Here is a 48733-nt window from a genome sequence, read left to right on the forward strand (position 1 = left end):
TGCATACGCAGCTCAGACAGTCTCCCGTGCCATCGCCCGCGGCGTCTACTCAGCCTCAAAGTACCCGGGTGACACTGTACCAACTTGGAAGTGTCAACACGGATCACGGTAGATTTGAATTCCGTATTCCGCTATTTCCGTTAAGGTAAAGATCCACATAGCAACGCGAACCAACGCACAAAAACGCTGAATTGCGCAAAACAACGCAAATTCGCGCAAAGTGCCTGATCAAGTTGTTGTGGGGAGTGCCTTAAAGGCAAAAAAGATGCGCCGCCTCTGGTGTTGGGGGCAGAGGCGACGCGGGGGAGCAAAGGACGGAGTGTGCGGTAAATATACGCCGCCCCTTGCTTATCTCATGGGCCTTCCCGGTTTTAGGTAACCGGGAAGGCCTTTTTCTTAAGCCGGTTCCGGCTCAGCCTTCTGATCAATGGAAGGTTTTTCTTCCAGTTCTTTCAAAGACTTCTCTGCCTTACCTTTCCCTGCACCCTCACCTGGATGGATGCGGTAGAAGATGATGAACAGCAGCGGAACAGCCAGCAATGTCAGCAGCGTCGCAAACGTCAGACCACCCATAATGGTCACAGACATACTCGCGAACATCGGATCAACAATCAGCGGAGCCATACCAAGGATCGTTGTGATCGCTGCCATAGACACCGGACGCAGACGAGAAACACTGGCATTAACAACAGCTTCAAACCGGTCTCCACCAAGCTCCAGCTGCAAATCGATCTCTTCCAGAAGCACGATCGCATTCTTGATCAACATACCTGACAGCGACAACACACCAAGGATCGCCATGAAGTCGAGCGGCATACCTGTCCCAAGCAGACCAATCACAACACCGTTGATAGACATCGGTACGATCAGCCAGATGATGAGTGGTTCCCGCACCTTAGAGAACAACAGGATGGAGATAACAATCATCACGAGGAAGGTAACAGGCACCTTACTGCCCAGCGACGCATTCGCATCCTGAGAGTTCTCGTACTCACCACCCCACTCCATGGAATACCCATCAGGAAGCGGAACACTTTCAATCGCACCCCGAATTCGAGCATGAGCAACCGACGCCAACTCATCCGGAGCACTCGCCCCAAGCACACTCAACGTCTTCACACGATCCCGACGACGGATCAAAGTATCCTCAGCTTCAGTAGAGATGCCGGAAGTCACCTGATCAATCGGCACATACTTGCGCTGCTGAGAGCTCCAAACCAGTGTGTTTATAAGGGCTTCGGACGCAGTCTCACCTTCAGCACGCTTACGTTTCACGATGATCGGAATGTCTTCATCCAGATCACGATAGTCACCTGCACGGATACCATCAGAGGTAAACTGAACCGCAGTAGAAAGATCCTGTCGTGTGATGCCAGCAATACGAGCCCGCTGCTCATCAAACTTCGGATGCATCACCAGCTCACGTTCACGCCAATCGGTACGAACATCACTCAAGCGATACTGAGGATCCTTGAAGATCTGGATCATCTCTTCAGAGACAGCTCGCAAAACATCAGCATCCGGACCAGTGATACGAGCCTGAACATCAGCACCAGACGGAGGACCAAACACCAGACGCTCGGTATACACCTGTCCCTGAGGCAACTCAGCAACACCGAATGCACGGATCTTCAGTGCGAGATCATTAATGATATCAGTGTTTTCAGTCCGAACAATCACCTGACCATAGTTGGAGCTACCGTCTTGAGCTGAGTAAGTCAGCATAAAGCGGGTCGCACCCTGACCAATGAAGGAGTTGGTCGAAACGACACCTGGCAAAGACAGGATCTCGTTTTCTAGCTTCTCCATATCACGCGCAGTCGCATGAATGTCAGTACCATGCGGCAACCAGTAGTTCACATAGAACAGCGGAGTCGCAGAGTTCGGAAAGAAGGAGTTTGCAACAAACTGGAAAGACCAGAAGCAAACCACAGTCACACCGATCAGAGCTGCCAGAGACAACCAACGCAATTTCAGCGTCAGCACCAGAATCTTACGGAACATGGTGTACATGAAGCCGCGGTAAGGATCATGCTCATCACCGGAGATGGCAGCCATCTTGAAGAAGTACTTACCAAACAACGGCGTAACAAGGATCGCAAACAACCAGGACATCAGCAGGGAGATGCCAACCACAGCGAACAGCGAGAACATGAACTCACCAGTACTATCACTGGAAAGGCCAATACCAGAGAACGCCATGATGCCGATAACGGTCGCACCCAAAAGCGGCCATTTGGTCTGCTCAACAACGGTCGACGCAGCTTTGATAGGCCGCATACCGCGTTGCATGTTGATCATCATCCCTTCGGCAACAACAATCGCATTGTCCACCAACATACCCATGGCGATAACAAGCGCACCAAGCGAAATACGCTCAAGCTCAATACTGCCCAGCTTCATCAGCAAGATCGTAGAAAGAACGGTCAGCAACAGAACCGAGCCAACCACCACAGCTGCACGCCAGCCCATAAAGATGCCGAGCACCACAATCACGATGGAAACAGACATCACAAGGTTCCAAACAAAGGAACCAACGGCCTGATCAACCACTTTGTGCTGTTCGTAGATAGGGATGACTTCCATGCCAATAGGCAGGTTCGCACGCAAGTCATTCAGATGCGCTTCAACGTTTTGCCCAACGGCCACAACGTTTGTGTCTTCAACAGCAGCAACACCAAGGGTAACCGCGCGCTGGCCGTTATGACGAACCAAAACCTTCGGATTTTCAGGCTCTTGCACAGAAAGCGTCGCCACATCAGACAAACGAACCATCGCTGTAGAACCCGGATTACCGATCACGAGGTCCTGAATACTACGGTAGCTGTCAAAGGCAGAAACTGTCGAAATACGAATGCGCAGATCACCGGAAACAGTCGTACCGTTCGCCTGAATAGCGTTTTCCGCATTCAGCACATTCTGTACGTCCGCAATGGTAATTCCCAGCTGTGCCAGACGGTCCTGATCCATCGCAATGATGATCTCGTCCTCAGGCTCACCAAGAATAGAAACCTTAGCAACGTTATCGACAGTCAGCAGCTCACGGCGCAGCTCTTTCACGGTTTTACGGATATCCCGGTTGGAGTATCCATCAGCCGTCAGAGCATAGTACATGCCGAACACATCACCGAAGCTGTCATAAACAACCGGAGTGCGGACACCATTTGGCAGGTTTGGCACTTCGTCGTTCACTTTACGACGCAGCTCATCCCACACCTGAGGCAGCTCAGTGCCATCATAGGTGTCTTTCATTTCCACCTGAATTCGGGAGAGACCCGGTTCAGAGGTACTGCGAACTTCTTTCAGCTGAGGCATTTGCTGAATGGCACTTTCCAGCCGTTCAGTAACTTCTTCCTCAACTTCCGCAGCGCTGGCACCCGGATAGGAGGTGATCACCTGCGCTTCTTTAATGGTAAATGCCGGATCTTCCAGTCGTCCAATGCCGCCCAGAGCCCAAATGCCCCCAAGCAGAGCAATCAGAACAACCATCCAGACATTGACCGGCTTCTCGATCGAGTAGCGTGCAATATCCATATCAATAACTCCTAGACGCTACTCTTACAGCTTAGGCACGATCAGCTGATTTTCGCTCAGGTGGCTCACACCAGCCGTTACGATCATCTCGCCGTCTTTCAAGCCGGAAAGCACCGGAATGAAGCTGCCAAGCACAGTTCCAAGCAGAACTTTACGACGACCAACACGCTTTTCGCTTTCATCAACAACCCACACATACGGGCTCTTGTCAGGAGAAGAGCCAACTGCAGATGTTGGCACGAAGAAGGCCGTGGTCTGAGACTTATCAAGACCATTGAGCTTAACTTTTACGCTCGCAGTCATGCCAGGAATGATGTTGTAACCATCATCGTTATTCATGGCCAAAGTCACACGATAGGTCTGAGCAACCTTGTCTGCTTCCGTGCTGTGCTCACGATATTCCAATGGGAATACCTTACCCGGATGGGAAGGGAACTCAGCAGTCATCTTTAAAACAGAAGATTCAGTCGCCTGAGCAAACAGCGTTTCAGGCACGTTGATATCGATGCGAACTTCACTCACATCCTGCAACCGGGCAATGCTGGTACCAGCATTGATGATCGCATAATTATCCAGCGAACGAGAGGTTACGATTGCATCGTAAGGCGCAACGATCTTTGTATAACCAAGGTTCTGCTTAGCTTTATCAAGGGTCACGTCTGCAAGATCAAATGCTGTCTTTGCATTGTCGTACTGACCTTCAGAGATAACCTGCTTGTCTTTCAATGTTTCAAAGCGCTTCAGGTCTTTCTTCTTTTGTTCAAAGTTGACCTGAGCTTCACGAACAGTGTTTTCGTAGTCAGTTGGGTCAAGCGCCGCAATCAGATCGCCTTTTGCAATACGCTGCCCTTCAATGATTGGCATTTCAACAAGCTGACCAGACACACGAAACGCCAGATCGACGGTCTGAACCGCATCGACACGACCAGTGAAGTTACGCGTAAAGAGATCATCAATCTCAGAAACGACCATGACACGAGCAGGACGAGGAGCAACCGTTTTCGGTGCTTCAACAACTTCCTGCTCCTGACAACTTGCAAGCAGCAGAGCAAGTGCCCCAACAAAAACAGGAGCACTCAGGCGTCCTATTCTACTTTTTCCGCTTATTTTCTGCATTTTACCTTAGTTTCCAGCTTCAGCGTTCAGTTCGGCGTACCGGTTATTCTGGGAGGTGATTTCCAACACGCGATCAATAAGTTCATCAATTTCACCAGTGCTGTTTTGTTCAATACCCAGCGCTTGGCGATAATAAAGCCCGTCTATTATGAGCAAACACATATGCCCCGTAACCGGGTCACTAACCTCACAGTTGATTGCTCTTCCAAATTCAGCACTCATCTCCTGAAATTCAGCAATCAACTCAGGTTCTTGAGCAGCAAGAGCAAACAATGCTTTCGGAGCGGTCTTCTCTCTGTACTCTTTGTAGATCTGGAAGCTGGCCCGCAAAATGGGACAGGCCACTCCCTGCTCTGTCAACTTGTCGCTCAGCGTGTAAGTCCGTTCACGAACCTCAGAAACAACTCTGCGGATCACACCCAGCAACAGCTCATGCTTGCTTCGGAAATTGTAAAGCACCCCGCCTTTGGACATGCCGGCCTCAGCCGCCACGGCATCAATGGTCAGCTTACGAGTTCCTTCAATGCAAACCAGACGCTCGACTGCATCCAGAATATGTTCAGCTGTTGTTTCCACGCTGGTATCCCTCTCCTCTAACCGGAGCCTGTACCGTCTGGTCGGTTTCTGTACCGTCCAGTCGGTTTTTGTACCGTCCGGTCGGTTTTAGAGGAAGACCTAAAAAAAGACAAGTTCGAATTTTGAGAAAATTGAGATAGCTGCCCGTAGGAGAACGCATATCAAGAATGAAATCACGTAACTGTGATTTGAAACACAAAATGCCGACCCTTGTCAGGGCCGGCATCCTTTGTTTTCCGCCAATAACGAAGGCTTATTCAGCAGCTTCTTTAAAGGTGACCGTTGTCGGGTCTTCCTCAAGTCTGCCAAGCAGCTCCTCACGTCTGAGTTGTGCAAGCTTCAGATTCTCGTCCTTGATAGGGCCATACCCGCGAATAGAATCAGGCAAGTTGAGAAACTCGCGAAGCAATCCATAGTTCGCTGTACCGAGTTTTCCGCCAACCAATGAGAGATCATCCCGGTACTGCTTCACCAAAGCCCGCTCTTCTTTACGCTCCCGCGCATATCCAAACGGATCGAGTGCAGTGCCTCGCAAACCACGAAGAGACACAAGCATCTCAAAAGCCTTGAAGATCCAAGGACCAAAGGCCCGCTTTTGCGGACGACCCGTCTTTGGATCCGGCTTACCGGGCAGGAATGGAGGAGCCAGCATCAACTGCAACTCACCTGGGTCTGCAAACTGAGCCTCAAGATTCTTGCGGAACTCTGGCTCACTATAAAGGCGCGCAACTTCGTACTCGTCTTTATAAGCCATCACCTTGTAAAGCATCTCAGCCGCAGTATGCGTCACCTCAAGAGAGCCCGGACCAAACTCTTCATCCCGCGCTCTGATCTCGGAGATCTTGTCGAGATACTTATTGGCGTAGGACTTATTCTGGTAAGTGGTAAGCTCTTTCGCGAAGAAGGCGATCTTCTCATCCAGCGTCATCACCTTCACAGCTTCCTGACGTGGAAGAGCTGCAAAAATTGCATCAGGATTGGCATAAAGAACACGCCCTGCATGGAATGCATTGATGTTCTTCTCAACCGCTGCGCCATTCAATGAGATCGCATTCTCAATGGCTTGTGCTGAGATCGGCAGAGTACCAGCCTGATAAGACAATCCGATGAGCATCATGTTGGTGTAAATCGCATCACCCAACAGCTTCTCAGCAATGTTCGCCAGATCATGAGCTCTCAGATCAAGCGTCCCCTGCTCCAGCGTCCGCTTCATCTTATGCTCATCAAAGGAAAGCTGCTGCTTCATCACAAACTCAGAGGTCGGCGTGACGTTTGTGTTCACAAAGCCATGCGTCCTGCTCTTATGATAAAGGGAAAGCTGCTCAGCCTTACTTGCAACCAGCATATCACTTGCAATCAGCACATCCAGCTGTGCAGGCGGCACACGCGGCCCTTCAATTGTATCACTCGCCGCAGCAAAGCGCACATGGGACGTTACAGGTCCCCCCTTCTGAGCAAGACCAGTCATATCGAGCGTGGACGCTTTGATCCCGTCAATATGTGCCGCCATTGCGATAATCGCGGAAATGGTCGTAACACCCATACCACCGATACCGGCGACCAGCAGGTTGTGCGTGTTCTCCAGTGATGGCAGTTGAACGTCTGGCAGCTGCTTTACAAACTCATCAAGAGCAAAATCAGCAGGTTTCGCCTGACGCAGTTTCGAACCCTTCACATAAACAAAGGATGGGCAGAACCCCTTCACGCAAGAGAAGTCCTTGTTACAGGAAGACTGATTGATCCGACGCTTTTCACCAAACACCGTCTCAACAGGCTCAACAGAAAGACAGTTGGACTGGACAGAACAATCACCGCACCCTTCACAGACACGGTCATTGATGAACAAACGCAGATCCGGATCAGGATACAAACCCCTCTTCCGGCGACGACGCTTCTCAGCAGCACAGGTCTGATCAAACACGATCGCAGAAACACCTTTGAACTCTTTGAGCTCGTTCTGAACGGTCATCAGATCATCGCGGTGATGAACAGGCTCGGTAACGGCAAGATCCTGGCGACCAGAATAGTCTTCAGGGGTCTCGCTGAGCAGAACAACCTTCTCAACCCCCTCAGCATGAAGCTGGTTGAGGAGCTGTGGCACAGTCAAAGATCCATCGATCTCCTGACCACCCGTCATCGCAACAGCGTCATTGTAAAGGATCTTGAAGGTGATCGGCACACGAGCAGCAACAGCCTGACGGATCGACAGAATACCGGAGTGGAAATAAGTTCCATCTCCCATATTGGCAAACACATGCTCATCACGCGCAAAGTTCGCCTGACCGACCCATAAAGAGCCTTCACCACCCATGGCAATCTGACCATCAGTGGTCCGGCCATTAATCTCGGTCATGGCATGACAGCCAATACCCGGCATCGAGCGAGACCCTTCAGGCACCACGGTCGACGTATTGTGCGGACAACCAGAGCAGAAGTAAGGGGAACGCGCTGCAAGTTCGCCATTTCCCTGAGCCCACATCTGCTGACGCATCATGGAATCGGCAACAGAACGCATCTCGTCATTGACGTATTCCTGAGGCAGGAAATTCATGATCACACGGATCATCTCATCAATGGAAAGCTCCAGAACATCAGAGAGCAGAGGCTCTCCCTGCGCATCTTTCTTACCCAGAATCTTCGGCTGCTGATCACTCGGCCAGTTGTAAGCAATTTCTTTGATTTGTGGCTCTATGAACGCACGCTTATGCTCCACAACCAGAATCTTTTCGACACCACGTGCAAAGCTAGAAAATGCTGTTGGTTCAAGCGGATAAGGCATACCAACCTTATAAACCGCCAGCCCGATCTCTTTGGCCCGTTGATCTGTAATTCCCATCAGGCGAAGAGCCTGACACAAATCACGGAATGCTTTGCCTGTCGCAATCATACCGATACGCGGCTTTTGCGCACCATAGGCAACATGGTCGAGACGATTCGCCTTTGCATACGCCAGAACCGCCGGCATGCGGATGTCACGCAATAGACGCTCTGTCTCCAACCGATTACCGAGCAAGAGCACACGATTCAGCTCAGCATTCTTGCGCGGATCAAACGCAGCAGGGCGTGAGAATGACATACGCCTTGGATCAACAGAAACAACACCAGATGCATCCATCGTATCTGCAAGGCAAATCAATGCGCTCCACAGACCGGTGTAACGGGACATCTCAAACCCATGTAAGCCGAAATCCAGAACTTCCTGAATGTCAGCCGGGTTGAGAACCGGAATTTCTGCATGCTGGAAAAAAAACTCGCTTTGAGCGGGCAAAATGGAAGATTTTGCCAGATGGTCATCGCCAGCAAGTGCCACAACTCCGCCATTTGGGTCGGTTCCAGAAGCACTTGCCTGATGCAGCACATCACCTGCTCTATCAACACCTGGCGCCTTCCCGTACCAGATACCATAGACGCCATCAAAGGCTGAGCCCTTGCCGTGCTGTCTGACTTTTTGCGATCCCCACACTGCTGTGGCGCCCAGTTCCTCATTCACTCCCGGCTGAAACTGAATATCCAGCGGATCGAGATATTGACGTGATCTTTGAAGCTCCGTGTCGTAACCAGCAATTGGAGACCCACGGTATCCTGAGATAAAACCGCCTGTTTTCAATCCCTTAGCACGATCTAATCGACCGCGATCCAACGCCAGTCGTACCAGTGCCTGAATACCATTTAGGTAAACATTGCCTGTTTCAGCTGTGTATTTGTCGTGTAAGCTGATCGGTGGCACACTTACGTTCATTCAATGAGCTCCTCTCCCATCATGGCTGTGGACGGTCCCCCCCGCCAAAACCAATTCTTTCGTCCTAGCCCATAGTGATCCTTTTTTTGCGTGCTTTCTGTGCTATCCTACCGACAAATACGTACTCAGTCGAAAAATTATTCCTAAGAGGGCACATGAGCGAAAATTCCTTATTGGACCCATCCGACATCCGAGTTCTGCGGATTCTGCAAAAAGATGCATCCCAATCCATCGCAGATATCGCCAAAGAAGCCGGTATGAGCCAAACTCCATGCTGGAGGCGAATTAAGAAACTCAAGGAGTCTGGTGTCATCAAACAGACAGCTGCGCTGGTTGATCGCGAAGCCGTCGGTCTTGGCTTTCTCGCATATGCCTTTGTTAAGCTCACTGTACCCAGCCGCGAGAACATGGAAACATTCGACAGGCTAATTGGAGTATGGCCCGAAGTTGTTACATGCGAACGCATCACCGGCGCAGTGGACTATCTCATCAAAGTAGTTGCCACAGATATAAAGTCTTATGACGATTTCCTTCGTTTGAAACTTCTGGACAACGCTCTTGTCTCAGATGTTCAGTCACGCATTGTAGTTTCGACAATTAAGGAAACAGTTGCGTTACCTCTTAAAGAGTTTGCCAACTAACGTTTCCAGACCAGCCTAATCGCAGTTAGTTTACGCGTGGTCGCTGAAACACTGAAATGTTTGCTCAAACTCGACTGATATGGTTTAGTCGCGCGATCTCTTGCACTTAAGTTTTCGCGTGGACTAAACATTGCTCTCCCCTAAATTCGTTTTAAGCGGCCTGAAGCCGATCAATACACTCCTGCGTTTTTTGGGGCGAAATGGCACCAACGCGGTCGCAATCTCAGTCTTCCTCGGCCTTTTGCTGCCCGGCATTGCTGAAGCGCTGCGCATTCTCTTAACGCCCGCAATCTTTGTTCTGCTGACACTGAGCTTCATTCGCGTAGACAACGCAGCCATTGCCAATCAGCTCAGACGCCCATTGCCAGCGTTTGCGGCGATGCTCTGGCAAATGCTCATTCTCCCTCTGCTCGCAACAGTGACCTGCCTTATCATCGGGTTGGATCAGATCGACTTGGGAGTACTGACAGCGTTGTTCATGGTGTCTGCCGCACCGCCCGTTATGTCCACGCCAATCTTTATCTGGATGTTTGGTCTCAACGGAGCCCTTGCCCTCACCATTTCAACCTTGTCGTTGATCGTCGCCCCTCTCAGCACGGCTTTGTTCGCCTATCTGTTGCTGCCAGAAACCCTTAAGGTCTCCCCTTTGTCTCTGGCGACCAATCTGGCCATGTTCCTGATAGGCTCCGCAGGATTGGGACGACTGCTTTATTATTTGCTTGGTGCAAAACGGATCAACAAGGCGACAGACCACATCAACGGCTTAAACTGTATCGTGCTCTTTATCTTTGCCGTCGCAGCGATGGATGGTGTGACTGGTTTTGCAATAACCGCACCGTTCAAAGCCACCGCCTTGTTTGTGGGTGTCTTTGCAATTGCAGCACTTCAGTTGCTCGTAACCTTCCTGATCTTTTACCCTGCAGGACGGCAAACTGCCTTCATAGCCGCCTACGGCACCGGAAGCCGTAATCTGGGTCTGATGGTTGCTGCATTGGGAGGTACAATTCCAGAGCTCGCATGGCTGTTCTTTGCCTTTGCCCAGTTCCCGATCTACCTGCTTCCATGGATCCTTAAGCCTGCTGCGATACACATCCGTGAAGCAGAAGCAACAATCCCCTGAGCGACGTGCGGGAAGCTGCGCTGTTCGCACCACTTGCTTCTCATGTGTGTCCATGTTAGCCGCACAGCAAATTGGGCACATCTAGGAGAATCCCTGTTATGGCACAGCCGCTCGTTATCGCCCCTTCCGTCCTTGCATCAGACTTTTCTAAGCTGGGGCAAGAAGTTCGTGATGTTGTTGAAGCTGGAGCCGACTGGATCCATCTGGATGTCATGGATGGCCACTTCGTTCCAAACATCACTTTTGGCCCGGACGTCATTGCAAAACTCCGCCCTCACACCGATAAAGTCTTCGACGCGCACCTTATGATCGAACCATGTGATCCGTACCTTGAAGCCTTCGCAAAAGCTGGCTCGGACTACATCACAGTTCACGCAGAAGCGACCACTCACCTGCACCGCTCTTTGCAGGCAATCCGCAATCTGGGTAAAAAAGCAGGTGTTTCTCTAAATCCTGGTACACACGAAAGCTGCCTCGAGTACGTTCTGGACAGCGTTGACCTGATCCTTGTCATGACCGTGAACCCTGGCTTCGGTGGGCAGAAATTTATCCACTCTCAAATCGAGAAGGTTGCCCGCATCAAAAGCATGATCGGCGATCGCCCAATCCGCATCCAGATTGATGGCGGGGTCACCCCTGAGACAGCCCCATTGGTCACCAAGGCTGGCGCTGACACACTGGTCGCAGGCTCAGCAGTCTTCAAAGGCGGCACAGTTGAGAGTTATCGCGAAAACATCGCAGCAATCCGCGCTGCTACTCAGGTCTGATTTTTTGATCCTGAAATGCAAAAGGCCGCCCCTAAGGCGGCCTTTTTTTTTGCAGACGTAGTGACTTTAATCCAATGAACTCGCAGCTTCCGCAGCAGCATTGATAAACAAAGTCGAATCCGTCCCAAACGTCATAAACTGATAACCAGCAGCCTTTGAGTGCTGAAGATGCCCCTTGGAAACACAATAGATCCCTGCAATCTTCCCAGCCACACGGGTTTTCTCTGCAATGTCTTTCTGCATCTCCAGAGAACCGTCAGAAACAGGTTCCACGCATTGTCCGCCAGAAACAGTCAATGACAGGTCAGCAGGCCCGACAAAAATGCCATCCAAGCCATCAACAGCCAAAATGTCTTCAAGCGCCTCATAGACCTCTGGCGTCTCAATCATGGCAATGGCAAGCGTTTTCTCATCAGCCGAAGAAAAATAATCATCCATAGAAACACCAGTTGCCATGGTTGCACCAACAGCACCATAGCTACGCGCACCCAGCGGCGGGTACTTGCAGAATTCCACCAGCTTCTTCGCGTCGTCCACTGAGTTGATCATAGGCGCGATAATCACTTCAGCGCCCACATCCAACAACCAGCTGGCTTTTTTAAAGTCGTCGACACAGATTCGTGCAACAGCATGCCCGCCACCATTGATGATCTCTTTGATAGAATCACGCGCTTCAGCAGTGGTTAGCAAACCATGCTGTAAATCCAGTGTGATTGCTTTGTAGCCGCCTCTTAAAAACAGATCAGAAAATATTGGAGAAGGCAGGCTTGCCCACGCGCTCACAATGGTTTGCCCTGCTCTCAACTTCTCTGCCAGACACTTATTCTCAGTCATTCAATGCCTCATCTGATTAAGCACAGGCACCATCAACCACGCAGCACCAGCTCTAAAACAAAACTATCATTCAAACAAAAAAGCCGTCTCCCTGAAAATAATCAAGGGAAGACGGCAAATTCTCTAGTTTAAGGGCTCTCTTGGTGAGCCTGCTTAAGGAGTGCAGCTTATGCTTCCTCAGCAACTTCCTTTTTCGCAACAGCCATCAGCTCTTCCATAGTGCGGCGAATCTGGTGTTCAGACTGCTCAACACTTGCATCTGCAAAATCTTTGGAAATACGAGCAAAAATGTCTTCGTCGCCTGGCTCTTTAAGATCAGTTTGGACGATCTTGTTGGCGTAATCTTCTGCGATGTCTCCGGCCAAACCAAGCTTCTCAGCAGCCCACTGGCCCAGCAGCTTATCGCGCCGTGCAGTAGCCTTGAAAGCAAGCTCAGAACCCATTGCGAAACTGCCTTCAAACGCATCAGCTCGTTTGTCAAACGTGCTCATCTATTCCCTCCTAGCTCAGACAATGTAAAAAGGTCCCTCCCCTCTTACAAGCCACGCTATAACTTACGTAATTCATTGTACGCAACTTCTATTTGCAGGTCAAAAGCCATTAGTTGTAGTCAGCAGCAATTCAGAGAGCGTTGACGCCATTCAAATTACCCATTTGTGCTTTATCAAAAAGTCGGTTAAGTTCCGCGCCGCATAGCGGGATCGCGATTTTCGCAATGACGAAAGATGCGAAAACCAGTGCTGGAGGGTCATTCGCAGCATTTTTGCTCGAATGTTTTGCAAGGCAAGTGGTTTAAGCCTCAACGTCACCCGTACGACTTGTTCTACAAACGCAATGGTAAGTGCCTATGAACCGCCGTCGGCGAATTTACGAAGGCAAGGCTAAGATTCTCTATGAGGGTCCTGAGCCGGGAACGCTGATTCAGCACTTCAAAGATGATGCTACAGCCTTCAACAACGAAAAGCATGAAGTCGTTGATGGAAAGGGTGTCCTGAACAACCGGATCTCTGAGTACATTTTCAACAATCTGAATAACATGGGCATTCCAACCCATTTTATTCGTCGGTTGAACATGCGCGAACAGCTGATCCGTCAGGTCGAGATCATCCCAATCGAAGTCGTTATCCGCAACGTTGCTGCAGGTTCTCTGTGCAAACGCCTGGGATTGGAAGAAGGCACTCAGCTTCCACGCTCCATTATCGAGTTCTACTACAAGAACGACGAACTTGGAGATCCGCTGGTTTCTGAAGAACACATCACCGCTTTTGGTTGGGCTGCTCCTCAGGAGCTTGATGACATCATGGCACTCGCCATTCGCATCAACGACTTCCTGTCCGGTCTGTTCATGAGCGTCGGTATTCGCCTCGTTGATTTCAAGATCGAACTTGGACGTCAGATCGAAGGCGACATGATGCGTATCGTCCTTGCGGACGAGATCTCTCCAGACAGCTGTCGCCTGTGGGACACTTCCACAAACGACAAGATGGATAAGGACCGGTTCCGCCAGAACATGGGCGGCATGGTTGAAGCCTATCAGGAAGTAGCCCGCAGGCTTGGTATCCTGATCGACAACGACCGCCCGGGACATTCTGGACCAGTGCTAGTCAAATAATCAATGAACGGGCCCCTGCGGCCCGTTTTGCATTTTTGGGGCAAGCAAACTACCGCACGGGTATTGAACTATCTCACTACCTGCGCTCATTTTCACTTCCCCAGTATAGATTCCCGCGTTATGAACGCGCGCAAAGAACGGATTTTCGCGGCAGGCGCAATGCAAACCGCTTGAATCTCTCATTTTGGTAAGGAAGGACCAGTTAGAACCATGAAGGCACGTGTGACCGTCACTCTTAAGAACGGTGTTCTCGATCCCCAGGGCAAAGCAATCGAAGGCTCCCTTGGTTCTCTTGGTTTTGAAGGCGTTGAAGGCATCCGCCAGGGTAAAGTGTTTGACCTTGAACTGGCAGATCGCACCGATGCTCAGGCAAAAGCTGACATTGAAGCCATGTGCGAACAGCTACTGGCAAACACCGTCATCGAAAATTACTCGATCGAGCTTCTCTAGAGCGCGTTCCATGTGATTGAACTCAATCACATGACAAGAATTCGCTCAAAAGTAAGTTGTAACCGATAGTAGAATCTGCGAGGGCATAAACGTGCAAGACGATACAGGCCGGATCATCCGGTTCATGGTTATCAAAGCAATCATCTTTATTGGCTTGCCCGCTGCCCTCTCTGTTCTTGCGGTGTTTTTACTTCTGTAAAATCTCGTCTGTAACAAGCGGCCCTCCATCCAAGAGGAAACATTCATGAAATCCGCAGTGATCCTATTCCCCGGTTCCAACCGGGATCGCGATATGATCAAAGCGCTGGAGCAGATCTCCGGCCAGTCTGTTGCCACGGTATGGCATACTGAAACTGAACTGCCAGAAGCAGACCTTTATGTCCTGCCAGGCGGCTTCTCTTACGGCGATTACCTGCGCTCAGGTGCGATTGCAGCACGCTCCCACATCATGCCAGCTCTCAAAACTGCGGCAGATCAGGGACGTCACGTTCTCGGCGTATGTAACGGTTTCCAGATGCTGACTGAGGCAGGCCTGTTGCCAGGTGCGTTGATGCGCAATGCATCCCTCCACTTCGTGTGTAAGGAAGTTATGCTGGAAACCACCAGCACCAACAGCGCCTTCACATCTCACATGGAAAAAGGCAAAGTTTGGCGCTGTCCGGTGGCACACCATGACGGCAACTACTTTACTGATGCTGAAACCCTGAAAGCACTCGAAGGCGAAGGCCGCGTTGCATTCCGCTATGCTGACGATACCAATCCAAATGGTTCTCTCAACGACATTGCAGGCATCACCAGTGCCAAAGGCAACGTTCTCGGCATGATGCCTCACCCGGAAAATCTTATCGAAGATCTTCACGGTGGCCTCGAAGGCCGGGCTCTGTTTGAAAGCGTAATGCAAAGCCTCGCTGCTTAATCAGCAAAGCAAACAAGTTTTAGAACCCGGAATGCTCAGCACTCCGGGTTTTTTATTGCCTGAAGTCCTTAAATGAACGCAAAGCCAATCCCGGTCAGACCAAGCAACACCACAACCACCCATGGCGGCGTTTTGAAAGAAACCAGCAGAACAAATCCGCAAAGCGCAGCTGCAAAGTCTTTCGCCTCAAGGATAGCGCTGGTCCAGACAGGCGCATATAGGGCTGCTCCAAGAACACCAACAACAGCCGCATTTGCACCAGCCATGATGCCACGTGCAGAAGGTGTCTGACGCAGCACGGCCCAGTAAGGCAGACCGGCAATCAGAAGCAACGCCCCCGGCAGGAAGATGCCCAGCAACGCGACGTTCGCCCCAATCCACGCAGCATAGCCTGTCTGCATTTCAGCGCCCAGATATCCGGCAAATGTAAACAAAGGCCCCGGCACGGCTTGCGTTGCGCCGTATCCGGCAAGGAAAGAGCTCTCACTCACCAGTCCTTTGCCAACCACTTCAGCTTCCAGCAGTGGCAATACCACATGTCCTCCACCAAACACGAGCGAACCGGAATGGTAAAAGCTGGCAAACACACCCAGCAACGGATCAACAATAACATCACTCAGAACGGGTAGACCAAAAAGCAGCACAGCAAATAAAATGACAGAAAGCAGCCCAACCCGACGTCTAGGAGCAAATAGAACCTCATGCACCACGGCTTTGGGCTCCGAGCAACAAAACAAAAAGCCTCCCAGGCCACCGGCCACAATTGCTGCAATTTGCCCTCCGGCCCCACCGAAGGTGACAACAAGAACTACAGCCAGCACAGCAAGTCCGGCTCTGAGCTGATCCGCACAAAAGTTGCGTGCCATCCCCCAGACAGCCTGAGCAACAACAGCAACCGCCACCAGCTTGAGACCATGAATCAGCCCCATGCCGACAGGTCCTTCAAAAGCGCTCGCCCAATAGGCAAATCCAAAGAGCAGCAAGGCTGAAGGAGCAGTAAAGGCAAAGAACGCAGCCAAAGCTCCCAGTGGTCCCGCCCGCATAAGTCCAAGCCCAAACCCAACCTGACTGCTGGCCGGTCCCGGTAGGAACTGACACAACGCAACCAAATCACCATAAGCTTCTTCGGAAAGCCACTTCCGGCGCTTCACGATCTCCTCGCGAAAATAACCCAGATGAGCAATCGGCCCACCAAACGACGTCAAACCCAGTTTTAGAAAGGTAACAAAAACCTCTAGCGCATGACCTTTGGCATGCACTTCAGGAAGGTTGGTCGGGCGTTCTGTAAAACTCATGCACAGCTCAATTGTATTCTGAAACGAAAGCGGAGCAGCATATAAAGCAGAGATGTGACATTAGGACAAACACGCAGAACGCATCTGTTTTAAGCAGCCACACCTGTTTTCAATGCAACATTACGGGGAAGCTCATTGTAACGCCGTTGATAGGCCCGCGACAATGCCGTTGGTGAAGCAAATCCAACCCGTGCAGCAACGCTTTTCAAAGGGCGCCCAGCTTCCAGATCCAATTTAGCCAAAGCCAGCCGCCAGTTGCTCAAATACGACCCCGGCGTCTCCCCCATGACTTCCTTGAAGTGCACAGCAAACTGTGTGCGCGACATACCAGCAACTTCTGCAAGACTTTCCAGACGCCACTGCTTGGAAGGATCTTCATGAATGGCAACAAGCGCTTGCGCTAGATTAGGATGAGCCAATCCGGCAATCAAACCACTGCAGGCAACACCGGACCGCACCGCATGACGCAGCAGCCGGATCACCACCACTTCACACAAGCGATTGATCACAGCAGCACTTCCGCACCGAGGCGAAAGCACTTCTTCCACCACCAATGCAGCAAGGCTCTCCAGCTCTGGTGCATCCTTGAGATAGATCTCCACATAATCTGGCAAAGCAGTGCTCAGCTGAGATCCCGGCCCGCCAAACTCAACCCGAGCTCCGGCAAGAACAACAGTATCCTCGCAGATACGCTTAACTTCAGTGGGGTTATTGGGACTGGCAGGGAGAAACACAAGCTTCCGGAAACCTTGCATACACCGAAGAATGAAAAAGTTGCCCTGAAGCACCTCATCCTCAGTGTTTTTAAGAATATGTGCCTCCACTTTAAAGCGTTCAATAAGCGAAGAAAGGCGATCGTATCGCAGCTCTCTCGGTTTCACCTCAGCAAGTGCAGTGGCCATATCCGAACTCTCAGTCAGTTATTTCGAACAAAAAGCAATTAAACGTTCAATATCATATCAAATAGAAATCGACCACTGCTAATTGCCTTTTCAAGAAATCGAATTGAGCAAAGCTACAAAAAGAAAATTTAGCTCAGGAGAATAACAATGCTTATCCCTCGCAAGCCAGTCCCAAGCTTATCTGCGAACCTTCTTGGTGGTGGTACATTCGATCTGTCAGCCGATGCTTCTGACTTTGCCACTCTGGTCGTTTTTTACCGTGGTCTGCACTGTCCCATTTGTGCAACCTACCTGAAAGAACTGGAACGCCTGACACCAGAGTTTGAGGAACGTGGTGTGAAAACCATCGCCCTCTCAACCGATACAGAGGACCGTGCCCAAACATTTTCCAATGCGATTAAAGCAGATAAACTGCGCGTTGGTTATGGCGTTACTCTGACAAAAGCACGTGAATGGGGTCTATTCATTTCAGCAGGCCGCGGAAAAACGTCTATCGGTATCGAAGAGCCAGGTCTCTTTGCTGAACCAGGCCTGTTCTTTGTAAAGCCTGACGGCACTCTCTACTTCGGCAATGTGCAGACTATGCCATTTGCACGTCCTGACTTTAAACCAATGCTCGGTGCTCTCGACTTCTGCATCAAGAATGATTATCCCGCTCGCGGTGAATACACTGGGGCTCTTTAATCAATTGTACCACAAACACTTTTCTTGATGCACAGAGAGGCTGTGATTTCACAGCCTCTCTTTTTATTGGTCATCTACTTTTTGCGAAGATTTTTTATCGGCAATATGCTCAATACTCTTGAGTTCAGCCCCTTGCCAAATTCTGACAGCATACAGCACTATAATTCCCAGGACCGCCCCCAAAAGCACGCCAACCAAACGGTCAAGCACCCCTTCGATATTGTCAATCGGCCCGGAAGACGCAAGCGCAGCAATAACAAAGGCATAACCGCCTTGTGTCCCGGCATAAGCCCAATAACTTGTGCTATGATGGAGTGAACAGAGAAAAAACAGCCCGCAAAAAACTGCGATCACCCACCAGAAGAATGACTGCAGACCCAGCACAACTAACAGTAAACCCAGCAAGCCACCTATCAGGCACCCAACAGACCTGTTTAAGGCAACTTTCTTCACATCTTGAACTGGCCCATATAAGACCACAAGAGACGTAATCGTGATCTGCACCATAGCAACCAGATCATGCTTCACATAAATGATTGGTGCGGCTACCGCGACCACTGCACCTGTAATGCAAAGAGCTGTAACCCAGCTATGGTCAACTTCCTCAAGCCTGCTAATACCAATGGGGCCAAAACCAACCTTGATTGAGCTACCCTTGGTCAACCAATACATGACAATCGTAGCAACCCCAACCCCAATCAAAACAGTAACGCTCCGGTCTACCATCTTAGAAAAGAGCGCATCTATCTCAACCACTGAGATATAAATTGCAAGCATCGCTGTAATGATCCCAAGCAACCAGGCGTAGCTGTAATCTGGACTTGCCATCCGTTTATAAACCGCGAGCGCAGCAAGTCCTCCAATTGAAATCACTTGGAAGATCGGAATGTTTCTGAACATGATAGCAAGCATATAGCCAAATGCAGCGCCAGCAAGCGTACCAAAAAGCCGCTGAGCTCCTTTGCGCCACACATTGGTCCAATCGGCATTAGCAACAGTCATGGCAGACATCGCCGCCCACCAGGGATCATCCGCATCCACAACAAGCGCAACAACAGAAGCAAGTGTCACCATCAAAGCAGTTCGAAAACCATTATGATAATCCAGCTTCATCTGCTTCTCCCCTAATGCACAAGGAAGATGCGAGCGTCACCGCCATGCATCGGCTGATGATTTTTAAGGTATTCGCCCATATCAATCTCGACAGGAAAGCGTTGAGAGAGCCGGATCCACGCAGTTGTCAACGGGATATAAGGCAACACCCTCGAATCTGCATCCATTCTCGATACACCGCGCCCGATTGATCTCACCGTGCCTTTATGAATGCGATAAGGATCACTGGAAACTTGAAACCACACCGTTTGCCCGGGAATGAGACGAGCTGCGTGACGCTCAACTAAGTTGGCAATGATCCTCCAGTTGCTATTGGTGATGAGCGCCAGTTGAGGAACCCCCTCCAGTACATAATTACCCGGATTAACCGAATACTCACTAACCACACCATCAACAGGCGATAGAAGCGAGGACTTGCGAAGGTTATATTGCGCCAGAGCAGTAGCAGCTTGAGCCGCTTCATAAGTAGAGCGCATCACCTCAACCAAGTGCGTGGCCGCTCTCAAAGCATCACGTGTAGAGTCAGTTTCCGCGTTAGCTTCTTCCAGCGAGAGTGTTATGTTATCCAAACGCTGCTGGGTGACAAAACCATTGTCCGTAAGCTCTTCAAAACGCTGCTGCTGTGCAGACAGATTGGCAACCTTTGCAACAGCCGCTGTCACAGCAGCCTCAGCAACCTGCACCTCCGCCTCAGACCGACGCAGATTTGCCAGAGACATCGCCTCTTCTGCACGGGCTTCCTGAACGGCCAAAGCAAACGGTTCAAGATCAATCTGCATAAGAAGCTCCCCCGCGCCGACTTTCTGGTTTCGGTCAACGGGAACTTCTGTAACAAATCCGGAAATTTCTGGAGCAACGCGCACGACATCAGCGGAGACGTAGGCATCAGCAGTGTAGGTGAAGAAGTAGTCTTGCACCACATAAGCGCCGATCAAGGCGCATGCGCCTAAGATCACCTTGATCGGACCACTTATATGATAAATGCCTCCAGGCACCCTTTATCTCCGCTCACCTGACACTACGCAAAACATAAGTATCGGCGAATTCTTGTTAGACAAACCAGCGTCAAACACTGGCAAAAGGCACCCATTTGGAGGCACGAGAAAGCATCGCAAATGAGGGTTTTAAAATCATGAAAACCATCCCTCTAAATTCAAAGTAGGTAGTAAATACAGTAGGTTAACGAAGATTTCTGAAATGTGAAGTTTTTACACGTGCTCGTTGCAGAACGCGAAACAAAAACCTAACCAGTTCAAAAGGTCGTCGTTGAAAGGGGATCAGCAGGTGTGGTTGCATCGCGAAAACGCATAGGCTTGGCCCAGTTGTCAGGCAAACCTGCAAAGGACTATCTGTGATGCCCCCCCTCGCGAAAAGAATTGCCGTCCTCGGAACCGTTTTCGCCACTACGTTTGCAGCGACAACGCTCAGCGCCAATGCAGCACAGGTTAATGCTCGAGCCGCAAGCTTCTCCCACACAGGCCAGTTGGCCACCTTTGGCCTTTACAACAACGCAATTGTGACGGATCAGCTCAATCTTAAGCGCATCAACGCTGATTATATCTTCTTAAGCGATAACCCAGAGGACCCTTTTGACTTTGTATCAGGCAGTTGCTTCGGAGGCGCTGTCGTCAAAAACATGCAGGTCCAAGGCGGTGGCGTCTGCAGTTTGAAAGATAAGAATGGGACGCCCTTCGCTCTCAGTTATGAAATCACGACAGTTAAGAGTGGAACCTACTCCGGCAACTGGGCAATCCTTGGTGGTGATCAAAAATGGGACACAGCCAAAGGCAGCGGCACATGGAGCAGAATGGCTCTTCCCAATAAGTCCATGTCCGTCACCACAATTCAGGGCGAAATAACCTTCTGACAACCCAAAAATCGCCAATCAGAGGTGAAAATTTTTTCAGTCAATTCAAGAAATTACAGCCTACTTACTTTCCAACAAAGCGACTTGACGTCAAGCTGCAAAAAACCATGCCTTGGCAGCAAAAAAACCAAAAAAACGGTGTCGACAGTTTCCATTTTCCTATGAATCCTGTTAAGCAGCCCGTGACATTTGGCCCCGGCGCACTGCGCCCAAATTTTCTGAGTGTGATGATCCAAAATAGCGTCAAGATCACCCCCGAACTCATTGAGGCCCACGGTCTTAAGGAAGATGAATATGCTCGCATCCTGGAGCTGATTGGCAGAGAGCCAACCTTCACCGAGCTCGGAATTTTCTCCGCAATGTGGAACGAGCATTGCTCTTACAAATCCTCCAAGAAATGGTTGAAGACACTCCCGACTACCGGACCTCGTGTTATTCAGGGACCGGGCGAGAATGCAGGCGTTGTCGACATCGATGACGGGCAGGCAGTCGTCTTTAAGATGGAAAGCCACAACCATCCGTCTTACATTGAGCCATATCAGGGCGCAGCAACTGGCGTTGGTGGCATTCTGCGCGACGTGTTCACCATGGGTGCACGTCCGGTCGCAGCCATGAACGCTCTACGCTTCGGTGAGCCAGATCATCCACGCACCCGCCACCTCGTATCCGGCGTTGTTTCCGGTGTGGGTGGATACGGCAACTCCTTCGGTGTCCCGACAGTGGGCGGCGAAGTTGAGTTCCACAAATCCTACAACGGAAACTGCCTGGTCAACGCATTTGCAGCGGGCCTTGCAGATTCTGACAAGATCTTCCTGTCTGAAGCAAAAGGGGTTGGCCTTCCTGTAGTCTACCTTGGCGCCAAAACAGGTCGCGACGGCGTGGGCGGCGCCACAATGGCTTCTGCTGAGTTCGACGATTCCATTGAAGAGAAACGTCCAACTGTTCAGGTTGGTGACCCATTCACTGAAAAGTGCCTGATGGAAGCCTGCCTTGAACTGATGAAGACCGGCGCAGTCATCGCCATTCAGGACATGGGCGCAGCTGGCCTCACCTGTTCAGCAGTTGAAATGGGTGCAAAAGGTAACCTCGGCATCGATCTGGATCTCGACAAAGTCCCAGCCCGCGAAGAGAACATGAGTGCCTATGAGATGATGCTCTCTGAAAGCCAGGAGCGCATGCTCATGGTTCTAGAGCCATCCAAGGAAAAAGAAGCCGAAGCCATCTTCACCAAGTGGGGACTGGACTTCGCAATCTGCGGTGTAACCACAGATACTCTGCGCTTTGTTGTGAAGCAGCACGGTGAAGTCATGGCCGATCTGCCAATTAAGGAACTCGGTGACGAAGCTCCTGAGTATGATCGTCCTTGGACACATTGGGCTGAGCCGGAAGAAATTGCAGCAGCTAACGTTGAAGAGCCAGCAGACTACAAAGAAGCTCTGCTGAAGCTTATCGGTGGCGCTAACGGATCCTCCCGTCGCTGGGTCTATGAGCAATACGACACCCTCATTCAGGGCAACTCCGCAGCAACTCCGGGCGGTGATGCTGGCGTCATCCGCGTGGACGGAACAGACAAGGGTCTGGCATTCTCCGTAGACGTCAACCCGCGCTATTGCTACGCAAACCCATATGAAGGCGGCAAGCAGGCAGTTGCAGAAACCTACCGCAACCTGTCCGCAGTTGGGTCCCTTCCGCTGGCGATCACCGACAACCTGAACTTCGGCAACCCCGAAAAGCCTGAGATCATGGGCCAGTTCGTTGGCTGCCTGAAAGGCATCGGTGAAGCATGCGAAGTGCTGGAAACTCCGATCGTCTCCGGTAACGTGTCTTTGTACAACGAAACCTACGGCGAGGGCATTCTGCCAACACCTGCAATCGGCGGCGTTGGCCTGCTCAAAGACGTGACCAAGCGCGTTGGCAGTGCATTCGTCAGCGCTGGTGAAACCATCATCGTGCTGGGCGGCAAAGGCAAACACCTCGGTTCATCTCAGTACCTGCAGGAAGTTCTGGGCAGCGATGAAGGTGCCCCTCCTTCAGTGGATCTGGAAGTTGAAAAGCTCACCGGAACGTTCGTACGTGAAGCCATCACCGCGGGCCGCATCACAGCAGCTCACGACATCTCGTCTGGCGGCCTTGCTGTTGCTCTTGCGGAAATGGCCATCAAAGGCAAGCTCGGTGCTACTGTAAAAATCACCGGCGAACATCCTCATGCCATTCTGTTTGGCGAAGATCAAAGTCGCTATGTTGTGACTGTGGCAGAGGAAAAGCTCGCTGCCTTCTTGGAAGATGCGATCGACGCTGGTATCAGCACGGAAGAAATCGGTAAGACTGGAGGTGATACTCTTGTTCTTGGTGATAAAATCAGTGCATCAGTTGAAGAGCTGAACAATGCTTTCGAGGGATGGTTCCCACATTTTATGCAGGCGAGCTGATACTCGTCCACCGAACTGCTAAACTGAGTTCTAAATAAGATTCGCTTCCCTCCTCATTTGGGTGAGGGAAGCAGCCAAACAGAAGTAACCCAGTCGGGCAAGGAGGCATACCCATGGCCATGGACGCAGGCGAACTACAAAACCTTATCAAAGAGGCTTTGCCAGACGCACACGTGGAAATCAGAGATCTGGCAGGTGACGGCGACCATTATGCCGCTGTCGTTATCTCAGAGAGTTTCCGCGGTAAATCCCGCGTACAGCAGCACCAGTTGGTGTATCAGGCTCTTAAGGGTAAAATGGGCGACGATTTGCACGCATTGGCGTTGCAGACCTCTGCTCCGGAATAACAAAACTAAGGCAGTGCGACCTTTCTCTTGCATTATCCCTGCAAGTTCCCATATGAGTGCCGCACTACGAACAATATACAATCACGGTCACCGGGCTTTGACCCCGGTCGAGCGAAAGGAACTCGACGACATGAGCGATATCCAAAGCTGGATCAAAAACGAAGTAGAAAACAACGATGTAGTGCTCTTCATGAAAGGCACTCCAAACTTCCCACAGTGTGGCTTCTCCGGCCAGTCTGTGCAGATTTTGGACTACATTGGCGTAAAATACGTCGGTCATAACGTTCTGGAAGACGATAGCCTCCGTCAGGGCATCAAAGATTATAGCCAGTGGCCAACAATTCCACAGCTCTACGTCAAAGGCGAGTTCGTTGGTGGCTGTGATATTATCCGTGAGATGTTCCAGTCTCAGGAACTCCAGGCACTTCTGTCAGAAAAAGACATCGAGATCGCACCAGCTGCATAAATCTCTGCTGACCATAAAACTTATAAAACGGGCCTTCACACGGAGGCCCGTTTTTTCGTTTTCACTCACGAACCCTTACTCCATCTCATTTGTGAGGTTTAGGCGCCCATCTCACTGTGCTAGCTCTAGTTAGTATTCTTTTCGGAGCGCGCTATGACCGAGCCAACCATTAAATTTCTTCCCGAAGACTTACGCAACACACATTCAATTTGGTTGCAAAAATACAAAAAAAATATCGTCACCAAATATGGCGAAGATGGCATCATCGACAAGATTTTTGATGTTATTGGAGTGGAGAACAAAGTTTTATGCGACGTGGGTGCAGCCGATGGAAAACATCACAGCAACACATTTAACCTATTAAAGAATAAAGGTTGGAAGGGCATCTTATTTGAGCCAACAAAGCAACGTTACAAATTGCTCGAAGAATTATACAAAGAAAACGAACAAGTACTCCCACTATTTGAATACGTTGGCCTAGATAAGCACACTGATCTGGATTTTCATCTCGACCAACTTCGTGAGAAGCTCCCAAGAAATTTTGATTTTTTGTCAATCGATATTGACGGCTGTGACGTCCACATCTGGGCAGATGTAAAGCGATATCGTCCGCGCGTTGTCTGCATTGAGTTTAATCCCTGCATATCTTTGGACATTTATTTCCTGCAAGCGCGAGATCTTTCAGTGAATCAAGGAAATTCCTTACTCGCTATCTGCGAAGAAGCAAAAGATATGGGCTATGAACTAGTTGCAACAACTCAGCTAAATGCATTCTTTGTTGATCGCAATGATTTTGATAAATTTGAGATTTTAGACAATTCTCCGAAAGCAATGCATTTCTTGGAAGATAAAACCACTCATATTCTTATGACTTATGATGGCCATCTTTTCTTAGCTGGAAGAACCCATCATCCGTGGAAGCATTACGAAATAAAAGACGACAATATACAAGTATTGCCACCGGAATATCGAAAATGGAAGGCGGATGGGCGCTTTGCATTCGCAACGCAGGATAAAGAAAAAGCACCTTAAAATCCTCTCATCTGAGTATCGGCTTGATAAAATATTTTCCTACAAAGCCCTTTAAAACGGGCCTTCACACGGAGGCCCGTTTTTTGTTGTCAGGCACTCAAAACCATTAGGTTATTCTGCAAGCATTCCTCCAAAGCAGGCAGCATATGTTTAAGACCATTGTTTTCGATTTGGATGGCACAATTTGTCATCACAAAGCATCCTACCCGAAAATGTTCTTTGAGATTTTTGGTGAGCAGTTCAACAAGCACAGCGACACTTGGCTACGCCACATGCTGCACAATGGCGAGCACACCGGGTTGGAGGCTGTGCAGTCCTGTTTCCCAGACATGCGGGCTGACGAACAGGAGCATGCACTGGCAACATTCACCCAGAGGTGGGCGGAGGCACAAACTCCTTTCTCTGGCATTTTTGAAGCAATCGCACTTTTGAAGGCAAACTTTGACTGCCAGATTGGTGTCATGACCAATGGCCCTTCAAATTTCCAATGGGCTGTCATGAGCAAACTTGGAATTCTGGATCACGTCGACTTTGCGTACGCCAGTGGTGATACATTCCCGGCGAAATGCAAACCAAGCGTATCCCTTCTTCGCAAGCTTGAGAACAAACACGACTTTATCGCGGAAACAGCTCTGTTCATTGGCGATAATCTGGAAAAAGACATCAAGCCCGCCCGCGAAGCAGGTTGGAGTGCACTCCATGTTGCTCCCCACGATCAAAAAGCAGATGCCCTACCCCTCAAAAACTTCACAGAAGCAATAGCGCAGGCAGAGTGCTTAGAGGTTAACTGGAGTAGCCTGACCGCTTAACCTTCCTGAACGCTGAATGAACACACCTCTCAGAGCTCTCTCACATTCCCCTTGCTAAAACAGTCTCATCAACAGTTCATCGGGGGATGAGAGATGCAAGTTTATCTGAGAGTTTTGCTCCTAGGCGTAATCACAGGCACCACGATGGGTGCAGTCGCCGCGGCTATTACGCCAACCACGAAGGAAGGCCTCGCCCGTTACGAGTGCAACCACATAACCGTGTTCCAAAAGCCGTCTCTACTAAACGGCCCTGACGCCTGTAAGTACTATGGGGGGATGAAGTGAGAACTCAGCTGCACTCATACTGCTGCTTCACCACGGTGATAACACCGTCTCGTAAGTTAAAGCGCTCAGTCAGCTTGCTACAGCTATCACACAGTGGAACGATCTGAGCGCGACTTCCGCTCAGCCATCTCAGGTGTGATCCTTGGGTGGGTTTTTTATGACATTCTGCATTGCTGCAGGTAGATGGCCAGTCACGTTTTGAATGCCTGATCCAGTGCAACTTCCAGGAACCGCACTGACAGGATTGATCAGCAGTATCTCTCTGCTTTTTCCATCCAATACCGTTCAAGCCATCAATGACCATATTCATAGTTACCTCCAATGCCTTTCGTGGAAAATTCACATCGAGAAACTAAAAAAATATCACCACGTTAAACCGCAGCTTAATCGCTGAAATTCTGTCTTAATTCGACTTTAGTTACAGGATCTGGATACAATCTTTATTGAATAGGTAAAATCGCGTAGTTTTTGCAATTATTTCTCGCGATTTACGTATTTTTATTACCTAACAAGAATTTAAAATACTGCAGGGAATCTCCGGGAACACTGAAAATCAAACACCATTGAGACAACGAAACTGGTTGATTTGCTCAGCCATTTCTTCTGGAGATTGCTTGTAGGTGCCTGGCAACACCCCATCAACGCCCAATCCACGCACGGCTTGAGCATAGGGAAACTTCCGCTTCCCCTTCAAATCGAGCACAACGCGTTTGGCCAGCTTAAACCCCATAAAGCTGAGTTGCTTTACATCCACACTCTCAATCTCATTCCAGGCCAATCTGCGCTTAATGAGAGCACGGTGATAAACAATCCCGTCTTTTCCAATCTCGGTATAATTGAGCGAAGGAAGATGAAAGATGCAAGCAGTGCCAAGTGCAATGGTAATGCCAATCAGAAAGAATGTGGTGATGCTTATGCCAAACACCTCTTCAAGCAACGGAGAGAGATCTGCAAACCCTCGCAACTGTGAGAACACCACAAACATCAGCGCGGTAAAGACGTTCTGCAAAACCAAAGCCGTGTTGCGTGCCCGAAATCGAAGTGGTGTCATGTCTCTATCCAATCCAACTGATCAATCTATCGGAAAAAAGCAAAAACCGCTCCATCAAAGGATGCAGCGGTTTAGAATTACAGCAGTTAAGCCAAATGACTAAAACTCATTGCCAAACAGTTTCTCAGTCATCGCAGCAGCAGCGGAGCAAGGTTCCTGATCACTCTCTCCCTGCTCACCCGTATTAGGACGCAGGCCAACAAAGTCAAACACCTGTGCATCATGTAAATGAGATGGACGCACATGCGCCAGAGCACGAGCCATAATGCCCAGCCGGCCTGGCGTCTCCTTCTCCCACTGTTGCAACATCTTCTTCACCTGAACACGCTGCAAGCCATCCTGTGAGCCACACAGGTTGCAAGGAATGATTGGGAAATCCATTGCCTTGGAAAACTTCTCGATATCCGCTTCAGAGGAGTTCATCAGCGGACGCAGCACCATCAGGTCACCTTCATCATTCACCAGCTTTGGCGGCATGGATGCCATACGACCACCAAAGAACATATTCATCATGAAGGTTTCCAAAGCATCGTCCCGGTGATGCCCCAGCACAATTGCCTCACAGCCCAGCTCACGAGCAGTGCGATATAAAATACCGCGGCGCAGGCGAGAACACAGGGAACAATAAGTAGACGTTTCAGGTAGCTTGTCGGTCACAATGCCGTAGGTGTTCTCACGCACAATCTTGTTAGGGATTTGGTAGCGCTCAAAGAACTCAGGCAGAATGTGCTGCGGAAAATCTGGTTGGGATTGATCAAGATTGCAGGCGATCAGGTCAACAGGAAGAAGACCGCGCCACTTCAGATCCATCAGAACAGCAAGCAGAGTATAGCTGTCTTTACCGCCAGAAAGGCAAATAAGCCATTTGGTTTTCTCCGGGCTCGCCCCATCCGGAACCATCTTATAGTCAGAAATTGCCTGACGAGTTTCACGCAGCAAACGTTTACGCAGTTTTTTGAACTCAACCGAACTTGGCACCTCACGGAAAAGTGAATGACACTCCGAATCGAAACTCTTGTCCTCAGCGGCTGTATCAGTGGCATGTTCTGCGCTTAACTGGCTCATGGCGTTATCTTATCTTCACTCGTTCTCAATCATACAATGGCGAATGCAATATGCTGCGGGAGGAATAACACCACCAAAAGAAAAGGGCCACCCAAAGGGCAGCCCAAATCAAATCCTTCAGGATCAAACCTATTAGCGGGAATAGAATTCCACAACCAGGTTTGGTTCCATCTGAACTGGGTAAGGCACGTCGCCAAAAGCAGGAACACGAGCAAATGTCGCGGTCAGCTTGTTGGTGTCAACGTCAAGGTAGTCAGGAACGTCGCGCTCAGCGGACTGTACTGCCTCCAGTACGATTGCCAGCTGCTTGGACTTTTCACGAACTTCAATAACGTCACCAGGCTTACACATGTAAGAACCGATGTTTACGCGGCGACCGTTTACGTTCACATGACCGTGGTTGATGAACTGACGAGCAGCAAACACAGTGAGAACGAATTTTGCGCGGTAAACAACTGCGTCAAGACGGCACTCGAGAAGACCGATAAGGTTTTCAGAAGTATCACCGCGCTGACGGGAAGCTTCATCATAAGTCTTACGGAACTGTTTCTCAGAGATGTTGCCGTAGTAGCCTTTCAGCTTCTGCTTAGCGCGCAGCTGCACACCAAAGTCAGAAAGCTTACCCTTACGACGCTGACCGTGCTGGCCTGGGCCATATTCACGACGGTTCGCAGGGCTTTTAGGACGACCCCAGATGTTTTCACCCATCCGACGGTCTAGTTTATACTTGGCGCTCTGGCGCTTAGACATCGCAGTTTCCTTAGCGTTTATCTGTAATTTTAAAGGAAACGCGCCCTCCTTTTCCTTCACAAACCCAAAGGCTCATAAAGATTGACAGCGGTCCTGGCAAATAGCGCATGCCGAACCACACGGGTGCGTAAAATCAAAGCGGCTCCATAGGAACCGCCATGAACAGCGCATTCCTATTGAAATTGCTCGCAAGAGTCAACGGAATATGACAGCAAACAGCTGAGAAATAAGAGCACTATCAATAGCGCCTTTGCGCTTCTTCGCCACGCTCTTTGCTCCAGATCGTAGCATCAACACCATCTGCAAGTTCAGGATGTTCGGCAATATCAAACATAGGCTCCTTCCCTTCCTTAAGCTGCTTAATGTAATCCTTGGTAATCAAGGACACCTTTGGCGCCAGAAGCACAATCGCAATCAGGTTGATTGTCGCCATCACAGCCATAGCGGCATCCGCTGCGTTGAATACAGTATCGACTGTCTGCAAAGTACCCCAAAACACCATTGCCAGCGAAAGAACACGAAGGATTGTGAGCCCCGGCTTCCAGCCATGCTCCAGATAAATCATGGCATTTTCCGCATACGAGTAATTCGCCACAATCGAGGTGAATGCAAAGAACAGGATCGCAACAGCGATGAAGTAGACACCAAAGTCGCCCACATGTGCTTCCGCCGCAGATTGTGTCAACGATATACCCGTCACACCTGTTGTTGGGTCGTAGATGCCGGAAAGCAGGATAATCAATGCGGTCGCAGTACAGATCACGATCGTATCAATGAAAACACCCAGCGCCTGCACAAAGCCCTGTGAAGCAGGATGATGCGGATCAGGAACAGCTGACGCAGCAATGTTTGGCGCAGACCCCATGCCAGCTTCGTTGGAGTAAAGACCACGGCGGACACCGTTCAGCAGCGCTGCCATCACACCACCAGATATCCCGCCAACCGCTTCTTCAAGGCCAAAGGCATGCGCGACGATACTCCACAGAACACCGGGCACTTCTTCGTAATTTGCAGCCAGAATACCAAACGCGATCACCACATAAGCAATCGCCATAAACGGAACGACAACCTCTGCAAAGTGCGCGATCTTCCGCAGGCCACCAAAGATGACCAGCCCAGCGGCTAAAACGAGCACAACACCAGTGACAATTTCCGGCATATCAAATGCACTATTCATAGCATCTGCAATGGAGTTGGACTGCACGGCGGAAAACACGATGCCAAAAGCAAAAATCAAAGCAATTGCAAAGATATGACCAAGCAATTTGCTTTTAAGACCAGCGGCCATGTAAACCGCCGGACCACCGCGAAACTGGCCGTCGTCATCTTCAACCTTATAAAGCTGGGCCAACGCGCTTTCTGCATAAGCTGTCGCCATACCAACCAAAGCAACCATCCACATCCAGAAGATCGCCCCCGGCCCGCCCAGCGTCAGCGCAACTGCAACCCCTGCGATATTGCCGGTGCCAACACGGGACGCCAAACTGGTACATAAAGCCTGAAACGGGCTGATCCCGTTGCGATCTTCATGCCTCGATTTGAGAAGAACGCTGAAACACTGCCCAAAATAACGAAACTGGATAAAGCCTAACCGGAACGTGAAAAACACACCAACGGCAAGCAAGCCATAAAGCAGAACGTAATTCCAGAGGATGGTGTTGGTGTAATCGACAACAGTATTGATGATATCCAAGGCTTCGACTCCAGCAAATCCGCAGGTGCCGATTGGGTATCAAAACAAATTCAAGAACCGCCTAGAACAACCAATTAAATAAGAGAGGATTTGAGCCAAGGCAGGCAACACTCCAGCAACCTATACGCTTACAAGAGAGAACCTCAGTTGGTCAGGAAAAACAGATCCTCGCACCCAGTCGCCACAGATTTCGGCTCTACGACCTGAACCAGCCGTCTGGCGATCGCAGGTGCAGGGTCAATCCACGTTACCGGCCAGGGAGCCACCAGCTCCATCTCTTCCTGCAAAAAAGGATAGTGCGTGCATCCAAGCACAACGCAGTCGGTGCGTTGGCCGTCTTTCTCGACAAAGCAAGGAGCAACTTCCTGCCGCAAGCGATCAAGGTCAACTGCGCGGCCTGCCAGCTTGTCTTCTGCAAGTGCAGCAAGACCAGTCGCCCCAACAAGTGCAATATGGTGCTCAGCCGCAAACTCGATGATCAGATCCTGCGTGTAGTCGCGCTTCACAGTCCCCGGCGTTGCAAGCACTGCAAAAACGCCGCTTTGTGTTTGTTCTGCAGCAGGCTTAATAGCAGGAACAGTCCCAACCACAGGAACGCTCAACATCTCTCGTAAGCTCTTGAGCACAAGCGTCGAGGCCGTATTGCAAGCCACCACAACCGCGCTCGGTTGCCACGCCTCACTGACAGTTTGCACCAATGCGCAGATGTGCTCACGCAGTGCCGCCGCATCCCAGTCGCCATAAGGGAAAGCAGCACGATCCGCCAGATACAACAATGCAGCATCAGGAAGCATTCGCTTGATCTCACGCTGCACCGACAGCCCCCCGACACCACTATCCAACACCAACACACGACCAGACGTATCCGCCCGCATATGCATTTGCTGAAATGGAACGACTGGGGAGCCGGTCAGCATCAATCTTTGTCCTTCACGCCATACTTCTCAAAGCAGGAAATCACACCACGCATGATACGCACTTCATTTTCGGTGAGATCTGCTTTCTGAAAGATGTTGCGCAGCCTACGAATTGTTACTGGCTTCTTTTCAATAGGACGGAAGAACCCGCGAGAATCCAGCCCTGCTTCCAGATGCTCAAACATCCGTTGAATGGACTCTTGTGTTGCAAGCTCTCCATCATAATCGTCCAAGGAGAAAGGCAGTGCACCAGCAGTCGCCACACGGCGCCATTCATAGGCACATACCAGAACAGCTTGGGCAATATTCAAGGACGCGTAGGTTGGATCAACCGGAAGGGTCACAATCTTATTTGCAAGCGCCACCTCGTCATTGTTCAGGCCCCAGCGTTCGCGGCCAAACATATAACCGGACGGGATCCCGCGTACGCCCTGGGCAACACTCTCAGTCGCGGCCTCATCAGGTCCAACAACAGGTTTTGGAATGTCACGGCTACGTGCAGTCGTTGCAAAAACGAGTTTCAGATCGGCAACAGCATCTTCAACACTGTCGAAAACCCGTGCTGCATCAATAACATGATGTGCCCGGCTGGAAGCTGAGCGTGCTTTTTCACTCGGCCAACCGTCGCGTGGGTTGATCAGGCGCAGGTCGTGCAGACCAAAATTGGCCATAGCACGAGCAACCATACCGATGTTTTCGCCAAGTTGAGGTTCACAAAGAACGACAACAGGAGGAATGGCATTGTTTGTTTCAGGAGTGCTTTCAGACATGCGGATCCTCTAGCCGATCACACCGGAAATTACCAGAGCCGTTTTGCCTCCCAGCCGTCTCAGCAAACGCAAATTCCTATCAGAATAAGCCTGCTGTTTTCCCTCGGCGACAAGTCACCACCTGCACCTCAGTCACATGATATGGCGTAGGAACTCTGACCAATCACGTAAAGAGGGTAAAATTCGGCGAATTCAATCAAGAGTAAAGCTGTGTTTTGCTGTTACCTAGAGTGTTAGCCATTTCAATGCAGCCTCTGAATGGCATGACCCTCTACGAAGGAGACCCCGACGACAATGTCTGGACAAGAACCCAACGCAGGTGGCACCCCGCCTCCAAATGTCCCGGACCTCACGCAGTTAGTGCGTGACAACTGGTTGAAGTTTCTGGTGCTCGGAGTACTGATGGTGATTGGTGGTACGATTGTGTTGGTCATACCATACGCGTCCTCCATCGCAGTAGCACTGGTTATTGGATTGGTTCTGATAGTCGTCGGGGTTCTTCAACTTTGGCACGCCATGCAGGTAAAAGAATGGGGAGGCTTCCTCGGGCAATCACTGGTCGGCATCATCGCGCTGGTTGGTGGGGTAGCAATCTATTATAACCCTGTCGCCGGCACAGAAGCGCTGACACTCGTGCTCTCCGCTGTCTTCATAGCGCAAGGCATTGCACAGGCGCTGTTCTCATTCCGTTTACGACCTCACACCAGTTGGGGCTGGATTCTGGCCTCTGGCGTCATAGCAATCGCAGCTGGCTTGATGATCCTGCTCGACTTCCCTGCTTCAACCGGTTGGGCTCTGGGCCTTGTGGCTGGCATTTCCATCATGTTCAACGGCTGGAGTTATGTGGCCATCGCGCTGGCCGCGCATAAGAAAGCATAATGCGCTTCAAATGAGAACTTGATCGGAAGATTGAATTCAAAAAACAGCGTGCCGCGCAATCTAAAATGAGCGCGGCACAATTTTGTAATCAATAGGCCTGCATCTGCCATTCTTTGATGGCATCCAACGGATAAACCAGCATGATCACATTGAGTGTGAGGTTGTCCCTGATGATCGCTCCAACAATCAGTTCCATGGCAAGAATGAGCACAACAGTCAGCCAGACCGGCAACCGTGCAGCAAGCCAGAACCCGAACATCATCCAGATAATATCAAAAACGGAATTCAGAACACTGTCGCCAAAGTAATCGAGGGCGATAGTCGCTTCGCGGTAACGATTGATAATGTAGCTGGAGTTTTCGACAAGCTCCCATGTCGCCTCAACAATAACCGACAGAACCAGCCGAAAGCCCATTGGCCAGCCTAGCCCACCCGTAAAGAGACGGCCCATCCACCAGAACAAAGCATAAAACAGCATGCCGTGGATGATGTGAGACGGCGTGTACCAATCAGAGATATGCTGGCTGCTATCAGCACTGTTGGCGTTGCCCGCCCAAAGTTTGATCACCCCACATTTGCAGATTGGTTCCCGCCCCATAGCAAGAAGGATAGCGGCAGTCGCGATCAGCAACAAAACGGTGATCAAAGCATAGTGCTTGTTGTTCAAACGGTTGAGCATCAATCAAACTTTCAAAATGAGCAGGAACTAAAATCTTATCCGCGAAGGATGAACAGGACCTTCAAACAAGCCTTCGTATATAAGCAACGCCTAAATCAATCAACGAAAACCACAAGAAACGTGAGTTGAATTAAGTCAGTAATGTGCAGCTAAAAGAACAATGTGGCAAAAAGAAAAGGCTCAGAGAACCCCTGAGCCTTTTCCAAAACTATGTTGTCGCCAGCTGTCAGCTCGGCTTTCCAAAGATCACAGAGGCATTCACCCCGCCAAAACCAAAGCCATTGGACATGACATATTTCAGGTCTTTCTCTTTGGACGCATTCGCCACCAGATCGAACTGGGAAGCCTCATCATCCGGCTCTTCCAGATTCAGTGTCGGAGGAAGCACACCTTCCCGCAGTGCCATAATAGAAGCGATTGCCTCAAGAGCACCGGCAGCCCCCAAAAGGTGCCCCGTCGCCGATTTGGTTGAAGAAACAGCCAGATCTTTCCCACGATCTCCAAACACAGCCTGAATGCCTGCAATCTCTGCAGCGTCCCCAACTGGTGTGGATGTACTGTGGGCATTGATGTAATCAATGTCGTCAGGATTAATCCCTGCCTGCTTCAAGGCCTTACGCATCGCAGCTTGCCCACCTGCGCCATCCGGAGGAGAAGCCGTTACGTGGTGGGCATCAGCTGACGTGCCATACCCCAGGATCTCCGCAAGCGGTGTCGCACCGCGAGCGAGGGCATGCTCAAGCGTCTCAATCACCAACATCGCAGCCCCCTCACCCATGACAAATCCATCACGGTTTTTATCAAAGGGACGAGAGGCTTTGCTAGGCTCATCATTAAACCCGCTCGACAGCGCACGGGCAGCAGAAAAGCCGGCAAACGAGACAGCATCAATGCAAGCCTCAGCACCGCCAGCAAGGGCAACACTTGCCTCACCGCTCTTGATCATGCGCACCGCATCACCAATGGCCTGCACACTGGCAGCACATGCGGTCACAGGCGTTCCCAACGGGCCCTTAAACCCATTGGCAATCGAAACCTGACCCGCTGCAAGGTTTGCAAGAAAGCTCGGTACAATAAACGGTGACAGACGCCGCGGACCTTTGGTCTCAACGGTGCGTGTAGCTCCGGTCATCGCTGGAAAGCCACCAACTCCGGATGCAATGATCGTCGCGGTGCTCTCCTTCTCTTCGTCCGTTTCAGGACGCCAGCCAGCTTGCTCAACGGCTTCTTTGGCTGCAACCAGAGCATAATGGATAAACAAATCCATCTTCTTCTGGTCTTTAAAAGGAATAGCAACACTGGCATCAAAGCCAAATTCATCTTCGTCGATGGTTGGAACCTGTCCTGCCACCTGACAAGCATGCTCGCTTCCATCAAATCTGGTAAGAGCGCGAATACCACTTTCAGAAGCTACCAGTCTCTTCCAAAACGGGTTGATCCCAACACCTAGGGGCGAAACAACCCCCATACCGGTTACAACAATCCGCATCTTCCCTTACTCCTAAGTCAAAGAACGCAGCAACCGACTCCTGCGCGCTCTACAAAATGCTCGCGTCCCAATTATGACGCCATCAGGTCGCCAGAGTAATTGGATATGTTTTGAGAGTTAAGAACAAACTGCACAATTGCAACTCATAGTGGATAACATCTTGGGATTGCGGAGTAATCAGTTTTTACGCCCTAAGCAGAATGATCGACAATCCACTCGGAAAGGAGAAAGGTACAGCAAGATTATGGACAGCATCTCACACCATGCATGAGAGCAAATACAGTTGAAATTGCAGTTTGTTAGCAAACACCACTTCTGTGCAGCATACGAATTTGGTATTACAAGCCAACCGAGCTAGCATTTCCACTGGCATTAAATTGCGCACATGTGTATACACATGGCAATTCGAGCCGCTTCAGGCTCCATTTTCATGTACCTAAAAACACGAGGTCTACTAATATGGCGAAGATCAAGGTAGCAAATCCAGTCGTCGAGCTCGACGGCGATGAGATGACTCGCATCATTTGGCAGTTCATCAAGGACAAGCTGATCCATCCTTACCTGGACATCGATCTGAAGTACTACGACCTCGGCATTGAGTCCCGCGACGCAACAGACGATCAGATCACTGTTGATGCTGCAAACGCAATCAAAGAACACGGCGTTGGCGTTAAGTGTGCAACCATCACTCCAGATGAAGCACGCGTTGAAGAATTCGACCTGAAGCGCATGTATCGCTCTCCAAACGGCACCATCCGTAACATCCTGGGTGGCGTTATCTTCCGCGAGCCAATCATCATGTCCAACGTTCCACGTCTGGTTCCAGGCTGGACACAGCCAATCATCGTTGGCCGTCACGCATATGGTGATCAGTACCGCGCGACTGACTTCAAATTCCCTGGCAAAGGCAAGCTGTCCATCAAATTCGTTGGTGACGACGGCGCTGAGATTGAACACGAAGTATTCGATGCTCCTTCAGCCGGTATCGCAATGGCGATGTACAACCTGGATGATTCTATCCGCGACTTCGCCCGTGCTTCCATGAACTATGCTCTTGGCCGTAAGGTACCTTGCTACCTGTCCACCAAGAACACCATCCTCAAAGTATACGATGGTCGCTTCAAAGATATCTTCCAGGAAATCTATGACGCTGAGTTCAAAGAGAAGTACGAAGCAGAAAAAATCTGGTACGAGCACCGTCTCATCGATGACATGGTTGCTGCATCCATGAAGTGGTCCGGTGGTTACGTTTGGGCTTGTAAGAACTACGACGGCGACGTTCAGTCCGACACCGTTGCACAGGGCTTCGGTTCCCTTGGCCTGATGACTTCCGTTCTCATGTCACCAGACGGCAAAACCGTTGAAGCAGAAGCTGCACACGGCACAGTGACCCGTCACTTCCGTCAACATGAAAAAGGTGAAGACACTTCCACAAACTCCATCGCATCTATCTTTGCATGGACCCGTGGCCTTGCGCACCGCGCGAAACTCGACGACAACGCTGAGCTGAAGAAGTTTGCTGAAACTCTTGAGCAGGTATGTATCGATACAGTTGAAAGCGGTCACATGACCAAAGATCTGGCTCTTCTCGTAGGTCCAGAACAGAAGTGGCTCACCACCACTGGCTTCCTCGACAAAGTCGACGAAAACCTTCAGAAAGCTATGGCGGCTGCGTAAGTTCTGCCAAAGCGCTGATTTATGAAAAGGGTGCCTCCAGGCACCCTTTTTTGTGGGCGAAACAATTGCGTAGGCCAGTCGGGCAAACCGATTGAAAGTCTGCTACTCCCTTTAAATCAAGGGAGTACCGAACAATGCATCCTTCACGAATACGGCCCTACCGTAATCAAAAAGGATCCAGTCGATGAAACCACAACTCTTACTGTTACTGCTCGGCGCGGGATTGGCAAACTTTGCTCAAGCTCAGGATAATGACGCCATAACCGCCAAGAAAATTGGCCCGTATTTCCAGCTGGAAATACAAACAACAGCCCCATCAGGAGAAGAAAAGAACTCGATCTTTGTGATGGATACAGGATCAACCGGCATCGTTGGCTCCGCTGGCTTTTTTATTCCCACAGCTGGAGAGCTGGCCAGCTCCACCTGCTCAACCCTGTCCTACTCCAGCTCAGGGAACACCTATGCTGGATACATAATCAATCGTGATCTCTCGTTTGGCACGCCCGGTAAGGCTCTTACAAAACACCTCAAAAACTTTCCGGTCTTTGCCGCCGTACAGCATTGCCCAAACAGTAAGAACAAGCCCACCTGCTCAAAGACACCTGCCCCCACCTGTAACCACAACCCTAAGGTTTTCATGATGGGAGTTGGTTTTGACAGTCCCCATGGCATTTCCCAGGTGGATGCAGATCAAGCCAATCCCACAAATCCATTCCTTAACCTGGTAGACGACAACGGCGTCCCTTTCGAGAACCAGAATTATGCCCTCACAAGCACGTACTCAAACAACAGCAGCATAGATGTCTATCTGGCATCCACTCAAAACCCGCTCCCCAATCTGGGCAAAACGCTTACGCTTCCATTATCGGCATCACCAACAAATCCAACGGCTTTGGTCGCACCTATCCTCCCCTTTGCAATCACAAGCAAATCCAATGGCGAGGTCGTTTATCCGCCAACCGGTCCCCAACCAACCCGCGTTCTCCCCGATACTGGTATTTCATATGGAATAGTCTCAGTAGCTAAGACCACGCCTCCGTGTTGCACTACCAGCCCTAACAGCGGACAGATTGAAACGTCAGACTATGAGATGCAGCTTTACGTAAATAAGCAAAGCAAAGAACCGCTGGTGACACTAAGCTATGGGAGCAATCAGGCTCTCGGCCACTCAGCCAGATGGTCCTTAGGGCATCAGGATGTTAGCCCGATGCTATTTAACAGCGGTCAGCTGTTTTTCGAACACTGCAACTACTTCTACTCCCCCGCAGATAAGCAAGTGACCCTAAGCTGCGCTTCAGACCAATAAGGCTCACAGGGAGCGGAACAGCCGCTCTGACGCTCCCTGCCAGATCTCGACATGCATCTGCCTGATTGCCGCAAAGCTCCCCATGACTTCACCGGCCCCTCGCTGCCGAAATCTTGAGTACGCCAAAACAACGCCTAAGTGAGAACACATTACGCTTTCAACCTAGGCGGACGGTCACTGTTTCCAATCCGGCGCCTCTTATGTTTAAAAAGATTGTTCTGCTGCTCCTCCTCGCATTTGCTGGGGTCTATCTCTACAACGCTTCATGGCTTTCAAGCCAAACTCCATCCGGCAAACCCAGATTCATTGCTCATCGCGGCGTCCACCAGACCTATCATCGCAACGAGTTGACCAACCAAACTTGCACAGCAGAGCGCATTAACACGCCTACCCATTCCTTTTTGGAAAACACAATTGCCTCCATGCGGGCTGCATTTGAAGCTGGCGCAGATATTGTCGAGCTGGATGTACATCCAACCGCAGATAACAAACTTGCCGTCTTTCATGACTGGACACTGGATTGCCGCACCAATGGACTGGGCATCACCAGATCTCATTCACTTGCAAAACTCAAAGCACTGGACATCGCCTATGGCTACACCGCAGATGGCGGAGAAACCTACCCTCTAAGAGGAACCGGCATAGGTGCAATGCCAGAACTTGAAGAGGTTTTCCGTGCTCTTCCCGGCAAGAAATTCCTGATCAACTTCAAGGAGAAAGAACTGCTCTCGGCAGAACTCCTGCAGGAGAAGCTTGACAAGCACCCTGAGTGGAAAGCGCAAGTCTGGGGCGTCTATGGGGCATCCGCCCCCACCTGGAGCATTGCAGACAGCGCGGAGGAAATCGTAGGCTTCGACAAACGCCAAACCAAAGCCTGCTTAAAAGCATACATTGCTCTCGGCTGGAGTGGTTACGTCCCGCAAGAGTGTAGAGGCACGGTCATCGGCGTTCCCTCAAATTACACATGGGCTGTATGGGGCTGGCCGCATAAGTTCCAGCAAAGGCTCAAAGAATATGGCAGCGAGGTCATCGCATCCGGCCCATTCACATTACAGGGGGTCGGTGGCGGCATAGACACACCGGAACAACTTGCTGCGGTGCCAGATAGTTTCGACGGATACATCTGGACGGACAAAATCGAAGTGCTCGCACCGTACATCCAAGGCCAGATTACGAAGTGAACTCCACATCCGTATGATGGCTCTTCCGCTCATCAATGGCTTCATCAATAATCTTCTTTGCTATAGCCGGTTTACGGTCCATGAAGCGGCGCAGGTCTTCCATCTTGAGGACCATGAGCTGAACGGGTGTTCGCGCAACAGCGCTGGCCGTTCGCTTGCGGTGAGCAAACAACGATGCCTCGCCAAAATGCTCACCCTCACCATGTAAAATACGGTGGTCAGAAAACACTTCTTCCACTTCACCAGATGCAATCAGGTAAAGGCTGTCTCCATCCTCGCCCTTCTCACAAATGGTTTGTCCAGCAGGCACACTGTGCGAATGTAAAAGCTCCGTCACTGCAGCGATCTCAATCGCAGACAGGCGCTCAAACAGCGGTATGGTGGCCACCATACCCCAGGTGATCACAAAATCTCTGCTATGGATCTCACGCGCAAACGCAGTGCCAACAATTCCAACTGGCAGCGCAAACAGGCAGTACCCCATCAACATCACCAGACTGGCAATGGTTTTACCCATCGCTGTGACAGGCACAACGTCACCATAACCAACCGTAGTGAGAGTTGAAAACGCCCACCACAATGCACTCGGAATAGTACCAAAATGCTCCGGCTGCGCGGCATGCTCAACACTGTAAAGCAGCGTTGCAGACACGAGAGCAACCCCGAAAATCAGCACAAGACTGCCAACAATCGCCCTCTGCTCAGCAACCACTGCAGAAATAAGAGAGCGAACAGCAGGCGAGTATCGCGCGATCTTCAAGAATCGCAACAGACGCAAAATAACAAGCGATTTCCAACTGATACTGGTGAAGAACAACGAAAGCCAGAAAGGCAGAACAGCCACAAAATCAACCAGCGAAAGCGGCTGCATCGCATAAACAGCACGCGCTTTGAGCGAACCATATTTCCTCAAAGGAGGATGCAGGTCTGAAACCCAAAGCCGCAATAAATATTCAACGGCAAAGATTGAGCCAGCAATGAAATCCAGCAGAAAGATCTGCCAGACATACACTTCTCCGATGCTTGGCTCCGTCTCAAGGACAGCAAGTCCCACATTCACAACAATAAAGATGATGAGAATAGCATCAATCTGCTTGGCAAGCCGGTTACCAGCACTGCTGCGCTCCAGCAGATTATAAACTTTCAACTTGATGGAGTGTGCCACCAACGCCCCCAATAAAATTCCCGGGCACTTGAAGAAACAGATAAAGCAATCCCAACAGCAATAAACCTCCCTTCACCATTTTACAGGCCCACGCAAATCGCAAAAAGAGGCACCCAGCGAAAGTAACTGGCAAAAAATAAAGGGGAGATTAAATCCCCCCTTTGCAACTCTTAGATCTTTGGTTCGGTATTAAAGCGTTTCAAGGTGAGCCTTGATCGCAGCAATCGCCTCATCAGCCTTGCTTGCATCTGGGCCTCCAGCCTGCGCCATGTCCGGACGGCCACCACCGCCACGACCACCAAGAGCAGCAGAACCAATGCGAACAAGCTCAACCGCACTGGCTGTCTCACTCACATCCTTGGTCGAGCCAACAACGATCGCAGCTTTTCCATCTTCCGCTTTGCTGATCAGCACAACAACACCGGAACCAATCGCAGTCTTGCCTTCATCGGCAACAGACTTGAGATCCTTCGGATTGATGCCTTCAAGAACACGAGCCATAAGCTTGAACTTACCCGCTTCAGTAACACCGGCATCCCCATCAGAGCTGCCACCGCCCATCGCAAGTTTCTTCTTCGCGTCCGTCAGTTCACGCTCAAGCTTCTTACGCTCATCCAGCAAGCTTGCAATACGAGCAGGAACGTCAGCTGCAGCAACCTTAAGCAAACCAGCACTTTCACGCATCAGCGCATCCTGCTCTGCCAAATACTTACGTGCTTCATCACCAGTGAGTGCTTCGATACGGCGAACACCAGCAGCAACAGCACCTTCAGAAACAACAGTCACAAGACCAATGTCACCAGTGCGCTTCACATGCGTACCACCGCAAAGTTCCACAGAGTAAGACTTTCCGGTTTTCTCGCCAGTGGTTGCCGTACCCATGGAAACCACACGGACTTCATCGCCATACTTCTCACCGAACAGAGCCATCGCGCCAGCTTCGATCGCCTCGTCAACTTCCATCAAAGAAGTCTCAACAGCACCGTTCTGCAGCACGATCTCATTGGCCAGAGCCTCAACCCGTACCGTTTCTTCAGCGCTGACAGGCTTGGGATGCGAAAAGTCAAAACGCAGACGTTCTGGCGTAACCAGAGAGCCCTTCTGAGCAACGTGAGTACCAAGCACTTCACGCAATGCTTCGTGAACCAGGTGCGTTGCGGAGTGGTTGGAACGAATGGCACTACGGCGAGAATGGTCAACAACCAACTCAAGCGCATCGTCCACCTTAACTTCACCGCTCTCAACGCGAACAAAATGGACGAACAGGCCGTCAGCTTTCTTCTGCGTGTTGGTGACAGCAAGGGAAACACCATCTGCAACCATGGTACCACAGTCGCCAACCTGACCACCGGATTCGCCATAAAACGGTGTCTGGTTAAGGATCAAGGATCCCTCTTCACCCTGCTTCAAAGAAGTAACTTCTTCACCATCCTTCACAAGGTTCAAAACAACGCCTTCTGCCTTCTCAGTCTCATAACCGAGGAACTCAGTCGCGCCTGCTTTCTCCTTGATGGAGAACCAGATGGCGTCGGTTGCAGCATCACCGGAACCTGACCACGCCGCACGCGCTTCAGCACGCTGGCGCTCCATAGCAGTATTGAACCCATCGGTATCAACCGCAATCTCACGGCTACGCAATGCATCCTGTGTCAGATCGAGTGGGAAGCCAAAGGTGTCATACAGCTTAAACGCTGTTTCACCATCAAGCTGATCACCGGAGCCCAGAGAACTGGTCGCATCTTCCAGCAGGCCAAGACCGCGCTCAAGAGTTTTGATGAAACGCTTTTCTTCCAGCTGAACAGTCTCTTCAATAAGCTTTTCAGCACGTGGAAGCTCAGGGAACGCCTGACCCATTTCACGAACCAGAGTAGGCAGCATCTTGAAGATGACCGGCTCTTGCGCACCCAAAAGGTTTGCATGGCGCATCGCGCGGCGCATGATGCGTCGCAATACGTAACCACGACCTTCATTGGACGGCAGAACACCATCAGCAATCAGGAAGGCCATAGACCGCAAGTGATCTGCAATCACCCGGTGGCTCGCCTGCGCTTTGCCAACAGCTTCAACACCAGTGAGATGCTCAGAGCTTGCAATCAACGCCTTGAAGAGATCGATCTCATAGTTGTTATGCACGCCCTGCATAATCGCAGCAAAACGCTCAAGACCCATGCCAGTATCGATGGATGGACGCGGCAGATCGATACGCTTTTCTGGCAGCTGCTCGTACTGCATGAACACGAGATTCCAAATCTCGATAAAGCGATCACCATCTTCCTCAGGAGATCCTGGAGGGCCACCCCAGATATGCTCGCCGTGATCGTAGAAAATCTCGGAGCATGGGCCACAAGGACCGGTATCACCCATGGCCCAGAAGTTATCCGAGGTCGGAATGCGGATGATCTTCTCATCAGCAAATCCGGTCAGCTTCTTCCAGATCCTGAAGGCTTCATCATCCTCCGAATAAACGGTGATCAACAGCTTGTCAGCCGGCAGCCCGTATTCTTTGGTGATCAGATTCCACGCCAGCTCAATAGCGTTTTCCTTGAAGTAATCTCCAAAGGAAAAGTTGCCCAGCATTTCAAAGAAGGTGTGATGGCGCGCAGTGTAGCCAACATTATCCAGATCGTTGTGCTTACCGCCAGCGCGGACACATTTTTGCGAAGATGTTGCACGCACGTAATCCCGTTTTTCCAAACCGGTGAATACGTTCTTGAATGGCACCATACCCGCATTTGTAAACATCAATGTCGGATCATTGCGTGGCACCAGTGGACTGGAAGGAACAACTTCGTGTCCGTTCTTTGCAAAGTAGTCGAGAAAAGCCGACCGAATTTCGTTGACGCCACTCATAGGTATTGATGTCCGTCTCGTTTTCTAGTGGGCAGCTACTTCAACAATCACAGCCGCCAAATTGCAGGGTATGTGCATCAAAAACGATGCAACAAAAAATTAGTATCTGCCGCGTTTTAGCCATATGCAGCAAATCTGTCCATAAAACCCTACAAAAAAAGAGGCTGGATAAATCCAGCCCCTCTAAACTCTATTGGTTTTCCGCAGCTTTTTCCGGATCATCAATCGCTTCAGCGATCAAACCTGCATTCTGTCGGATAGCAAGTTCAATCTCATCCGCCAGTTCAGGATTCTCTTTCAGGAAGGTTTTCGAGTTCTCTCGCCCCTGCCCCAGCCGCTGGCTGTTGTAGGAGAACCACGCACCTGACTTCTCAACAATGCCGCCTTTCACACCAAGATCCAGCAATTCCCCCATTTTGGAGATGCCTTCACCGTAGATGATGTCAAACTCAACCTGCTTGAATGGAGGCGCCAGCTTATTTTTCACCACTTTCACGCGGGTCTGGTTACCAACAATTTCGTCACGATCTTTAATCGCACCGATACGGCGGATATCCAAACGCACAGAAGCATAGAACTTGAGCGCGTTACCACCAGTTGTCGTCTCAGGCGAACCAAACATCACACCGATCTTCATGCGGATCTGGTTGATGAAGATCACCATGGTGTTGGATTTGGAAATGGAAGCGGTCAGCTTGCGCAGTGCCTGACTCATCAAACGAGCCTGCAGGCCAGGGAGCGAATCGCCCATCTCACCTTCAAGTTCTGCTTTTGGCGTCAGCGCAGCAACGGAATCGATCACCAGCACATCAATCGCACCAGAGCGAACCAGCGTATCGGCGATCTCAAGTGCCTGTTCACCAGCATCCGGCTGAGAGATGAGCAGGTCATCAATATTCACACCAAGCTTGCGTGCATAAATCGGATCCAGCGCATGTTCAGCATCAATAAAGGCGCAAATTCCGCCTCCTTGCTGCGCACAGGCAACTGTGTGCAAAGCCAGCGTGGTTTTACCGGAGCTTTCAGGTCCATAGATCTCAACGATACGCCCTTTTGGCAGTCCACCGATTCCAAGACCGATATCAAGACTGAGAGAACCAGTCGAGACGCTCTGGATTTCTACGGCCTGCCCCTGGCCCATGCGCATAATGGAGCCTTTACCAAAGGCTCGTTCAATTTGGGAAAGCGCTGCATCCAGTGCTTTATTCTTGTCCATCTGATTGCCCTCAACAAGGCGAAGTGAAGTTTGTGCCATACGTTCTCATCCCTTATTCCACGATGGACGCGTAGTTTCAAAGTCAGTTATTTGTACTCATTTTGTTCCAACTTCGCAATACCTGATAACTAACTAATAAAAATAGATTAATTTCAATGTGTTCTCCTATTGTTCAACATGTAGATAACTTTTCCCGACACCTGTTTGGAGGAACGCATCTGGAATCAAATGGAGCCGCAAAATTTATTTTGGATTCGTAAAATAATTATTTTAGATCGTAATCCTCTTAAGATCTTGTAATATATTGCACTTTCACCTTTCAACCTTACGTCTATCTGTGCCTCTCAGCTCAAATCTAACATAATTCCACAACATGCTGATTTCATGTGTTTTTTTATCTTTGCATGTAGGTTTGCGCTCAGCAAACCGAAGCAAACCCGGACCATCTAAGGACCCTTTACAAAAGTCGGCATCACTATGAACGCCTGAACTTGATTAACATTTCATATTTCATATTTCAGCAGAGCTAAAGAATCTAAAGCAGACTTTTACGCTTTTTTGAGCAACCTTTCACGCTCCTGATGGTAGGTCATAAGTACATCATCAACCATTCTCTCAACCATCACCTTTTTCGGTCTTTTCCTCTTAGGCAGGTAGCCACTCAACATATCAGAGATGGAATCGTCATACTCGACATCTGCTTTTACGACATACTCGGGCCAGTATCCGTGTCGATCCAGTGACACCCAAATAGCGTCATATAGGGGCCATCGTTCAAGATGGAAATTCCCTTGCATAACATATTGATTATCAACACCTAACTCTTGGCACATGAGCACGTAAACATCTGCGGGCAAGCGTGTTTTTCCGCTCATATAATTCTGTAACGAACGATACGGCAGCCCAATCTTTTCACTCATATGCTTGAGTGACATTTTAGCGAGCTTCATCGTCGCCTTTAGGCGCGCCACCAGCTGATCATTTATTTCATCCATTGACAATGCACCAATTTAGGTGCATTTTTATATGAAATGCACCAATACAGGTATTTAATATGTCCGACATTACTCGCACTATCACACTCACTATTACAGGATCACCAGACCTATACTGCGTAGTTAGAGCTGGTTTTGTAAGCAAGGGATTATCATTGAACAAATGGTGTAATGCAAATGGCGTCAACCGTCAGACCGCAGAAAAATCGCTTAAAGGAGAAACCAACTCTCACAATGCACGCGAACTGATCCTACGACTTGTAGAAGCTTCAGGAGTTGAGCTTAAGGGTTGAGTTCATGAACGCTATCGTTTGCTCAGAGTTTGCCAAGCTAGCGAACATCTCTGACAGAAAGGCAAGAGAAGCCCTTTCCAAGTGCTATTCTGGCAACCTTTGGAGAGAGAATAGGCTAGCCGTGAGCATGGTCACAGGCTCGAAAGGTCAAGGTGGCAAACAATACCTAGTAGAGGTCTCCAGCCTTCCAACCGAATTACAAGAGCGTTTTCACGAGTTACGCAAGCGCAATGCTGTAAGCGCTTATTCCCCCCCAGAAGGACAAGCAGCATCTAAAGAGCATGAGTGGAAAGTAAGTATGATTAGACCAATACTTGAGCACACTAAAGGCTCAGCTGGACGCGCCAATGAGTTCGATAGGCTTAGTGGGCAGCACGTAGTTGACTGGCAAGGACGGCGGAAGACTCTTAAGAAATCTACCCTTCAGCTATGGGTACGAACCTTTGAAGATAGCGGCCAACTTTATCTTTCCTTGGCCTCAAAAACGAGGGCTGACAAGGGTAAACCTCGGGTCATCATTTCAAGAGCGTGGGATAGCAACGTCTCGTTATCCGATGACAAAAAACTAGAAATACTGAGCAAAATAACAAAAGAAATTCAAACCCTTGTCGCCAATGGAGCAACCTTAAAGCAAGTTCGTATTCTTGGTCAGAAAGAATTGAAAGACTTGACGTTAGCGCACGGCTTTGAAGCGGTTGCAAATTTCAATTCACCTGAAATGTTCAAAGTTCCAGAAAAACTAATCCAACAGCAGAGCAGATTTAAAGCTGTTCACCTTCACAACAGTGACCGCAAGGCAAGTGAAGACAACAATGCACGAATTACACGCTTCATTTCTAATGATGATGAACCCATGAAGATTGTTGTAGTGGATGTGCATCACATCAATGTCCTCATCGAAAGAGAGGACAGCACAACAGCAACTCCTAAGCTCCTTGCGTTTTACGACATCGCGACAGGCCGTGTCTTCTGGCACCTAGCCTTCTTCAACAAGCGTGGCAGCGTGCGCAACATTGACCAAATAACCGCAACCGTTGACATGCTAAACAACCCTTCTTTCGGGGTGCCTCAATACATCTATGCAGATAATGGCTCAGAGTATAACTTTGTTGACGATCTCCAAGACCTTTTACAGTTAGGCGTGCAACTAAAAGTCTTTTCAAGCGCTGAAGAGAGAAACCGCGTTATACGAGCAACCCCATACAACGCTGCAGCAAAGCATGTAGAGGGCTGGTTCAAAGACTTCAACCAGCAACTTATGCAACACATTGAAGGATACATCGGTGATAATCGCCATGCGCCCAAAAGTCCGAAAATAGGAAAGCTCCCAGTCTTTAAAGGAGGTTTTGAGGCATTCGTAAAAATCGTTGAAGGGCTCATGCAAGCTTATGAGCACATGCCTCAAGATGGACAGCATTTAAAAGGGCGTTCCCCTGCACAAGTCTTTAAGTCTTGGGTGCAACGTGGTTGGCAAGCAACCATCATGGACCCGACTGACGCCAAGTATGTCTTTACGAGAGAGGAAACACGTGTCCTTGATCGACACACCTTCAAAGTTGCTGGGCGCAAATGGTTCTGCAAAAAACTGCTCGCATATTTTGACAAAAAGATCATTGTTCATATCCCCAAATACCACGGCTTCTCAGAGCTACTAATCACAGACCTAGACGGCAATGAAATTGGCATAGCTAGGACTGATACTCCGTTCCACGTGCTTGACACACGTGGCGCTGTAGAAAGCCGAGATCGAAAGTCCACACGCAACAAACACTTAGTCGAAATGGGAAAATCAGTTGGCAAAGTTGACATGGTAGAGAAGCTAATTGCTTACGGCGAAAGCTTCGATCCGGTAGAGCCAAACGAACCAGATGGCGTTGTTCGCATTCAAACCCATCGCAGTTCAGGTCGAGCACTCGACCCTATTTCACCCGAAATGAATGAGTTCATCAACGAAGACGAAGAGATCGACGAAATTGACGCAGCTCGCCGCGCACTTGCTTCAGCGGGTAATAGTTAGTGGAGAATAACAAATGATACTATCGCGGCCATATGTCCCTGATCCAGACACTTACGTAGAGATAGGAGCCGTTGAGCGCACAAGACAAGCGATTTTGAGTGCAATGAAGTCGCCATTTCCTTCATACATTGTAAGTCCACCCGGCTACGGTAAAACCACGGCGTTGTATTATCTTTCGCAAGAATACGGCGGGGATTATTGCCAGA

Annotated in this window: 42 protein-coding genes; 20 read left to right on the forward strand and 22 right to left on the reverse strand. The window is 50.1% G+C overall.

Going from position 1 to position 48733, the window contains the following annotated elements; genetic code table 11:
* Positions 1 to 396 precede the first annotated feature (396 nt).
* The 4 genes from PPL9_RS10050 to PPL9_RS10065 all read right to left on the reverse strand — a co-directional run bounded on the left by PPL9_RS10050 (position 397) and on the right by PPL9_RS10065 (position 8965).
* Positions 397 to 3534: an efflux RND transporter permease subunit gene (locus PPL9_RS10050; RefSeq protein WP_057462564.1), complete on the reverse strand. Its 3138-nt coding sequence runs from the start codon at positions 3532 to 3534 to the stop codon at positions 397 to 399.
* Positions 3535 to 3558: 24 nt separating this feature from the next.
* Positions 3559 to 4650, reverse strand: coding sequence for an efflux RND transporter periplasmic adaptor subunit (locus PPL9_RS10055; protein ID WP_057462565.1), 1092 nt, complete (start codon positions 4648 to 4650; stop codon positions 3559 to 3561).
* Between the two features lie 6 nt (positions 4651 to 4656).
* Entirely contained in the window at positions 4657 to 5226 is a 570-nt protein-coding gene (locus PPL9_RS10060) for a TetR/AcrR family transcriptional regulator (protein ID WP_057462566.1), read from the reverse strand.
* Between the two features lie 253 nt (positions 5227 to 5479).
* On the reverse strand, positions 5480 to 8965 hold the full coding sequence (locus tag PPL9_RS10065) for an indolepyruvate ferredoxin oxidoreductase family protein (RefSeq protein ID WP_057462567.1): 3486 nt from the start codon (positions 8963 to 8965) through the stop codon (positions 5480 to 5482).
* A 155-nt stretch (positions 8966 to 9120) separates the two neighbouring features.
* On the opposite strand from PPL9_RS10065, the gene PPL9_RS10070 reads away from it, so the two are divergent.
* From PPL9_RS10070 to rpe, 3 genes are all read left to right on the forward strand, one after another.
* Positions 9121 to 9606, forward strand: a complete 486-nt coding sequence (locus tag PPL9_RS10070) for an Lrp/AsnC family transcriptional regulator (protein ID WP_057462568.1) — start codon at positions 9121 to 9123, stop codon at positions 9604 to 9606.
* A 130-nt stretch (positions 9607 to 9736) separates the two neighbouring features.
* Positions 9737 to 10726 (forward strand): hypothetical protein, encoded by a 990-nt coding sequence (locus tag PPL9_RS10075; RefSeq protein WP_057462569.1) that lies wholly within the window; start codon positions 9737 to 9739, stop codon positions 10724 to 10726.
* Between the two features lie 98 nt (positions 10727 to 10824).
* Positions 10825 to 11493: a ribulose-phosphate 3-epimerase gene (gene rpe, locus PPL9_RS10080; RefSeq protein ID WP_057462570.1), complete on the forward strand. Its 669-nt coding sequence runs from the start codon at positions 10825 to 10827 to the stop codon at positions 11491 to 11493.
* A 66-nt stretch (positions 11494 to 11559) separates the two neighbouring features.
* On the opposite strand, the gene PPL9_RS10085 is transcribed toward rpe, so the two are convergent.
* The gene (locus tag PPL9_RS10085; RefSeq protein ID WP_057462571.1) at positions 11560 to 12327 is read right to left on the reverse strand and encodes an aldolase/citrate lyase family protein; all 768 of its coding nucleotides are present in this window, start codon (positions 12325 to 12327) and stop codon (positions 11560 to 11562) included.
* A 167-nt stretch (positions 12328 to 12494) separates the two neighbouring features.
* Positions 12495 to 12818 (reverse strand): DUF1476 domain-containing protein, encoded by a 324-nt coding sequence (locus PPL9_RS10090; protein ID WP_057462572.1) that lies wholly within the window; start codon positions 12816 to 12818, stop codon positions 12495 to 12497.
* A gap of 356 nt (positions 12819 to 13174) precedes the next feature.
* On the opposite strand from PPL9_RS10090, the gene purC reads away from it, so the two are divergent.
* From purC to purQ, 3 genes are all read left to right on the forward strand, one after another.
* The gene (gene purC / locus PPL9_RS10095; RefSeq protein ID WP_008548091.1) at positions 13175 to 13939 is read left to right on the forward strand and encodes a phosphoribosylaminoimidazolesuccinocarboxamide synthase; all 765 of its coding nucleotides are present in this window, start codon (positions 13175 to 13177) and stop codon (positions 13937 to 13939) included.
* Positions 13940 to 14149: 210 nt separating this feature from the next.
* Positions 14150 to 14389 (forward strand): phosphoribosylformylglycinamidine synthase subunit PurS, encoded by a 240-nt coding sequence (purS, locus tag PPL9_RS10100; RefSeq protein ID WP_057462573.1) that lies wholly within the window; start codon positions 14150 to 14152, stop codon positions 14387 to 14389.
* Positions 14390 to 14633: 244 nt separating this feature from the next.
* Positions 14634 to 15305 (forward strand): phosphoribosylformylglycinamidine synthase subunit PurQ, encoded by a 672-nt coding sequence (gene purQ / locus PPL9_RS10105; RefSeq protein ID WP_057462574.1) that lies wholly within the window; start codon positions 14634 to 14636, stop codon positions 15303 to 15305.
* Positions 15306 to 15373: 68 nt separating this feature from the next.
* On the opposite strand, the gene chrA is transcribed toward purQ, so the two are convergent.
* Positions 15374 to 16600: a chromate efflux transporter gene (gene chrA / locus PPL9_RS10110; RefSeq protein WP_057462575.1), complete on the reverse strand. Its 1227-nt coding sequence runs from the start codon at positions 16598 to 16600 to the stop codon at positions 15374 to 15376.
* 89 nt (positions 16601 to 16689) lie between these two features.
* Positions 16690 to 17502, reverse strand: a complete 813-nt coding sequence (locus PPL9_RS10115; RefSeq protein WP_057462576.1) for an AraC family transcriptional regulator — start codon at positions 17500 to 17502, stop codon at positions 16690 to 16692.
* 147 nt (positions 17503 to 17649) lie between these two features.
* Between PPL9_RS10115 and PPL9_RS10120 the strand changes: the two genes are divergently transcribed.
* Positions 17650 to 18186 carry a peroxiredoxin-like family protein gene (locus PPL9_RS10120; protein ID WP_057462577.1) on the forward strand — a complete coding sequence of 179 codons (537 nt, stop codon included), beginning with the start codon at positions 17650 to 17652 and terminating at the stop codon, positions 18184 to 18186.
* Positions 18187 to 18249: 63 nt separating this feature from the next.
* On the opposite strand, the gene PPL9_RS10125 is transcribed toward PPL9_RS10120, so the two are convergent.
* The gene (locus PPL9_RS10125; protein ID WP_057462578.1) at positions 18250 to 19299 is read right to left on the reverse strand and encodes an FUSC family protein; all 1050 of its coding nucleotides are present in this window, start codon (positions 19297 to 19299) and stop codon (positions 18250 to 18252) included.
* Between the two features lie 11 nt (positions 19300 to 19310).
* Entirely contained in the window at positions 19311 to 20294 is a 984-nt protein-coding gene (locus tag PPL9_RS10130; RefSeq protein ID WP_200962224.1) for an HlyD family secretion protein, read from the reverse strand.
* A gap of 359 nt (positions 20295 to 20653) precedes the next feature.
* Here PPL9_RS10130 and PPL9_RS10135 point away from each other — a divergent pair, with 359 nt between their 5' ends.
* The 7 genes from PPL9_RS10135 to PPL9_RS10165 all read left to right on the forward strand — a co-directional run bounded on the left by PPL9_RS10135 (position 20654) and on the right by PPL9_RS10165 (position 26534).
* Entirely contained in the window at positions 20654 to 21166 is a 513-nt protein-coding gene (locus PPL9_RS10135) for a hypothetical protein (RefSeq protein WP_057462579.1), read from the forward strand.
* Between the two features lie 224 nt (positions 21167 to 21390).
* A complete protein-coding gene (gene purL, locus PPL9_RS10140) occupies positions 21391 to 23595 on the forward strand; it encodes a phosphoribosylformylglycinamidine synthase subunit PurL (protein ID WP_057462684.1) in 2205 nt (734 codons plus the stop codon).
* Between the two features lie 113 nt (positions 23596 to 23708).
* Positions 23709 to 23942 (forward strand): BolA family transcriptional regulator, encoded by a 234-nt coding sequence (locus tag PPL9_RS10145; RefSeq protein WP_057462580.1) that lies wholly within the window; start codon positions 23709 to 23711, stop codon positions 23940 to 23942.
* Positions 23943 to 24072: 130 nt separating this feature from the next.
* On the forward strand, positions 24073 to 24408 hold the full coding sequence (gene grxD / locus PPL9_RS10150) for a Grx4 family monothiol glutaredoxin (protein ID WP_057462581.1): 336 nt from the start codon (positions 24073 to 24075) through the stop codon (positions 24406 to 24408).
* Between the two features lie 153 nt (positions 24409 to 24561).
* The gene (locus PPL9_RS10155; RefSeq protein WP_057462582.1) at positions 24562 to 25440 is read left to right on the forward strand and encodes a hypothetical protein; all 879 of its coding nucleotides are present in this window, start codon (positions 24562 to 24564) and stop codon (positions 25438 to 25440) included.
* 146 nt (positions 25441 to 25586) lie between these two features.
* Positions 25587 to 26249 (forward strand): HAD family hydrolase, encoded by a 663-nt coding sequence (locus PPL9_RS10160; protein ID WP_057462583.1) that lies wholly within the window; start codon positions 25587 to 25589, stop codon positions 26247 to 26249.
* A gap of 93 nt (positions 26250 to 26342) precedes the next feature.
* Positions 26343 to 26534: a hypothetical protein gene (locus PPL9_RS10165; protein ID WP_057462584.1), complete on the forward strand. Its 192-nt coding sequence runs from the start codon at positions 26343 to 26345 to the stop codon at positions 26532 to 26534.
* A gap of 553 nt (positions 26535 to 27087) precedes the next feature.
* Here PPL9_RS10165 and PPL9_RS10175 read toward each other — a convergent pair.
* From PPL9_RS10175 to PPL9_RS10200, 6 genes are all read right to left on the reverse strand, one after another.
* On the reverse strand, positions 27088 to 27585 hold the full coding sequence (locus PPL9_RS10175; RefSeq protein ID WP_057462586.1) for a hypothetical protein: 498 nt from the start codon (positions 27583 to 27585) through the stop codon (positions 27088 to 27090).
* A 99-nt stretch (positions 27586 to 27684) separates the two neighbouring features.
* The gene (gene ttcA, locus PPL9_RS10180; protein ID WP_057462587.1) at positions 27685 to 28650 is read right to left on the reverse strand and encodes a tRNA 2-thiocytidine(32) synthetase TtcA; all 966 of its coding nucleotides are present in this window, start codon (positions 28648 to 28650) and stop codon (positions 27685 to 27687) included.
* Positions 28651 to 28782: 132 nt separating this feature from the next.
* Positions 28783 to 29400: a 30S ribosomal protein S4 gene (gene rpsD / locus PPL9_RS10185; protein WP_057462588.1), complete on the reverse strand. Its 618-nt coding sequence runs from the start codon at positions 29398 to 29400 to the stop codon at positions 28783 to 28785.
* A gap of 238 nt (positions 29401 to 29638) precedes the next feature.
* Positions 29639 to 31084: a sodium:alanine symporter family protein gene (locus tag PPL9_RS10190; protein WP_193757778.1), complete on the reverse strand. Its 1446-nt coding sequence runs from the start codon at positions 31082 to 31084 to the stop codon at positions 29639 to 29641.
* 152 nt (positions 31085 to 31236) lie between these two features.
* Entirely contained in the window at positions 31237 to 32010 is a 774-nt protein-coding gene (gene murI / locus PPL9_RS10195; protein WP_057462590.1) for a glutamate racemase, read from the reverse strand.
* The gene (locus tag PPL9_RS10200; protein WP_057462591.1) at positions 32010 to 32780 is read right to left on the reverse strand and encodes an RNA methyltransferase; all 771 of its coding nucleotides are present in this window, start codon (positions 32778 to 32780) and stop codon (positions 32010 to 32012) included. The genes murI and PPL9_RS10200 overlap by 1 nt, the downstream gene beginning before the upstream one ends.
* A gap of 294 nt (positions 32781 to 33074) precedes the next feature.
* Here PPL9_RS10200 and PPL9_RS10205 point away from each other — a divergent pair, with 294 nt between their 5' ends.
* Positions 33075 to 33659, forward strand: a complete 585-nt coding sequence (locus tag PPL9_RS10205; RefSeq protein ID WP_057462592.1) for an HdeD family acid-resistance protein — start codon at positions 33075 to 33077, stop codon at positions 33657 to 33659.
* An 88-nt stretch (positions 33660 to 33747) separates the two neighbouring features.
* On the opposite strand, the gene PPL9_RS10210 is transcribed toward PPL9_RS10205, so the two are convergent.
* Together PPL9_RS10210 and fabF are read right to left on the reverse strand one after the other, a co-directional pair.
* Positions 33748 to 34338, reverse strand: coding sequence for a DUF2585 domain-containing protein (locus tag PPL9_RS10210; RefSeq protein ID WP_057462593.1), 591 nt, complete (start codon positions 34336 to 34338; stop codon positions 33748 to 33750).
* 226 nt (positions 34339 to 34564) lie between these two features.
* Entirely contained in the window at positions 34565 to 35827 is a 1263-nt protein-coding gene (gene fabF, locus PPL9_RS10215; protein WP_057462594.1) for a beta-ketoacyl-ACP synthase II, read from the reverse strand.
* 459 nt (positions 35828 to 36286) lie between these two features.
* On the opposite strand from fabF, the gene PPL9_RS10220 reads away from it, so the two are divergent.
* The 3 genes from PPL9_RS10220 to PPL9_RS10230 all read left to right on the forward strand — a co-directional run bounded on the left by PPL9_RS10220 (position 36287) and on the right by PPL9_RS10230 (position 39991).
* Positions 36287 to 37504: an NADP-dependent isocitrate dehydrogenase gene (locus tag PPL9_RS10220; RefSeq protein WP_057462595.1), complete on the forward strand. Its 1218-nt coding sequence runs from the start codon at positions 36287 to 36289 to the stop codon at positions 37502 to 37504.
* A gap of 184 nt (positions 37505 to 37688) precedes the next feature.
* Positions 37689 to 38810, forward strand: coding sequence for a hypothetical protein (locus PPL9_RS10225; RefSeq protein WP_057462596.1), 1122 nt, complete (start codon positions 37689 to 37691; stop codon positions 38808 to 38810).
* A gap of 200 nt (positions 38811 to 39010) precedes the next feature.
* Positions 39011 to 39991, forward strand: coding sequence for a glycerophosphodiester phosphodiesterase family protein (locus PPL9_RS10230; protein ID WP_057462597.1), 981 nt, complete (start codon positions 39011 to 39013; stop codon positions 39989 to 39991).
* Here PPL9_RS10230 and PPL9_RS10235 read toward each other — a convergent pair.
* The 4 genes from PPL9_RS10235 to PPL9_RS10250 all read right to left on the reverse strand — a co-directional run bounded on the left by PPL9_RS10235 (position 39981) and on the right by PPL9_RS10250 (position 46217).
* Positions 39981 to 41156, reverse strand: coding sequence for a cyclic nucleotide-gated ion channel (locus PPL9_RS10235; RefSeq protein WP_057462598.1), 1176 nt, complete (start codon positions 41154 to 41156; stop codon positions 39981 to 39983). The genes PPL9_RS10230 and PPL9_RS10235 overlap by 11 nt on opposite strands.
* Positions 41157 to 41345: 189 nt before the next feature.
* Positions 41346 to 44006 carry an alanine--tRNA ligase gene (gene alaS, locus PPL9_RS10240; RefSeq protein ID WP_057462599.1) on the reverse strand — a complete coding sequence of 887 codons (2661 nt, stop codon included), beginning with the start codon at positions 44004 to 44006 and terminating at the stop codon, positions 41346 to 41348.
* A gap of 190 nt (positions 44007 to 44196) precedes the next feature.
* Complete coding sequence (recA, locus tag PPL9_RS10245; RefSeq protein ID WP_057462600.1) at positions 44197 to 45261, reverse strand: recombinase RecA; 1065 nt, start codon at positions 45259 to 45261, stop codon at positions 44197 to 44199.
* A 509-nt stretch (positions 45262 to 45770) separates the two neighbouring features.
* Entirely contained in the window at positions 45771 to 46217 is a 447-nt protein-coding gene (locus tag PPL9_RS10250; protein WP_057462601.1) for a helix-turn-helix transcriptional regulator, read from the reverse strand.
* A gap of 297 nt (positions 46218 to 46514) precedes the next feature.
* Between PPL9_RS10250 and PPL9_RS10255 the strand changes: the two genes are divergently transcribed.
* Together PPL9_RS10255 and PPL9_RS33190 are read left to right on the forward strand one after the other, a co-directional pair.
* Positions 46515 to 48527 carry a hypothetical protein gene (locus tag PPL9_RS10255; RefSeq protein WP_057462602.1) on the forward strand — a complete coding sequence of 671 codons (2013 nt, stop codon included), beginning with the start codon at positions 46515 to 46517 and terminating at the stop codon, positions 48525 to 48527.
* 13 nt (positions 48528 to 48540) lie between these two features.
* Positions 48541 to 48733 (forward strand): hypothetical protein (locus tag PPL9_RS33190; protein WP_208989285.1); only part of this gene is annotated, 193 nt, incomplete at its 3' end.

The organism is Pseudovibrio sp. POLY-S9, assembly GCF_001431305.1.
Classification (GTDB): Bacteria; Pseudomonadota; Alphaproteobacteria; order Rhizobiales; family Stappiaceae; genus Pseudovibrio.

Excerpts from the sequence above, each read along its gene's own strand:
- PPL9_RS10135 (WP_057462579.1), top strand. The coding sequence starts at position 20,654 with ATGCCCCCCCTCGCGAAAAGAATTGCCGTCCTCGGAACCGTTTTCGCC.
- alaS (WP_057462599.1), bottom strand. The coding sequence starts at position 44,006 with ATGAGTGGCGTCAACGAAATTCGGTCGGCTTTTCTCGACTACTTTGCA.
- rpsD (WP_057462588.1), bottom strand. The coding sequence starts at position 29,400 with ATGTCTAAGCGCCAGAGCGCCAAGTATAAACTAGACCGTCGGATGGGT.
- fabF (WP_057462594.1), bottom strand. The coding sequence starts at position 35,827 with ATGCGGATTGTTGTAACCGGTATGGGGGTTGTTTCGCCCCTAGGTGTT.
- PPL9_RS10250 (WP_057462601.1), bottom strand. The coding sequence starts at position 46,217 with ATGGATGAAATAAATGATCAGCTGGTGGCGCGCCTAAAGGCGACGATG.
- PPL9_RS10120 (WP_057462577.1), top strand. The coding sequence starts at position 17,650 with ATGCTTATCCCTCGCAAGCCAGTCCCAAGCTTATCTGCGAACCTTCTT.
- PPL9_RS10055 (WP_057462565.1), bottom strand. The coding sequence starts at position 4,650 with ATGCAGAAAATAAGCGGAAAAAGTAGAATAGGACGCCTGAGTGCTCCT.
- PPL9_RS10085 (WP_057462571.1), bottom strand. The coding sequence starts at position 12,327 with ATGACTGAGAATAAGTGTCTGGCAGAGAAGTTGAGAGCAGGGCAAACC.
- murI (WP_057462590.1), bottom strand. The coding sequence starts at position 32,010 with ATGCTGACCGGCTCCCCAGTCGTTCCATTTCAGCAAATGCATATGCGG.
- chrA (WP_057462575.1), bottom strand. The coding sequence starts at position 16,600 with ATGAGTTTTACAGAACGCCCGACCAACCTTCCTGAAGTGCATGCCAAA.
- PPL9_RS10225 (WP_057462596.1), top strand. The coding sequence starts at position 37,689 with ATGAAACCACAACTCTTACTGTTACTGCTCGGCGCGGGATTGGCAAAC.
- purC (WP_008548091.1), top strand. The coding sequence starts at position 13,175 with ATGAACCGCCGTCGGCGAATTTACGAAGGCAAGGCTAAGATTCTCTAT.
- PPL9_RS10165 (WP_057462584.1), top strand. The coding sequence starts at position 26,343 with ATGCAAGTTTATCTGAGAGTTTTGCTCCTAGGCGTAATCACAGGCACC.
- purS (WP_057462573.1), top strand. The coding sequence starts at position 14,150 with ATGAAGGCACGTGTGACCGTCACTCTTAAGAACGGTGTTCTCGATCCC.
- PPL9_RS10145 (WP_057462580.1), top strand. The coding sequence starts at position 23,709 with ATGGCCATGGACGCAGGCGAACTACAAAACCTTATCAAAGAGGCTTTG.
- purQ (WP_057462574.1), top strand. The coding sequence starts at position 14,634 with ATGAAATCCGCAGTGATCCTATTCCCCGGTTCCAACCGGGATCGCGAT.
- PPL9_RS10220 (WP_057462595.1), top strand. The coding sequence starts at position 36,287 with ATGGCGAAGATCAAGGTAGCAAATCCAGTCGTCGAGCTCGACGGCGAT.
- grxD (WP_057462581.1), top strand. The coding sequence starts at position 24,073 with ATGAGCGATATCCAAAGCTGGATCAAAAACGAAGTAGAAAACAACGAT.
- PPL9_RS10125 (WP_057462578.1), bottom strand. The coding sequence starts at position 19,299 with ATGAAGCTGGATTATCATAATGGTTTTCGAACTGCTTTGATGGTGACA.
- PPL9_RS10200 (WP_057462591.1), bottom strand. The coding sequence starts at position 32,780 with ATGTCTGAAAGCACTCCTGAAACAAACAATGCCATTCCTCCTGTTGTC.
- ttcA (WP_057462587.1), bottom strand. The coding sequence starts at position 28,650 with ATGAGCCAGTTAAGCGCAGAACATGCCACTGATACAGCCGCTGAGGAC.
- PPL9_RS10050 (WP_057462564.1), bottom strand. The coding sequence starts at position 3,534 with ATGGATATTGCACGCTACTCGATCGAGAAGCCGGTCAATGTCTGGATG.
- PPL9_RS10155 (WP_057462582.1), top strand. The coding sequence starts at position 24,562 with ATGACCGAGCCAACCATTAAATTTCTTCCCGAAGACTTACGCAACACA.
- PPL9_RS10070 (WP_057462568.1), top strand. The coding sequence starts at position 9,121 with ATGAGCGAAAATTCCTTATTGGACCCATCCGACATCCGAGTTCTGCGG.
- PPL9_RS10065 (WP_057462567.1), bottom strand. The coding sequence starts at position 8,965 with ATGAACGTAAGTGTGCCACCGATCAGCTTACACGACAAATACACAGCT.
- PPL9_RS10255 (WP_057462602.1), top strand. The coding sequence starts at position 46,515 with ATGAACGCTATCGTTTGCTCAGAGTTTGCCAAGCTAGCGAACATCTCT.
- recA (WP_057462600.1), bottom strand. The coding sequence starts at position 45,261 with ATGGCACAAACTTCACTTCGCCTTGTTGAGGGCAATCAGATGGACAAG.
- PPL9_RS10115 (WP_057462576.1), bottom strand. The coding sequence starts at position 17,502 with ATGGCCACTGCACTTGCTGAGGTGAAACCGAGAGAGCTGCGATACGAT.
- rpe (WP_057462570.1), top strand. The coding sequence starts at position 10,825 with ATGGCACAGCCGCTCGTTATCGCCCCTTCCGTCCTTGCATCAGACTTT.
- PPL9_RS10175 (WP_057462586.1), bottom strand. The coding sequence starts at position 27,585 with ATGACACCACTTCGATTTCGGGCACGCAACACGGCTTTGGTTTTGCAG.
- PPL9_RS10230 (WP_057462597.1), top strand. The coding sequence starts at position 39,011 with ATGTTTAAAAAGATTGTTCTGCTGCTCCTCCTCGCATTTGCTGGGGTC.
- PPL9_RS10210 (WP_057462593.1), bottom strand. The coding sequence starts at position 34,338 with ATGCTCAACCGTTTGAACAACAAGCACTATGCTTTGATCACCGTTTTG.
- PPL9_RS10205 (WP_057462592.1), top strand. The coding sequence starts at position 33,075 with ATGTCTGGACAAGAACCCAACGCAGGTGGCACCCCGCCTCCAAATGTC.
- PPL9_RS10090 (WP_057462572.1), bottom strand. The coding sequence starts at position 12,818 with ATGAGCACGTTTGACAAACGAGCTGATGCGTTTGAAGGCAGTTTCGCA.
- PPL9_RS10160 (WP_057462583.1), top strand. The coding sequence starts at position 25,587 with ATGTTTAAGACCATTGTTTTCGATTTGGATGGCACAATTTGTCATCAC.